Annotated in this window: 57 protein-coding genes (2 of these 57 running past the window's edge); 38 read left to right on the forward strand and 19 right to left on the reverse strand. The window is 44.3% G+C overall.

Annotated elements, in window-relative coordinates; translation table 11 throughout:
* Nucleotides 1–581, reverse strand: partial view of a LysR family transcriptional regulator gene (locus UCH003_RS04120; protein ID WP_060825528.1) — the 5' portion only. It extends 325 nt beyond the left edge of the window; 581 of the gene's 906 nt are visible here — the first part of the coding sequence; the start codon lies at nt 579–581; its stop codon lies beyond the left edge, outside the window.
* A 159-nt stretch (nt 582–740) separates the two neighbouring features.
* Between UCH003_RS04120 and UCH003_RS04125 the strand changes: the two genes are divergently transcribed.
* The 10 genes from UCH003_RS04125 to metK all read left to right on the forward strand — a co-directional run bounded on the left by UCH003_RS04125 (nt 741) and on the right by metK (nt 10,440).
* On the forward strand, nt 741–2,789 hold the full coding sequence (locus UCH003_RS04125; RefSeq protein ID WP_060825529.1) for an ATP-dependent helicase: 2,049 nt from the start codon (nt 741–743) through the stop codon (nt 2,787–2,789).
* Nucleotides 2,789–3,625, forward strand: a complete 837-nt coding sequence (gene truB / locus UCH003_RS04130) for a tRNA pseudouridine(55) synthase TruB (RefSeq protein WP_060825530.1) — start codon at nt 2,789–2,791, stop codon at nt 3,623–3,625. The genes UCH003_RS04125 and truB overlap by 1 nt, the downstream gene beginning before the upstream one ends.
* Nucleotides 3,619–3,846: a carbon storage regulator CsrA gene (gene csrA, locus UCH003_RS04135; RefSeq protein ID WP_039673151.1), complete on the forward strand. Its 228-nt coding sequence runs from the start codon at nt 3,619–3,621 to the stop codon at nt 3,844–3,846. Before truB ends, csrA begins: the two co-directional genes overlap by 7 nt.
* Complete coding sequence (locus UCH003_RS04140; RefSeq protein ID WP_060825531.1) at nt 3,846–4,619, forward strand: 4-(cytidine 5'-diphospho)-2-C-methyl-D-erythritol kinase; 774 nt, start codon at nt 3,846–3,848, stop codon at nt 4,617–4,619. The genes csrA and UCH003_RS04140 overlap by 1 nt, the downstream gene beginning before the upstream one ends.
* 13 nt (nt 4,620–4,632) lie before the next feature.
* On the forward strand, nt 4,633–5,097 hold the full coding sequence (smpB, locus tag UCH003_RS04145) for an SsrA-binding protein SmpB (RefSeq protein ID WP_060825532.1): 465 nt from the start codon (nt 4,633–4,635) through the stop codon (nt 5,095–5,097).
* 55 nt (nt 5,098–5,152) lie between these two features.
* Nucleotides 5,153–5,758, forward strand: coding sequence for a hypothetical protein (locus UCH003_RS04150; RefSeq protein ID WP_060825533.1), 606 nt, complete (start codon nt 5,153–5,155; stop codon nt 5,756–5,758).
* A gap of 6 nt (nt 5,759–5,764) precedes the next feature.
* Nucleotides 5,765–6,076 (forward strand): ATP-dependent Clp protease adaptor ClpS, encoded by a 312-nt coding sequence (locus tag UCH003_RS04155; protein ID WP_039673143.1) that lies wholly within the window; start codon nt 5,765–5,767, stop codon nt 6,074–6,076.
* A gap of 11 nt (nt 6,077–6,087) precedes the next feature.
* Nucleotides 6,088–8,289 (forward strand): ATP-dependent Clp protease ATP-binding subunit ClpA, encoded by a 2,202-nt coding sequence (gene clpA, locus UCH003_RS04160; RefSeq protein ID WP_060825534.1) that lies wholly within the window; start codon nt 6,088–6,090, stop codon nt 8,287–8,289.
* Complete coding sequence (aat, locus tag UCH003_RS04165; RefSeq protein ID WP_082709145.1) at nt 8,279–9,001, forward strand: leucyl/phenylalanyl-tRNA--protein transferase; 723 nt, start codon at nt 8,279–8,281, stop codon at nt 8,999–9,001. Before clpA ends, aat begins: the two co-directional genes overlap by 11 nt.
* 221 nt (nt 9,002–9,222) lie before the next feature.
* Nucleotides 9,223–10,440 (forward strand): methionine adenosyltransferase, encoded by a 1,218-nt coding sequence (gene metK / locus UCH003_RS04170; protein ID WP_060825535.1) that lies wholly within the window; start codon nt 9,223–9,225, stop codon nt 10,438–10,440.
* Between the two features lie 49 nt (nt 10,441–10,489).
* Here metK and UCH003_RS04175 read toward each other — a convergent pair whose 3' ends face one another.
* A complete protein-coding gene (locus tag UCH003_RS04175; protein WP_082709146.1) occupies nt 10,490–11,770 on the reverse strand; it encodes an apolipoprotein N-acyltransferase in 1,281 nt (426 codons plus the stop codon).
* Between UCH003_RS04175 and yajC the strand changes: the two genes are divergently transcribed.
* The 12 genes from yajC to UCH003_RS04235 are packed head-to-tail and all read left to right on the forward strand — an operon-like array spanning nt 11,740 to nt 25,877.
* Nucleotides 11,740–12,015 carry a preprotein translocase subunit YajC gene (gene yajC, locus UCH003_RS04180; protein ID WP_039673134.1) on the forward strand — a complete coding sequence of 92 codons (276 nt, stop codon included), beginning with the start codon at nt 11,740–11,742 and terminating at the stop codon, nt 12,013–12,015. The two genes, UCH003_RS04175 and yajC, sit on opposite strands and share 31 nt — an antisense overlap.
* On the forward strand, nt 12,008–13,594 hold the full coding sequence (secD, locus tag UCH003_RS04185; protein ID WP_060825537.1) for a protein translocase subunit SecD: 1,587 nt from the start codon (nt 12,008–12,010) through the stop codon (nt 13,592–13,594). The genes yajC and secD overlap by 8 nt, the downstream gene beginning before the upstream one ends.
* The gene (gene secF, locus UCH003_RS04190) at nt 13,594–14,565 is read left to right on the forward strand and encodes a protein translocase subunit SecF (RefSeq protein WP_060825538.1); all 972 of its coding nucleotides are present in this window, start codon (nt 13,594–13,596) and stop codon (nt 14,563–14,565) included. Before secD ends, secF begins: the two co-directional genes overlap by 1 nt.
* A gap of 8 nt (nt 14,566–14,573) precedes the next feature.
* Nucleotides 14,574–17,021: a leucine--tRNA ligase gene (leuS, locus tag UCH003_RS04195; RefSeq protein WP_060825539.1), complete on the forward strand. Its 2,448-nt coding sequence runs from the start codon at nt 14,574–14,576 to the stop codon at nt 17,019–17,021.
* A 1-nt stretch (nt 17,022) separates the two neighbouring features.
* Nucleotides 17,023–17,541: an LPS assembly lipoprotein LptE gene (gene lptE / locus UCH003_RS04200; RefSeq protein ID WP_060825540.1), complete on the forward strand. Its 519-nt coding sequence runs from the start codon at nt 17,023–17,025 to the stop codon at nt 17,539–17,541.
* Entirely contained in the window at nt 17,522–19,066 is a 1,545-nt protein-coding gene (locus UCH003_RS04205) for a GGDEF domain-containing protein (protein ID WP_060825541.1), read from the forward strand. The genes lptE and UCH003_RS04205 overlap by 20 nt, the downstream gene beginning before the upstream one ends.
* Nucleotides 19,067–20,209, forward strand: coding sequence for a bifunctional folylpolyglutamate synthase/dihydrofolate synthase (locus UCH003_RS04210; protein ID WP_060825542.1), 1,143 nt, complete (start codon nt 19,067–19,069; stop codon nt 20,207–20,209).
* A complete protein-coding gene (locus UCH003_RS04215) occupies nt 20,206–21,105 on the forward strand; it encodes a M23 family metallopeptidase (protein ID WP_060825543.1) in 900 nt (299 codons plus the stop codon). Before UCH003_RS04210 ends, UCH003_RS04215 begins: the two co-directional genes overlap by 4 nt.
* Nucleotides 21,045–21,434 carry a bactofilin family protein gene (locus UCH003_RS04220; protein ID WP_060825544.1) on the forward strand — a complete coding sequence of 130 codons (390 nt, stop codon included), beginning with the start codon at nt 21,045–21,047 and terminating at the stop codon, nt 21,432–21,434. Before UCH003_RS04215 ends, UCH003_RS04220 begins: the two co-directional genes overlap by 61 nt.
* 9 nt (nt 21,435–21,443) lie before the next feature.
* Nucleotides 21,444–24,419 (forward strand): transcription-repair coupling factor, encoded by a 2,976-nt coding sequence (gene mfd, locus UCH003_RS04225; RefSeq protein ID WP_060825545.1) that lies wholly within the window; start codon nt 21,444–21,446, stop codon nt 24,417–24,419.
* The gene (locus UCH003_RS04230; protein WP_060825546.1) at nt 24,416–25,225 is read left to right on the forward strand and encodes a TIGR00282 family metallophosphoesterase; all 810 of its coding nucleotides are present in this window, start codon (nt 24,416–24,418) and stop codon (nt 25,223–25,225) included. The genes mfd and UCH003_RS04230 overlap by 4 nt, the downstream gene beginning before the upstream one ends.
* Nucleotides 25,215–25,877 (forward strand): 3-methyladenine DNA glycosylase, encoded by a 663-nt coding sequence (locus tag UCH003_RS04235; protein WP_060825547.1) that lies wholly within the window; start codon nt 25,215–25,217, stop codon nt 25,875–25,877. Before UCH003_RS04230 ends, UCH003_RS04235 begins: the two co-directional genes overlap by 11 nt.
* A 15-nt stretch (nt 25,878–25,892) precedes the next feature.
* Here the strand turns inward: UCH003_RS04235 and UCH003_RS04240 are convergent, their stop codons facing one another.
* The 3 genes from UCH003_RS04240 to rpmB all read right to left on the reverse strand — a co-directional run bounded on the left by UCH003_RS04240 (nt 25,893) and on the right by rpmB (nt 27,640).
* Nucleotides 25,893–26,120, reverse strand: a complete 228-nt coding sequence (locus UCH003_RS04240) for a YdcH family protein (RefSeq protein WP_039673112.1) — start codon at nt 26,118–26,120, stop codon at nt 25,893–25,895.
* Between the two features lie 53 nt (nt 26,121–26,173).
* On the reverse strand, nt 26,174–27,364 hold the full coding sequence (gene argJ, locus UCH003_RS04245) for a bifunctional glutamate N-acetyltransferase/amino-acid acetyltransferase ArgJ (RefSeq protein WP_060825548.1): 1,191 nt from the start codon (nt 27,362–27,364) through the stop codon (nt 26,174–26,176).
* 87 nt (nt 27,365–27,451) lie between these two features.
* Nucleotides 27,452–27,640, reverse strand: coding sequence for a 50S ribosomal protein L28 (rpmB, locus tag UCH003_RS04250; RefSeq protein WP_060825549.1), 189 nt, complete (start codon nt 27,638–27,640; stop codon nt 27,452–27,454).
* A gap of 256 nt (nt 27,641–27,896) precedes the next feature.
* Here rpmB and rpe point away from each other — a divergent pair, with 256 nt between their 5' ends.
* The 3 genes from rpe to UCH003_RS04265 are packed head-to-tail and all read left to right on the forward strand — an operon-like array spanning nt 27,897 to nt 29,931.
* Complete coding sequence (rpe, locus tag UCH003_RS04255) at nt 27,897–28,538, forward strand: ribulose-phosphate 3-epimerase (protein WP_060825550.1); 642 nt, start codon at nt 27,897–27,899, stop codon at nt 28,536–28,538.
* 2 nt (nt 28,539–28,540) lie between these two features.
* Nucleotides 28,541–29,128: a phosphoribosylanthranilate isomerase gene (locus UCH003_RS04260; protein WP_060825551.1), complete on the forward strand. Its 588-nt coding sequence runs from the start codon at nt 28,541–28,543 to the stop codon at nt 29,126–29,128.
* Nucleotides 29,125–29,931, forward strand: a complete 807-nt coding sequence (locus UCH003_RS04265) for a 3'-5' exonuclease (protein ID WP_082709147.1) — start codon at nt 29,125–29,127, stop codon at nt 29,929–29,931. The genes UCH003_RS04260 and UCH003_RS04265 overlap by 4 nt, the downstream gene beginning before the upstream one ends.
* On the opposite strand, the gene UCH003_RS04270 is transcribed toward UCH003_RS04265, so the two are convergent.
* From UCH003_RS04270 to uvrB, 4 genes are all read right to left on the reverse strand, one after another.
* Nucleotides 29,909–30,436, reverse strand: coding sequence for a gamma carbonic anhydrase family protein (locus UCH003_RS04270; protein ID WP_060825552.1), 528 nt, complete (start codon nt 30,434–30,436; stop codon nt 29,909–29,911). The genes UCH003_RS04265 and UCH003_RS04270 overlap by 23 nt on opposite strands.
* 2 nt (nt 30,437–30,438) lie before the next feature.
* Entirely contained in the window at nt 30,439–32,547 is a 2,109-nt protein-coding gene (locus tag UCH003_RS04275; RefSeq protein WP_060825553.1) for an RNA degradosome polyphosphate kinase, read from the reverse strand.
* 64 nt (nt 32,548–32,611) lie between these two features.
* Complete coding sequence (locus UCH003_RS04280; protein WP_060825554.1) at nt 32,612–33,142, reverse strand: putative metalloprotease CJM1_0395 family protein; 531 nt, start codon at nt 33,140–33,142, stop codon at nt 32,612–32,614.
* A gap of 78 nt (nt 33,143–33,220) precedes the next feature.
* A complete protein-coding gene (uvrB, locus tag UCH003_RS04285) occupies nt 33,221–35,197 on the reverse strand; it encodes an excinuclease ABC subunit UvrB (RefSeq protein WP_060825555.1) in 1,977 nt (658 codons plus the stop codon).
* Between the two features lie 61 nt (nt 35,198–35,258).
* Here uvrB and UCH003_RS04290 point away from each other — a divergent pair, with 61 nt between their 5' ends.
* From UCH003_RS04290 to UCH003_RS04325, 8 genes are all read left to right on the forward strand, one after another.
* Nucleotides 35,259–35,486 (forward strand): hypothetical protein, encoded by a 228-nt coding sequence (locus UCH003_RS04290; protein ID WP_039673095.1) that lies wholly within the window; start codon nt 35,259–35,261, stop codon nt 35,484–35,486.
* Complete coding sequence (locus tag UCH003_RS04295; protein WP_039673093.1) at nt 35,483–35,701, forward strand: hypothetical protein; 219 nt, start codon at nt 35,483–35,485, stop codon at nt 35,699–35,701. The genes UCH003_RS04290 and UCH003_RS04295 overlap by 4 nt, the downstream gene beginning before the upstream one ends.
* An 80-nt stretch (nt 35,702–35,781) precedes the next feature.
* Nucleotides 35,782–36,243, forward strand: coding sequence for a type II secretion system protein (locus tag UCH003_RS04300; RefSeq protein ID WP_060825556.1), 462 nt, complete (start codon nt 35,782–35,784; stop codon nt 36,241–36,243).
* Nucleotides 36,244–36,319: 76 nt separating this feature from the next.
* Entirely contained in the window at nt 36,320–36,787 is a 468-nt protein-coding gene (locus tag UCH003_RS13900; protein ID WP_060825557.1) for a type II secretion system protein, read from the forward strand.
* A 2-nt stretch (nt 36,788–36,789) separates the two neighbouring features.
* A complete protein-coding gene (locus UCH003_RS04310) occupies nt 36,790–38,628 on the forward strand; it encodes a primosomal protein N' (RefSeq protein ID WP_060825558.1) in 1,839 nt (612 codons plus the stop codon).
* A 327-nt stretch (nt 38,629–38,955) separates the two neighbouring features.
* Nucleotides 38,956–40,020 (forward strand): flavodoxin-dependent (E)-4-hydroxy-3-methylbut-2-enyl-diphosphate synthase, encoded by a 1,065-nt coding sequence (gene ispG, locus UCH003_RS04315; protein ID WP_060825559.1) that lies wholly within the window; start codon nt 38,956–38,958, stop codon nt 40,018–40,020.
* On the forward strand, nt 40,017–42,464 hold the full coding sequence (gene dnaB / locus UCH003_RS04320) for a replicative DNA helicase (protein WP_060825560.1): 2,448 nt from the start codon (nt 40,017–40,019) through the stop codon (nt 42,462–42,464). The genes ispG and dnaB overlap by 4 nt, the downstream gene beginning before the upstream one ends.
* Nucleotides 42,464–43,726 (forward strand): ComEC/Rec2 family competence protein, encoded by a 1,263-nt coding sequence (locus UCH003_RS04325; RefSeq protein WP_060825561.1) that lies wholly within the window; start codon nt 42,464–42,466, stop codon nt 43,724–43,726. Before dnaB ends, UCH003_RS04325 begins: the two co-directional genes overlap by 1 nt.
* Here UCH003_RS04325 and UCH003_RS04330 read toward each other — a convergent pair.
* From UCH003_RS04330 to UCH003_RS04340, 3 genes are read right to left on the reverse strand one after another with little or no spacing between them, the layout of a single operon-like run.
* On the reverse strand, nt 43,688–44,467 hold the full coding sequence (locus UCH003_RS04330) for a YihY family inner membrane protein (RefSeq protein ID WP_060825562.1): 780 nt from the start codon (nt 44,465–44,467) through the stop codon (nt 43,688–43,690). The genes UCH003_RS04325 and UCH003_RS04330 overlap by 39 nt on opposite strands.
* Nucleotides 44,467–45,849 (reverse strand): glycolate oxidase subunit GlcD, encoded by a 1,383-nt coding sequence (glcD, locus tag UCH003_RS04335; protein ID WP_060825563.1) that lies wholly within the window; start codon nt 45,847–45,849, stop codon nt 44,467–44,469. Before glcD ends, UCH003_RS04330 begins: the two co-directional genes overlap by 1 nt.
* A gap of 3 nt (nt 45,850–45,852) precedes the next feature.
* The gene (locus UCH003_RS04340) at nt 45,853–46,572 is read right to left on the reverse strand and encodes a plasminogen-binding N-terminal domain-containing protein (protein WP_060825564.1); all 720 of its coding nucleotides are present in this window, start codon (nt 46,570–46,572) and stop codon (nt 45,853–45,855) included.
* A gap of 200 nt (nt 46,573–46,772) precedes the next feature.
* Here UCH003_RS04340 and UCH003_RS04345 point away from each other — a divergent pair, with 200 nt between their 5' ends.
* From UCH003_RS04345 to UCH003_RS04355, 3 genes are read left to right on the forward strand one after another with little or no spacing between them, the layout of a single operon-like run.
* Nucleotides 46,773–47,954: a peptidoglycan DD-metalloendopeptidase family protein gene (locus UCH003_RS04345; protein ID WP_060825565.1), complete on the forward strand. Its 1,182-nt coding sequence runs from the start codon at nt 46,773–46,775 to the stop codon at nt 47,952–47,954.
* A 53-nt stretch (nt 47,955–48,007) separates the two neighbouring features.
* Nucleotides 48,008–48,970 carry a magnesium/cobalt transporter CorA gene (gene corA / locus UCH003_RS04350; protein ID WP_060825566.1) on the forward strand — a complete coding sequence of 321 codons (963 nt, stop codon included), beginning with the start codon at nt 48,008–48,010 and terminating at the stop codon, nt 48,968–48,970.
* A gap of 3 nt (nt 48,971–48,973) precedes the next feature.
* Nucleotides 48,974–49,558 carry an NUDIX domain-containing protein gene (locus UCH003_RS04355; protein WP_060825567.1) on the forward strand — a complete coding sequence of 195 codons (585 nt, stop codon included), beginning with the start codon at nt 48,974–48,976 and terminating at the stop codon, nt 49,556–49,558.
* Here the strand turns inward: UCH003_RS04355 and UCH003_RS04360 are convergent.
* From UCH003_RS04360 to UCH003_RS04375, 5 genes are all read right to left on the reverse strand, one after another.
* The gene (locus UCH003_RS04360; RefSeq protein ID WP_060825568.1) at nt 49,555–49,980 is read right to left on the reverse strand and encodes a TOBE domain-containing protein; all 426 of its coding nucleotides are present in this window, start codon (nt 49,978–49,980) and stop codon (nt 49,555–49,557) included. The genes UCH003_RS04355 and UCH003_RS04360 overlap by 4 nt on opposite strands.
* 109 nt (nt 49,981–50,089) lie before the next feature.
* Nucleotides 50,090–50,251, reverse strand: coding sequence for a hypothetical protein (locus tag UCH003_RS13675; RefSeq protein WP_156143411.1), 162 nt, complete (start codon nt 50,249–50,251; stop codon nt 50,090–50,092).
* Between the two features lie 145 nt (nt 50,252–50,396).
* Nucleotides 50,397–51,233, reverse strand: coding sequence for a hypothetical protein (locus tag UCH003_RS04365; protein WP_060825569.1), 837 nt, complete (start codon nt 51,231–51,233; stop codon nt 50,397–50,399).
* On the reverse strand, nt 51,230–52,795 hold the full coding sequence (locus tag UCH003_RS04370) for an AAA family ATPase (RefSeq protein ID WP_060825570.1): 1,566 nt from the start codon (nt 52,793–52,795) through the stop codon (nt 51,230–51,232). Before UCH003_RS04370 ends, UCH003_RS04365 begins: the two co-directional genes overlap by 4 nt.
* Nucleotides 52,796–52,849: 54 nt before the next feature.
* Nucleotides 52,850–53,722: a carbon-nitrogen hydrolase gene (locus UCH003_RS04375; protein ID WP_060825571.1), complete on the reverse strand. Its 873-nt coding sequence runs from the start codon at nt 53,720–53,722 to the stop codon at nt 52,850–52,852.
* 106 nt (nt 53,723–53,828) lie between these two features.
* Here UCH003_RS04375 and UCH003_RS04380 point away from each other — a divergent pair, with 106 nt between their 5' ends.
* Both UCH003_RS04380 and feoB read left to right on the forward strand, forming a co-directional pair.
* Nucleotides 53,829–54,056 carry a FeoA family protein gene (locus UCH003_RS04380; RefSeq protein WP_039673067.1) on the forward strand — a complete coding sequence of 76 codons (228 nt, stop codon included), beginning with the start codon at nt 53,829–53,831 and terminating at the stop codon, nt 54,054–54,056.
* The gene (gene feoB / locus UCH003_RS04385) at nt 54,053–56,152 is read left to right on the forward strand and encodes a ferrous iron transport protein B (protein WP_060825572.1); all 2,100 of its coding nucleotides are present in this window, start codon (nt 54,053–54,055) and stop codon (nt 56,150–56,152) included. Before UCH003_RS04380 ends, feoB begins: the two co-directional genes overlap by 4 nt.
* On the opposite strand, the gene UCH003_RS04390 is transcribed toward feoB, so the two are convergent.
* Complete coding sequence (locus tag UCH003_RS04390; protein WP_060825573.1) at nt 56,149–57,060, reverse strand: cation diffusion facilitator family transporter; 912 nt, start codon at nt 57,058–57,060, stop codon at nt 56,149–56,151. The two genes, feoB and UCH003_RS04390, sit on opposite strands and share 4 nt — an antisense overlap.
* Nucleotides 57,057–57,671, reverse strand: partial view of an agmatine deiminase family protein gene (locus UCH003_RS04395; RefSeq protein WP_039673062.1) — the 3' portion only. The gene runs 381 nt beyond the window's last position; the window shows 615 of its 996 coding nt (coding positions 382–996); its start codon lies beyond the right edge, outside the window; the stop codon is at nt 57,057–57,059. The genes UCH003_RS04390 and UCH003_RS04395 overlap by 4 nt, the downstream gene beginning before the upstream one ends.

Raw genomic sequence — 57,671 nt, forward strand, 5'->3', positions numbered from 1 at the left:
GACTCCTCTTCGCGACAAATCCAATTGTAGGAGAGTAAATCTTCTTTGCGAACGATTTTGGGAAGCGGGGAACGGCTGGTAATGACCAATTCGTCTTCAAGCCATTCGCGATAGATAATCCCTTCTTGGAAGATCGGTGCTTCGATCAATGCCAAATCGATTTTTTTATCGAGCAGTTTTTCGGTAATACCCGCGGCGTCTTCAACTTTCAGCATCACGTTGTTTTTAATCGCTTCTTGGATGTCGTTGAGAAAGTTGGGCAGGATATAATTTCCGATGACGGGAGAGGCTCCCAAGACAAAAATAACCTCTTTGTTGACGAGGCGTAACATCTCGCGTTCCGCCGCTAAAATCTGTTTTTCGAGTTTAACCGCGACCTTGAAAAGTTCTTCTCCTGCGGTCGTTAATTTAATGCCGTTTTTTTTACGATCGACGATTTGCAAGTCCAGATACTCTTCTAAAAGCTTAATTTGTTGCGTAACGGCGGGTTGACTGATGCCGAGTTTTTTAGAAGCTTTTGAAAAGCTTTTTTCGCGAACGACCGTCAAAAAGGTTTCTATTTTAGAGAAATCTTTTAACATAAAAATCCTTGTATTTTCGTAGTGTATAACCGTGCTTCGTTTGAGCATTTTATTATAACCAAAAATAATAGTAAAAACAATGACGACCTGCTTTGCGCGCTCTTTAGAGGTTTGCTTAAACTTTTTTTGCTATAATAAAAATAAAAAGTAGACCGAACGATGCAAGATGCAGCCACACTGAACGAATCGCAACAAAAAGCCGTTGAATGTATCGACGGTCCTATTTTGATTTTGGCGGGAGCCGGTAGCGGTAAAACGAAAACGATCACCGCTCGCTTGGCGTACCTTTTAGACCAAGGCATTCCTCCATCCAATACGTTGACCTTAACGTTTACCAACAAAGCCGCAAGCGAAATGCGCGAACGTGCGATGGCGTTGTTGGGAGATCACCAGTCGTATCCTCCGTTATTGTGTACGTTTCACAAATTCGGGTTGCTTTTTTTGAAGTTTCACATCGAGAAAATCGGGCGAAAAAACAGCTTTGTCGTGATCGATACCGATGATAAAAAACGCATTTTAAAAGCACTTAATACCTCGACGGAGTTACCGACCGGTATGATCTCAAGCGAAATTTCACGCTATAAAACTTCCTTGCTCGATCCGCAAACGGCATGGGAAAAAGCCGAACAAAAGCACTATCAAAGCATCGCGAAAATCTACGAACGTTACGAAACGTACCTACAAGAGAACAATCTAGTTGATTTTGACGATTTGCTGGTTTTACCCTATCTCATTTTAGAAAAAGACGAAGCCTTGTGCGAAGAGATGAGCCGACGTTATCAGTACATCATGGTCGACGAATATCAAGACACGAACGAATTGCAGTACAAATTGCTTCGCAAACTCTGCCATACGCACAACAATCTTTGCGTCGTCGGCGACGACGATCAAAGTATTTACGGTTGGCGCGGTGCAAACATCAAAAATATTTTGGAATTTCACGAATCGTTTGAGGACGTGACGATTATTAAGCTTGAAAAAAATTACCGCTCAAGCGCTCAGATCCTTAAAGCCGCCAACGATTTGATCGATCATAACCGTGGACGTATCGGAAAAGTTTTGGAGAGCACCAAAGGCGAGGGAAAAGAGATCGAAGTGATCGAATCGAGCGACGAGAATCAAGAAGCGTCCACGATCGCCAAGCGCATTAAAAAACTGATCGAAAGCGGCGTCAATCCTAAAGACATTGCCGTTTTGTACCGCATTAACGCCTTAAGCCGTTCTTTGGAAGAGGGACTCAATAAAGCGCAAATTCCTTACAATATGGTCGGCGGCGTCAAATTTTACGAGCGTGCGGAAGTCAAAGACGTGATTAGCTATTTGCGTATGATCGCCAACCCGCATGACGATTTCTCTATCAAACGCATTATCAACCGCCCCAAACGCGGACTCGGAAAAGTGACGATGGAGCGTATTTTTAAAGCCGCATACGATCAACGTTTATCGGTGTACGAATACATCGGGAAAAACGAAGAGATCATCGAAAAAGAAGCGACGAAAAAAGCGGCCGTCGCCCTCAAAGCGTTTGTGCAAAATATCGACCGTATGCGCGAGATTCAACAAAATTCTACCTACGACATGATCGATGCGATTGAAGAGGCGTTTGCGATCAAGTCCTATTACGACAACCAGCCCGATTCGGTGGAAAGGCTTTCCAACATCGACGAGTTTTACGGACTTTTCCGCGATTACGTTAAACAAAATCCGCAGATGAACGTGGACGATTTTCTCAACGAACTTGCGCTTCAAAGCGACCAAGATCAAATCGACAGTGAAAATATTTCAATTATGAGCATTCATGCCAGCAAAGGATTGGAGTTTGAATACCTTTTCGTTATCGGATTGGAAGAGGGTTTTTTCCCGTTAATCGGAGACGGAAGTGATATCGAAGAAGAAAGACGCTTAGGCTACGTCGCGATTACGCGTGCGAAAAAAGAGTTGACGCTGAGTTATTCGAGTAGCCGTTTTTACAAAGGACGCCGTGCCGAACTCAGTAAAAGCCGTTTTCTCAAAGAGGCGGGCGTCTGTGAGGGAAGTTTGATTTTTGAAAAGACGACGTCGTTTAAAAAAGGCGATTTGGTCAAACATAAGATCTTCGGTATCGGTCGCGTGAGCGAAGTCAGTAAAGTCGGCAGAGAATTCAAGCTTCAAATTAATTTTAGCGGAACGAAACGCGATATTTTAGCGTCGTTCGTGGAAAAAATCTAATGTCAAATCGCCTTTTTGTCGCTTACAAACCCGAAAATACGGTGTGCAACCATTTTTTAAGCCGTATTAAACGACGTTACGGCGTTAAGAAAGCGGGCTTTTCGGGAACGCTTGATCCGTTTGCCAAAGGCGTTTTGATCGTCGCTTTCGGAAGTTATACCAAGCTTTTTCGTTTTTTGAAAAAAGCTCCCAAGCGTTATCGCGCGACGCTTTGGATCGGCGCACATAGCCCGAGTTTGGACATCGAAAAGATCGATCGCGTCGAGCAGATGATGCCTTTTCATCCCGATTCGATCGCTATCGTTTTAAAGAGTATGATCGGGAAGATAACCTACGTACCGCCTAAATATTCGGCAAAGAAGATCGAAGGCGAACGCGCGTACGATTTGGCGCGTGCCGATAAAGCGTTTGAGCTCAAACAGATTACCAGCGAAGTTTTTGACTGTACGTTGGTGCATTACGCGCATCCGTTTTTAACGTTTGATATCACGATCTCAGAGGGCGGTTACGTACGCAGTATCGGCGAAATGATCGCACGAAAATTGGGATTTGAGGGCGCGTTAAGTGCTTTGGAACGCTTGAGCGAAGGCGATTTTACGTACGAAAACGAACGCGCTTTAGCTCCTTTAGATTATCTGGATTTACCGAGAAATACGTATTGTGGTGATCCGAGCGATATTGCGTTGGGTCGAAAGCTTGATGTTACAAATTTCGAATGCCGTGAAGTGGGCGTCTATGCTCTCGTCATCGATGAGGTCTTAAGCATTGTGCAAATCAGCGCAAATGGAGTAGAATATCTTCTCAATTCACTATCGCTCAAAGGCGTTACATGTTAATACTTACACGAAAAACCGGCGAGGGCATCGTTTTAAACGACAACGTCACGATACGCGTCGTTGAAATTTCCAAAGGCGTCGTGAAACTCGGTTTCGATGCGCCCAAAGAGACGTTGATTTTGCGTGAAGAGTTAGCGCGCGCCATCAAGCAAAGCAACATTGAAGCCAGTCGACATGTCGAAACGGAACTGCTTTTAAGTCTCAGCCAAAAGCTCAAATAATGCACTATTTTGCTCACGCTAAAGTCAATATTTTTCTGAAAATCGTCGGTACGCGCGGAAACTATCACGAACTTTATTCCCGATTTATGCGCGTTCGCGATCTGTACGACACGCTTTCTTTCGTCCCGAAACAAACGACGCAAGCGTTTGAATTGGTCGGTGATTTTAATTGTGCGCTCGAACACAATACGCTTTACAAAATCTATCGCGTTTTGCAAGAGCAGGGATTTTCCAAAGAGATCGAGCGCGTGATGCAAACGTACGCCTTACATGTCAAGAAACAAATTCCAACAGGAGCGGGTCTTGGCGGCGGAAGCAGCGACGCGGCAACCTTTTTACGGATGCTAAACGACAGGGCAGGGCTTTTCTTATCGAACGAAGAGATGATGCGTATCGGCTCGAGCGTGGGAGCCGACGTCGCTTTTTTCGCCTCTGGCTATGAAAGTGCCAACGTCAGTGGCATCGGCGAAACTGTCTCATTATACGAAGAAGAGGCGTTGGAGCTTGAGGTTTTCACGCCCGATCTCGCATGCGACACCGCACGCGTCTATACGACTTTTCGGGAGTTTTTTTTAGCGTCGATCGCACCGCAAGACGCTTTGCCTATGCTTTCGTGCAAAAGCGCGGAGCTTTTAGCGTCGTATGAACCTCAAAGGCTCAACGACTTGTACGCCGCGTGTTTAAAAGCCTACCCTGAGCTTCCGACGATGGCAAACGAAGGATGGTTTTTTAGCGGTAGCGGCAGCAGTTTTTTTCGAATCAAAGCACACTAGAAGAGGTTTTTAAATGGGTGAACCCGTTGCACGCAATAAAAAAGCGTATCACGATTATGAAATTTTAGAAAAATTAGAAGCGGGAATCGTCTTGCAAGGCAGCGAAGTAAAAGCCATTCGCCAAGGCAAGATCAATCTGAAAGATTCGTTTGTTCGATTGATTAAGGGCGAGGCGTTTTTGCTCAATGCCCATATTTCGCATTTAAGTACCGCCAATCCGCATTTTACGCCGAACGAACGAAGCGATCGCAAATTATTGCTTCATCTCAAAGAACTTCGAAAGTGGGATGCTAAAGTCGCAAAAGAGGGGCTGACGATCGTTCCTTTGTCGGTTTACTTTAACGTCAAAAATATCGTTAAAGTCGAAATTGCATTGGTACGCGGTAAAAACTTGCACGACAAGCGCGAGGATTTGAAGCGTAAAGATGCGGAACGAGAGGCTAAAACGGCTATCAAAAATCATCTTTATAAAGAGTAATTTACATATTATTTATATAAAGCATGTAGAATTTTGAAAAAATGAGGATGATCTTATGAAACATTTCTTACGACTTTTTTTGACAATAATGTCACTCACGTTTTTTGTCGGTTGCGATTCTTCGACTCCCAAAGCGTCGCCTAGCGTCGTCGAACCGTTTAAAAACGGCGATAAAGTCGAGCTCAAAAGCGTTTCGGGCGCGAAAATAACGCTTTTGCGCCAAAACGGCGGATTTGTGATTGAAGACGATGAAGAGAAGATTCTTATGTTTGATATCTTCGGTACGTTTTGTGCACCTTGCCAAGAAGAAGCTCCTTCCTTGATGGACTTTCAGTTGCAAAACAGCGACAACGTGATGTTAATAGGTCTCAACTTCTTTGAAGAGGTGAGCGACGAGTACGTGGTCGAAAATTTCGCCGCGAAATACAACGCCTATTATTTTATCAGCAACGCCGCTGCCAATAAGCGTTTGGTCGAGACGATTTTGCGTGATATTCAGTATAAAGCGACGTTGCAAGTCCCTTTTAAAGTCGTTCTGAAAAAAGGCGTTTATCAAAACGTTCGGGATATTTACACGAATCTTCCCGACACTAAATTTTACATCGGTAAAGTCGGTTTGGACGTGATTCAACGCGACATCGACCGTATCGTGGAAAAGTAGGAAAATATGCATTCAAAGGCGCAAGGGGAAGTTCAAAACGACACTGCCGAGGCGATCAGGGTTCAAGAGCCTAAACTCTATAAAGTTTTGCTTTTAAACGACGATTACAGCAGTATGGATTTTGTGATTAAAGTCTTGATGCAAGTCTTTCATCATCGTTTTGAAAAAGCTGCCGAAATTATGTTAAACGTGCACGAACAAGGCAAAGGCTTATGCGGCGTTTACGTTTACGAAATCGCCGAAACCAAAGTGGCACGCGTGCGCAAAATGGCGAAAGAGGAAAAATTTCCTCTTCGCGCCGTCATGGAAGAAGATTGAAAGGATGAAAAATGGTTAGCCAAGAACTCAACTTCGTTTTCAACGACGCGATGACGTTCGTTCGCAAACATCGCTATGAATATATCACGATCGATCATCTTTTTTACGCGCTTTTAAGCAACGAGAGTATCGTCGATCTTCTGATCAATTGCGGCTTAAGCATTACGTTCTTGCAACGCTCTATGGAAAAATATTTTGCCGCACATCCCCAAATCGTACCGAATGAAGAGAATTACGAGCCCGTTGAAACGGTCGCGTTAACGCGCGTCATCGAAACCATGATGTTACATGTCAAAAGTGCGGGGAAAAGCGAAGCGAACGTCTACGATCTTTTGATCGCGATGATGGACGAACCTAACACTTTTTGCGTTTCGCTTTTGGTTCAACAAGGCGCGGACAAACTCTTGATTACCGAAGAGGTAACGGCGATGAGTGCACCGGAACACAAAAAGAGCGAAAACGACGAAGAAGCGGGCGAAAGTGCTTTGGCAAAATACACGCTCGATCTTATCGCTTTAGCCAAATCTCATCAAATCGATCCGCTGATCGGACGAAGCGAAGAAGTCGCCCGTGTGATGCAAGTGTTGTGTCGCAGAAAGAAAAACAATCCGATCTTAGTCGGAGAGCCCGGCGTGGGCAAAACGGCGATCGTGGAAGGTTTGGCCAAAAAAATCAGCGAAAATACCGTTCCCGAAATTTTGAAAAACACGCCCGTTTATGCCCTTGATATGGGCTCTTTGCTCTCAGGAACCAAGTATCGAGGTGATTTTGAGAAACGTCTCAAGGAGATTTTGAGCGAACTGGAGCAAAAAAAAGGGGCGATCTTATTTATCGACGAAATTCATACGATTGTGGGAGCGGGCGCAACCGGAAGCGGTTCGATGGACCTTTCCAATTTGTTAAAACCCTCTTTAGCGTCGGGAAAAATTCGGTGTATCGGCGCGACGACGTACGGAGAGTTTCGTAATTTCTTCGACAAAGACAAAGCACTCAGCCGTCGTTTTGCCAAAATCGACGTTTTAGAACCGAGTCTCGAAGATTCTTTTTTGATCTTAAAAGGGTTGAAAAGCAGTTACGAAAAGCACCACGGAGTCAAATATCCAAATGAAGTGATTCGCGCATCGGTCGAGTTGGCGAAAAAGTATATCAACGATAAATTTTTACCCGATTCGGCGATCGATCTGATCGATGAAGTGGGGGCGTCGTTTCATCTAGCGAAAAAACGTAAAAAAGTCGTGGAAATGAGCGACATTGAAGCCGTACTCTCACGCGTAGCTCATATCCCAAGTCCGAACGTCAGCAAAGACGAGGGCGAGATTATGCAACATTTAGAAGCGCACCTTAAAGCGAAAATTTTTGGACAAGACGCGGCGATCGAGGCATTGGCAAAAGCGATCAAACGTAGCCGTGCGGGACTTGGAAATCCGACCGCACCGATCGGAGCGTTTTTATTTGCAGGGCCTACGGGCGTTGGAAAAACCGAAGTCGCCAAACAGCTTGCGTATGAATTGGGCGTCCATTTCGAGCGTTACGATATGAGCGAATACATGGAAAAACATACCGTCAGCCGCCTGATCGGCGCACCTCCGGGATATGTCGGTTACGATGAGGGCGGACAGCTCAGCGAAGCGATCAAAAAGCACCCGTATACCGTATTACTCTTAGACGAAATCGAAAAAGCGCATCCCGATATGCTGAACATTTTGCTCCAAATCTTTGACAGCGCGACGTTGACGGACAATAACGGAACCAAGATCGATTTTCGCAACGTTATCATCATTATGACTTCCAATCTGGGAACGAAAGAAGCCCCGACGATGGGCTTCACGAAGAGCGAGAGTTCGCGAACGGATCATGCGATTAAAGAGTTCTTCTCTCCCGAGTTTAGGAACCGCTTGGATGAGGTGATTCATTTTGCGCCTTTGAGCGAATCCGTGATGATCCATGTCGTAGAGAAGATGTTAAACGAACTTAGCGATCAGCTTAAAAACAAACATGTCGAAATTCAAGCCACGCCGGCGGCGAAAAAATACCTTGCCGCGGAGGGTTACAGCAAAGAGATGGGCGCGCGCGTGATGCGTCGCGTGATCGCCGAGCGCATTAAAACAACCCTTTCGGAAGAGGTGCTTTTCGGTCGGTTAAAAAACGGCGGGCTTTGCCGTATCGATTGTAAAGCCGATCAATTGGTCTTCACGTACAGCGGTGGCAACTAAAATTCTTATTCCCAAACTGCACCCGCGCGAGCATACGTTTCCCGATCCTCATTGCGCGAGTGAAGAGGGACTTTTAGCATGGGGCGGCGATTTGAATTCCGATCGCTTGTTACGCGCTTACGAGCAAGGTATTTTCCCGTGGTTCAACGAGGGCGATCCGGTGTTATGGTGGTCTCCCGACCCACGACTCATCCTTTATCCGAGTGCGATAAAAATTTCCAAAAGTTTAACCAAAAGCCTCAAACATTTTGAGATTCGCTACGACACCTGTTTTGAAACGGTGATGCGTCAATGTTGGCAAACGCGGTTGCAAAAGGGACAAAATAGTTGGATCAGCGAAGCGTTAATCGAAGCGTTTTGCGACTTACATGTCAAAGGCTTTGCCCATTCGGTCGAAACGTTTTTCGAGGGGGCGTTGGTCGGCGGTTTGTACGGGTTGCATTTGGGCGGTATGTTTTGCGGCGAGTCGATGTTCTCAACAAGACGCGATGCTTCTAAAGCCGCCTTGGTCGGACTTTGTCGAAAAATAGATGCTTTAGGAGGCGATTTTATCGATTGCCAATTACCGACCGATCATCTCAAATCCTTAGGAGCGATCGAAATAAGCCGCGAGACGTTTTTGGGCTTTGTTCGCGAGACGGTAAATAAAAAGACGATTCAAACGTGGAACAATCCTGTCTCATCGGAGCCTTTAGAAGCGTTGAAGCTTTAAGCGGTCGTTGAAGCGTCTAAGATTAGTTTATAAAAAAAAGAGTATGATGCATTCACGGTTTTAGCGGCGGCGGGCTTTTTAAAGCCTTGGTTCAAACTTTTACTTTTATTTTATGTTTCTCTTCTCGTGAAACCATAAATGGAAAACAAAAGGATGGAAAACAAGTTTTCGGACACGTAACCAAGTCTGAAAATAGGAAAACAAAGAAATGGAAAACAAACATGGAACACACTCAACAACACTACCTTTTTACCTCAGAAGTCGTTAGCCCCGGACATCCGGACAAATGCGCGGATATTATCGCCGACAGTATCGTCGATACGCTTTTAATCAACGATAGCAATTCACGCGTCGCCAGCGAAGTTTTCGTTGCGGGCAAACACGTCGTCATCGGCGGCGAAGTCAATACCAAAACGATTCTTTCGTTTGAAGATTATGAAAAAATCGTCAAAGACGCGCTGATTAAGATCGGCTATAACGGCAAATCGGCATTTACCAAAGCGCAATGCCTCCATCCGGACGATCTTAAAGTGCAAGTATTACTCAATCAACAAAGCAGCGACATTAACCAAGGCGTCGATCAAGAAAGCGGCGAGATCGGTGCGGGCGATCAAGGCATTATGTTCGGATTTGCTTCGTGCGAAACGGCGGATTTGATGCCCGCCGCGATTACGTACGCACGTATGTTGTGCGATAAAGTGTATAACTACGCTTTGATTCACAACCATAAACTTGGGGTTGATATTAAAACGCAAGTGACCGTTGATTACGGTACGAAAAAAAATTTTGAAGAGTGCAAGCCTCAGCGTATTCATACGATCGTCGTTTCGGCTCCTTCCAACGAAAATATGACGATCGAAGAAGTGCGTTCGCTGATTAAAGGTCTCATCGACGATACAGGGCTACCTACGGAGCTTTACGATCCGAACAATACGATTATTCACATCAATCCTACCGGACGTTACGTTAACCATAGTTCGCTTCACGATTCGGGTTTAACCGGACGCAAGCTCATTGTCGATAGCTTCGGCGGTTATTCTCCTATCGGCGGCGGCGCGCAATCGAGTAAAGATTATACGAAAGTAGATCGTAGCGGTCTTTATGCCGGACGTTGGATTGCGAAAAATATCGTTGCGGCGGGTTTGGCGAAAAAATGCTCCGTTCAACTCTCCTACGCGATCGGCGTAGCAAAACCCGTTTCGGTTTCGGTCGATACCTTCGGAACGTTTACGAGTATCGGTGACGACGAGCTTTCGCAATTCGTTTACGAAACCTTCAGTTTAACGCCTCGTTGGATTACGCGTAAATTTGGATTGGACAAACCAGGTCCCGATACGTTTTTGTATGCCGACGTCGCGGCACGCGGACAAGTCGGTCAGAGCGACTATCCGTGGGAACAACTCGACGCCGTTGAATTGTTTAAAAATCTCAAAAAATAAATAACACTCAGATCGCAACAAGCTTACATGTAAAGACGCCGCGGCGTCTTTACGGTAAGATAATACCGCTGATACCGCCGTTAGCGGCATGATAGATCACCGTTTGGTATTTTGCCGCATAATAACGAAGTAACAGGTGTTGCAGGGTTTGTTCGATGGAAGGTTCAAACCACGCATTGTTGCTTATGGCGATCATATAACGCGGATTTCCTTCAAACAGTTCATCTCTGGTAGCTTCAAAACAAATAGCACTTCTAAAGGTCGTTCCTTGAATGACGAAATCTTGCGGTGTTTTTGCTTTTTGATAATCTTGCGCGCCGTCGAAAAAGAGTCGATTAACGATTTTGACGATCCATTCGGGTAAAGGAACCTCTTCGCCGAAAGGCACTAAAATAATTTTATGGGCGATTTGCATCGTGCCGTCGGCAAAAAAATACGATGAATTGTAATAGCCGACGTTCTCTTCGTACGTCAGTGCTCCCGCAACGATGGCGATTTGTCGGGAGTAAGATTTGAGCTTTTCGATCACGGGTAAGGCACGATTTAAATACATCGGAAAGGCACTCTCAGGCAAAACGATCAGCTCGTCGCCGTTTTGAATCGCCGTTTCGATCAGCCGAAAATTTTCGTCCAATGCGGCTTCTTGATACGCTCTATCCCAACGTTGCGACTGAGGAACGTTCGTCGTAGGCAGTGTCGCTTTGAGCGGCGGAATATTTACATGTAAGGATTCTAGAGGGTAGTTCAAAGACGCAAGAAACGGAATGATCGCAATGAGTTTGAAGGCTTTTATGGGCATTTTCAACAGGGAAATCGCCACAAGAAAAAGCCAAAGAGCCCACCATGTCGGCTTCATATAACTGTCGAGGAACAAGAGATCGAGTTTGAACCAATTAAACTCAAACGGCGCGATAAAAATCGTCGCAACGAGAAGCGTGCTTTGGACGATTGGAAAAGTGCTGATGCGCGCAATCAGCCAAAAAAGAAATGCATACGCCAACGCGACGCTTAGGATAATCAAAGGAATAAGAAACGCCAAATCGTAGTAGACAAAGCTAAAGCTAATCCAATAAAACCATAAAATACCGATGAAAAAACCGCTCCAAAAATAGACGATACGATTTTCGCCCAACAAAAGGTAGAATCCGATGCCCGCAAGCAGGGAATTTATCATGGGGATTGTAAGGTTTGCATAGGCAAAATAGATGAAGGCGGAGAGGCATGAAGCGATAAGAAAGGCTTTTATTAGATAAATGCGTGTAAAATAGGACATTACAATTTTTTTCATAAAGGATTTCCATGCAAGGTTCTGCAAGTTTACTTTCTTCATTACTTCCACTCGTCGTGCTTTTCGCGATTTTTTATTTTCTTGTGATTCGTCCACAACAAAAACAAGTGAAGAAGCATAAAGAGATGCTCGATGCACTGAAAAAAGGCGATAAAATTATTACTAACGGCGGTTTAATATGCGAAGTCGTGAAACCTGAGGAAGATTCTATCAAAGTTAAGCTTAATGATGAAGGGATGATCGTAAAGGTTTCCAGAGACTTTATTTCAAAGAAAATCGATGAATAACGCCGGAAAATTTAACTATCGTTTAGTTATTTTTTTAATAGCTATTATTTTCGGCGTGGGAATGTCCATGCCGACGTTTCTACAAACGCAAAAAGGTGCGAAAGTCTCTTTAGGACTCGACCTTCAAGGCGGTCTGCATATGGTTTTAGGCGTTAAAACCGATGAAGCGATTAAGTCCAAAGTCAAATCGATTGCTTCAAGCGTCAAATTTTTTGCGCAAAGCAGTGATATTATCATCGACGATTTACGCGCGATCGAAGAGACGATTTCGTTTAGCCTTCTCGATAAAGACGAAGAGAAAAAAATCGACGAGATGCTCAAAACGATTAGCGGTTTGCAAGTCAATAAAGAGGCGTTAAAGTATACGCTTACGTTGAGCGATAAAGAAAAAGATTTGATTAAAGAGTATGCGCTTTCCCAAGCCGTCGAGACGATTCGTAACCGTTTGGATCAATTCGGTTTGGCGGAGCCTAACGTCGCCAAACAAGGAAGCGATAAAATTTTGGTCGAATTACCGGGCGTTAAAAATGCCGAAGACGAACAACGTGCGCGCGAGTTGATTGCCAAAGCCGCTCACCTTCAATTGATGGCGGTCGACGAGAAAAAACAAGATCGTTCCGCGACGATGAGTCCGACCGAAGCGGAGCAGTACGGCGACGTTATCTTAAGCGATGCCAAGAGCGATCATATTCGCTATATTTTAAAAGAGATTCCTATCTTAGACGGCAGTATGTTGACCGATGCGAAAGTCGGTTTTGATCAAATGCAACAACCCGTCATCAATTTTACGCTTAACTCCGAAGGTGCTAAAATTTTCGGTGATTTTACGGCCGGTAACGTCGGCAATCGCTTGGCGATTGTTTTGGACAATAAAGTCTATTCCGCCCCCAATATTCGTGAACGCATCGGCGGCGGTAGCGGACAAATCAGCGGCGGCTTTAGCGTTAAAGAAGCACACGACGTAGCGATTGCGCTTCGTAGCGGGGCTCTTTTAGCACCGGTTACGATGCTTGAAAAACGCAGTATCGGTCCTTCTTTGGGAGCGGACAGTATTCATGCCAGCTTGATGGCGTTGATTTCAGGTTTCGCGTTGGTTTCCGGTTTTATGCTTTTTTACTACCGCTTAGCGGGAGTTGTCGCCAATATTGCGTTGATTGCTAATCTTTTTTTATTGATTGCGATTATGTCGCTTTTTGGAGCGACGTTGACCTTGCCGGGTATGGCGGGTATCGTCTTAACCATCGGTATGGCGGTCGATGCCAACGTTATTATCAATGAGCGGATTCGCGAACTCTTGCGGCAGGGTATGCCGATAACGCAAGCCATTGAACACGGCTACGAGAATGCCATGAGTGCTATTTTAGACAGTAATATTACGTCGATTTTAACCTCAATTTTATTGTACGTGTACGGCACGGGGCCGATTAAAGGTTTTGCGATCAGTACGGCAATCGGTATCAGTGTTTCCATGTTAACGGCAATTTTGGGAACACACGGTATTTACGATTTACTGAGATCCCGAATTGAAAAAAGCAATCACAACCCCATTATGTGGTTTGGCATTAAGAGGAGTCACTAATGGAGTTTTTCCCACACCATAAAGTATACGATTTTATGAAAGTGAGTCGTTTTTTTATCGTAACGACGCTTTCGCTTGCTTTTATTTCTATTATTCTTTTCTTTACGCACGGATTGAGCTACGGAATCGATTTTGCCGGCGGTACGGTCGTGCAATTAAAATACGAACAAACCGCTCCGATGGATAAGATTCGTGAAGCACTCGCGAAAGATAAACTCTTTTCCGGTGCGATCGTTACGGAATTCGGCTCTCCCGAAGAAGTCCAAATCCGTTTTGCTTCTACGACTGAGGGCGTCACGCACGATGTCGGCGATATTATCCGTTCAACACTGAAGGATTCGGGATCGTTCGATGTACGTAAAGTCGATATCGTAGGTCCAAAAGTAGGCGGTGAGCTTCGCCAAAAAGGGATTATGGCGGCCGTTCTTAGTATGATAGGCATTATGATCTATGTCGGATTTCGCTTTGAATGGACGTTCGCGGTCGCTTCGATTATTACGTTGCTTCACGACGTCGCTATCACTACGGGGGCACTTATTCTCTTTAAAGTTGAGATGAGTTTGGACGTGCTGGCGGCAATTTTGACCTTAATCGGTTATTCGATTAACGACACGATTATTATTTACGACCGTATTCGTGAAGAACTGAAAAGTACCAAAGATATGGATTTGATGCATGTGATTAATACCTCCGTTTCCAAAACCCTTTCGCGAACGATTTTAACGGTATTGACCGTTTTCTTTGTCGTCTTTACGTTGTATGTTTTCGGCGGCGAGATTATTCACGGATTTAGTTTTACCATGTTGCTGGGTTTGATTATCGGTAGTTACAGCTCTATTTTTATCTCCGCACCGTTTTTGAAAGTGTTGGGTTTTAGCGTTGAAGGCTACAAAAATAAAATCGCGCTTAAAGAGAAAAACAGACTGGAAAAAGCTAAAATGCGCTCACAGTACGAAAAAGGCACGGTATAGGAATTAAGATGCAGTACAATCCTTTAGAAATTGAAAAAAAATGGCAAGATCGCTGGCATGCGACGAATGCATTCGAACCCCATAGCGATTTTACGCAAAAGAAAAAATACATTTTAAGCATGTTTCCCTATCCCAGCGGTCGGATTCATATGGGGCACGTACGCAACTATACGATCGGCGATGCGATTGCAAGGCATTATCGTAAAAACGGCTTTAACGTTTTACACCCGATCGGTTGGGACAGTTTTGGAATGCCCGCCGAAAATGCGGCAATTAAGCACAAAGTTCACCCTAAAAAGTGGACGTACGAAAATATCGACTATATGCGTAAAGAGCTCTCCTCTTTGGGACTTTCGTTTTCCGCCAAACGCGAATTTGCCGCAAGCGATCCTTTGTACACGAAGCATGAACAGCGTATCTTTATCGAAATGTTCACTAAAGGCTTGGTTTATCAAAAAAACGCCGTTTTAAATTGGTGCAATACATGTCAAACCGTTTTGGCTAACGAACAAGTCGAAGAGGGATGTTGTTGGCGTTGCGACAATCCGGTCGAACAACGCTTGCTTCCGGGCTATTACCTTAAAATTACGCAATACGCGCAAGAATTATTGGACGATTGCGAGAAATTACGCGCAGGTTGGCCGAATCAAGTTTTAACGATGCAGGAAAATTGGATCGGTCGAAGCGAAGGTTTGGAATTTACGTTTGCTTTAACTCCCGAATCCAAGGCAAAATTGGACGGAAAATTTGAAGCGTATAACGTTTTTACGACTCGCCCCGATACGATTTACGGGGTGAGTTATTCTGCCTTGGCACCGGAACATCCGATCGTCAATTATCTGATCGAACATCGGCTTTTAAGCGAAGAAAAAACGGCACAGATTAAAGCGATGCAACGTGTAGGTGCGCGTGAACGCGCCCAATCGGAAAAAGAGGGTGTTAGCTTAGGCATCGACGTGATTCATCCTTTAACGGGGGAAAGCGTTCCTGTTTGGGTTGCCAACTTCGTTTTGATCGAATACGGCGGCGGTGCGGTTATGGCGGTTCCCGCTCATGACGAACGCGACTTCGAATTTGCCAAAAAGTACGATTTAGCGATAATTCAAAGCATTGAAACTGCTTCGCCTTTTGACGGAAGTGCGGCGACATGTGAATACGGTACGCTGGTGAATTCGGGAGAATTTAGCGGGCTGGATTCCAAAAGCGCACAAAAACGCATTATCGCCCGTTTTGAAGAAAAAGGCATCGGTACGAAAGTCGTTAACTATAAATTACGCGATTGGGGTATTAGCCGTCAGCGTTATTGGGGTGCTCCGATTCCGATGGTGCATTGTCCTAAATGCGGGCTCGTTCCCGAAAAATTTGAAAATCTTCCGGTTGCGCTTCCCGACGACGTCGAAATTTCGGGCGAGGGCAATCCTTTAGACAAGCACCCGACGTGGAAATACACGAAGTGTCCCGTATGCGGACACGACGCAACGCGCGAAACCGATACGATGGATACTTTTTTTCAATCCAGTTGGTATTTTTTACGTTACACGTCCGATCCGGCGTTTTGGAGCGACGTACCTTTTGATAAAGAGAGCGTTAATTACTGGATGAACGTCGATCAATACATCGGCGGTATCGAACATGCGATTTTACACCTGTTGTATTCGCGCTTTTTTACCAAAGTGCTTCGCGATTTGGGATACGTGAATTGCGATGAACCGTTTGCCAATCTTTTAACTCAAGGGATGGTGCTTAAAGACGGTTCAAAAATGAGCAAAAGTAAAGGCAATACGGTCGATCCCGATTCGATTATTAAGACCTACGGAGCGGATACGGCACGTCTGTTTATTCTTTTTGCCGCACCGCCTCAAAAAGAGCTTGAGTGGAACGATAGTGCGGTGGAGGGGGCGTTTCGCTTCATCAAACGGTTTGTTCAAAAAAGCGAAAACGTTCGTACATGTAAGGCTTTGCCGAACATCGATCATGCAACTCTTTCCAAAGCATCGCAATACGCACGTAAAAAAGTCTACGAAGCACTTAAAAAATCCAATGAGGTTTTTGAGGGAAGTTACACGTTCAACACTTTAATCGCCGCATGCATGGAAGCTCTCAACGCACTTAGCGAACAAAACGATTCGGACGTTTGGACGGAGGGGTATTTTATCTTGCTCAACCTTTTGGAACCGGTGATCCCGCATACGTGTTGGGAACTTAGCGAAGATCTTTTTACATGTAAAAACTTTACGACGATTGCATTAAAAGAAGAGGTTTTTGTCAGCGATAGTATGATTTTGGCGGTCACGGTTAACGGTAAAAAACGCGCCGAGATTGAAGTGCCTACGAGTATTTCTCAAGAAGAAGCTTTAAAATGCGGCAAAGAGAGTGCGGCAAAATGGCTAGAAGGCATGACGCTTCTCAAAGAAATTTACGTTCCCAATAAATTGATCAATCTGGTGGTAAAGTAGTATGAAACAACTTTTTCTTGGACTTGTCGTTCTCCTATGGCTCGGCGGATGCGGGTATAAACCCTCTTCGTATTATGCCAAAGAGGCTTTAGGCGATACGATTTATGCGGAAGTGAGTATTTCGAGGCAAGACCCAAGAAATAGCGTTTTAATTAACGATGCGATCAACGAAGCAATCGTGAACCGTTTCGGAGCGAAATTGGCAACGAAGGAGCGTGCGGAAACGATCTTGAAAGTGCGTATCGACAGCCTCTCGTTTACACCGACGATTTACGATAAATACGGTTACGTCAATGCCTATAAAACTTCGGTCGTTCTTTCGTTTACGTATGAGGCGAAAGATAACAAGGTGGAAAAACTAACCGCGTCGGGAGAATACGACTTTTTTATCGCAACCAACAGCATTATCTCCGATACGAATCGTTACGAGGCGATTAAAGCGGCGTCAAGCGAAGCTTTGGACGAGTTTATTTCGAAAATTGCGATCAAAGGACTACGCAATGGCAACCACCATCAATGAAATCATTAAAGAGTCTTTAGAGTCCATTAAAGCCGAACATTTAAGCCTTACACCCGATAATTACGCGAAAGTCTTCTGTAAAGTCGCGAAGCAAAAAGGCGTGATCGTCGAAGATTGCCAAAAAGTCGAAAAGTACGTCAAAAAACTCGATGCGACGATTATCGCCGATATGAAACGCTTTAATATCGGCTCGGTGGACGAATTGCTCTCCTTTCTCGTTGCCAAACTCAATCGTGCCAATGAAGGCGATGCGCTCAAAATGGTGAGTGCTTTAGCGTTGTTGACCAAACGCGTTTTGCAGGCGATTACCTTGTTGCATGATGCCAAAGCAACGAACCTTGCTAATGCTTCTTTGGAGCGTTTGGATTTTCACCAAAACCTCCAATCCATTGAGTTAGTCAAAGAAAAATGGTTTGATTTTATTTCCAACTACGACGACAGTTATCTTAAAAAACTCGATGTATTCGGGCATATCTCAAAAGACGATTTGGAGATGATGGTACGAGACGTCTTGCGTTTGCTAAACAAAGACGACAGTTTAGAAATTTACAGAGGGTTGGTTCCTTTGATCGTCGCTTCGCTGTCGCCTTCTATCGCTTCGGGTATGAACGACGAACTTGCCAATATCGGACACGAACTTCGGGCTTCCCCCGAGGCGTTAGGCACGCCTGCGTTTCAAAAGGAGATTAAGCAGTTAATTTCAAAGCGTATTACACTCGATAAAGAAGAAGTTAAAAAGAAAGTTGCCGCGTTGGATAAAATCTTGGATGAAATCAATAAAAAAATCGTTGATTTGATTCAAAGCAGCAATCTTAGTCATCAGCAAGTCAAAACTATTCGTGCCGATTTGCAAAAAATCGATTTTTCGCAAGACGGTTTTGAGAGCGTTCATTCGAAACTTTTGCATATTGCCTCTTCTTTGGAAAACGAAACGCGTTCCTTAAGCGAGAAGATGATGAGCAACCAAGAGACCATTACCAAATTGCAAAGCCGTATCACGAAGCTAGAATCGGCGTTACTGGTCGCTAAGCAAGAGGTTAAAGAAGATTATCTTACGCACGTTGCGACACGTAGAGCGTTATCGAACGAACTTGAGCGCGTCGAAGACGCTTTTATGCGTTATAAGGTCGATTATACGCTCTGTTTTATCGACATCGATCACTTTAAAAACGTAAACGACAACTACGGTCACGAAGCGGGCGACGTTATCCTCTCGACGGTCGGTAAGATTTTACGCAAGTATATCCGTCAGGTTGATTTTGCGGGACGTTACGGCGGCGAGGAGTTCTTGGTTATTTTACCGAGTACCGATTTGGCGCAAGCCATTCATTTCGCGGAAAAAATTCGAAACGTCATCGAGCAATTTAAATTTTTATACAAAAGCGAACGCATTAACGTGACGATCAGTTGCGGCGTCGCACAGCGTTCGCAATACGCCTCCAAAGAAGAAGTCTTAAACGCCGCCGATACGCTTTTGTATAAGGCCAAAGAGTGCGGGCGCAATCAAGTGATGCCTATTTTGTAAATGACGCTTCTTTCTTTTTTAGACCCTAAACCGCTTTCTTACGACGAGATCGACTATGAACGTATGCCAAGAACGTATCGTCGTATTGCATCGCACTTTAAGCTTCCTCGCATCGTTCACGTCGTCGGTACGAACGGTAAAGGAACGACGGGACGCTTTTTAGCACAGATGTTGCGTCATAACGGCTTTCACGTCGGACATTACACTTCGCCGCACATTCTTCGTTTTAACGAGCGAATCTGGATCGACGGATGCGACGTCCAAGATGCGATTTTAGAAGCGTATCATCAAAAACTGCTTTCATGGCTTGATGCACACGAGGCACAGGCTCTTTCGTATTTTGAGTATACGACGCTTTTAGCCATGGCTATTTTTTGCGATTTTTGCGATTACGTCGTTTTAGAGGCGGGGCTTGGCGGTGAGTTTGACGCGACCAACGTTTTTCCTAAAATACTTTCGATTGTAACGCCTATCGGGTACGATCATCAAGATTTTTTAGGCGATACGATCGAAGCGATTGCGACGACAAAGCTCAATAGCATCGCCAACGATTTCGTCTTAGCCGCACAATACGAAGCGAGCGTCGAAGTTCTGGCGCGTCAAAAAGCTCAAAGCTTACATGTCACGATGGTTCAGCCTCGCTTTGACGCAAAAACGTCTGACATGTTAGAAGCGTATATCTCTTCGTATACGAACGCGCCTTTTTTAATCGAAAACTTTAAGACGGCGTTTTGCGCGTTAACCTTTCTTGGGTATGATATAACGTTTGAAAGTTTTTCCATAACGATGTTACAAGGACGCCATCAAAAAATCCTTCCCAACGTCACCTTAGACGTCGGGCATAACGTCATGGCGGCTTTAGCATTGGCGCAAAGCTTTGATGGAAAAAAAGTAGGGCTTATTTATAATTGCTATAAAGATAAAGATTACAGAACGATTTTAAAGCTCTTGGTTCCTATCATCGAAGAGATCTACGTGATTGCGATTCATAGTTCGCGTGCGGTAGATGAAGCACGCTTGTACGAGACGGCGAAAGAATACGGTTTGAAAATCTCCTCGTTTCAAGCGATTGATCCTCAAAAAGAGTATGTCGTTTTCGGCTCTTTTAGTGTTGCCGAGGCATTTTTAAAAGGGATAAAGTGAAAGATAAATTTACGGTTACGATCTCAGACGTTCACGGTTCGCGCCACTTTTTATTGCACCAAGTCATTAAAAAATTTCTTTTGTATTTTACGCTTTTTGTCGCCTTAGTGATTCTTGTCGGCAGTTTCGTCATTCTTTTTCTCATGAAAGAGGTGTCTGCGTTAGAAGCAAAAAAAGAGAGTGCGATTAACGAACGCAATATTTTATTAGCACAAAACGAATCTTTGCAAGAAGAGATTTCGGAAAAGTCGAAAGAGTACGAAGCAATTCGCGATAAAATTAGCAACGTCGAAGAGTTGATCGGTCTAAGAGCTAACGATGAAGATGCACTTGACACGCGTCTTGAAGAGATCGACGTAACCGTTTTACAGCAAAAAACCTTTTTTGACAATATTCCCAGCGGTGACGTGATGGCGTACAGTGAATTTTCTTCGCGTTTTGGATGGCGGGAAAATCCTATTTTGAAGCGTAAAGAGTTTCATGCGGGAACCGATTTACGTGCGCCGGTCGGAACGCCTGTCTTAGCACCGGCGGACGGCGTCGTTAAATTTATTCAGTACAATCAAAACAGCGGTTACGGAAACGTCGTCTCTCTCAGCCATAATTACGGGTTTGAGAGTTATTATGCTCATTTGATGAACAAACCGATCGTCAAAGAGGGGCAGTTCGTGAAAAAAGGGGATATTATTGCCTATTCGGGTAACAGCGGTATGTCCACCGGTCCTCATTTGCATTATGAAATCAAGTTTATAGGGCGTCTTTTAGACCCTGAAACCTTTTTACGTTGGAAAGGGTCTAATTTTACGGAAATCTTTCAAAAGGAGAAGAGAGTCACATGGGAATCTTTGATAAAACTAATCAATGCGCAGTACCCGCTTCCGAAACAACCATCGTAGCAAGCGGCGCAAAAGTCGAGGGTATTTTTCATTGCGAAACACGTTTACATGTCGACGGTGAAATTATCGGTAAAATTCTTTCCGAAAGTATCGTGACGATCGGTAAACAAGGAAAGGTGAGCGGCGAAATCCACGCAAGTCGGCTGATTATCAACGGACTTTTCGAGGGCAATGCCGATTGCGACAACGTCGAAGTCTTAGAAGGCGGAAAGCTTTTGGGTAAAGTGGTTTCTAAAGAGCTGATTATTGAAGCGAAAGCTATTTTTGAAGGCGAGAGTAAGATTAAAACCGCAAGCGAAGAAGCACCCAAGCTCTCCTACGAAGGATAAAGGAATTTTTTGTTACAAGCCTCGTGTTACGAATTTTTAATATCCAAACCGGATACTCAACTCATCGGCGTCAAAGGCGATAAAGAGGCATTTTTAGCCTGCGAAGTCGCACTTTACGTCGGATATAAAGCGTACGTACTTCCCGATCTTCGGGCCAATAGCGGCGATGACTTACTCTCGTTTCACGACGAGATGTTCGTTTTGCTTCGAACCTTGCAGGCGTTTTATCAAGACGCTTCGTCGAAAAAAATGCTGATTGCACCGATTCGAACGCTTTTGACGCCGCTTCCCAAACCTGAAATCTTTCAAACCTTACATGTAGAATTCGGCTCCCGCCTTGAGCTAGACGTGTTTCGAGAAACAATGTTTTATTGGGGATACCGTTTTGTCGACGTGGTGCAAGGTAAAGGCGAAATTTCCGTACGCGGCGATATTATCGATCTTTTTCCTCCCGATCAAGACTATGCCGTGCGTATTTGCCTCTTCGACGATGAAATCGAAAGCCTTCGTTTTTTTGATTGTGAGACGCAAAAGAGCGATAAAGAAGAGCTTGAAAGCCTGAGGATTATTCCGGCTTTGTTTGCGCTCGATCAAACGCGCTACGAAACGATGGAGAAGCGTATAGAGCATCTCAAAAGCGATAGTTTTACCAAAGATATGCATTCGCTAGGCTTATGGGTCTTGGGTGAGTATGCCGATAATTACGTGACGCGTTTTCGTATCCGCTTGGCAGGCGATATAGACGATGAACTTGAAGAGATTGCTTTGTTTAACGAAGAAGAAGCTGCATCGTTACGTGCATTGCCGAAAATTCCCGAGGCAACGCGTTTTAGGGATATTGATATCGCTACGAGCAATCTTAAAACGTTTTTAGAGCTACATCGCGCTAAGAAAATTACGCTTCTTGCCAAAAACGAGCTTCTCTTGCGGATGGCGGAACTCGATTCTTTGCAGACGAAATTTACCGAGAGCGAACGCATCGTCACGATTATGAGTCAAGACGAGGTTATTCTTTCGCTCAATAAACCCGTCGTCAAAGTCAAACGAAAGCGTGCAAATTTCGTACTCGACGAACTGAAAATCGGTGATTACGTGGTGCATGAACACTACGGTATCGGTATTTTTAGAGGTTTGACGCCCATTAGCGTTTTAGGGGCAACGAAAGATTTCGTGCTCATTGAATACCTCGGCGACGACAAATTATTGTTGCCGGTCGAAAACCTCCACGTCATCGATCGTTACATCGGCGAAAGCGGCGGTTTAATCAGTGTCGATCGTTTAGGCAAAGGCAGCTTCCAAAAGCTTAAAGCAAAAACCCAAGAGCGTTTGATGGAGATCGCAAGTGAGATTATTGCGATTGCCGCAAAACGCGAGATGATCGACGCCTTAGATATTGAAAGCTCCGCAGAAGCCTTGGCGGCATTTCAAGACGATGCCGGATTCGTCTATACCGAAGATCAAAAACGTACGATTAGCGAGATTTTAAACGACTTGCACAGCGGTAAAATGATGGATCGGCTTCTAAGCGGCGATGTGGGATTCGGAAAAACCGAAGTCGCGATGAATGCTATTTTCGCAACCGTTCAAAAAGGGTATCAAGCTTTGTTAATCGCGCCGACGACGCTTTTATGTTCGCAACATTTCAAAAGTCTTTCAACGCGTTTTTCAAAATACGGCATTCGCGTCGCGCAACTCGATCGCTTTACCACGCCGGCACAAAAACAAACGATTCTCAAAGGGCTTAAAGACGGAAGCTTACATGTATGTGTTGGAACGCATGCCCTTTTTGACGTGGAATTGCACAATCCTGCGCTCATCGTCGTGGACGAAGAGCATAAATTCGGCGTGAAACAAAAAGAAAAACTCAAAAATTTCCGCGAAAACGTGCATATTCTCTCGATGAGCGCGACACCGATTCCCAGAAGCCTCAATATGGCACTCAGTTCCATCAAACAGTATTCGCAACTGCTCACACCTCCGAACGATCGCGAAGACGTGCGTACGTTTGTTAAAGAGTATGACGAAAAAGTGATTAAAGAGGCAATTTTACGAGAGTTGCGACGCGGCGGTCAGGTCTTTTTCGTTCACAACCGCATTGCGACGATCGAAGACAAACGCAAAGCTTTGCAACGTATGATGCCGCATCTGCGCATTTTAACGTTACACTCCGAAATTAGCGCGAGCGTGACCGAAAAAGAGATGCTTCGTTTCGAAGAAAAAGCGTACGACGTATTGCTTTCGACCTCAATTATCGAGTCTGGAATTCATATTCCCAACGTCAATACGATTATGATCGATTCGGCCGATCATTTCGGTATGGCGGATTTGCATCAGCTGCGCGGACGTGTAGGGCGAGGCAAACGACAAGGCTTTTGCTACTTTTTAGTCAAAAACAAAGAAGAACTTTCCGAAGCCGCCAAAAAACGTTTAATCGCATTGGAATCCAATTCGTATTTGGGAAGCGGCTCGATTTTGGCATATCATGACCTTGAAATCCGCGGCGGAGGCAATCTCGTCGGCGAAGCACAAAGCGGGCACATCAAACATATCGGCTACGCGTTATACCTAAAAATGCTCGAGGACGCCATCAACGCCTTACTCGGTAAAGCACCGGTCGCCCATCGCGAAGTCGATATTAAGCTCTCTATAAACGCTTTTATCAGTGAGCAGTATATTTTTGAAGAACGCGTGAGATTGGAACTCTACCGAAGGTTGAGTCGATGCCAAAACGTTCAAGAACTCTTCTTAATCGAAGAGGAGATGTTGGACCGTTTCGGTAAGTTAGACGTTACGACACGACAGTTTTTACAGCTAATCGAAATCAAGATCTTAGCGGCGCAAAAAAGCATTAGTTTGATTTCCAATTACCACCAAATGATTACGATCAAATACGAAACCGAGCAAAAAACGACGCTTCAGTCGCGAAGTCGCGACGATGACGATGTTATTGCTTGCGTGTTGACGTATTTAAAGCAAACGCCATGACGATAGGTTTCATCGGCGATATCGTCGGTCGCCCCGGACGTTCGATGATCGAGACGCATCTGAAAAAAATTCGCCAAGAGTTTGCGCTTGATTACGTGATTGCTAATGCGGAAAATGCCAGTCACGGTTTCGGACTTAATGCACAGCACGCAAACGAGCTTTTCTCTTACGGTGTTAATCTGATTACGGGCGGAAACCATACGTGGGATAAAAAAGAGATTCTTCCGCTTTTAGAGACTTTGCCGATTTTAAGACCGCATAATTATCCCAAAGGCGTTGCGGGTTCGGGTGTTAAAGTCTTACATGTGAATGCCGAACCGATTGCCGTACTCAACATTATGGGTCATTACGGTATGCCGACGCTCAATAATGCCTTTTTGTGTGCGCAAGAGACGATTGATGCGCTTTTGCACGAGGGGATTCGAACGATTATCGTCGATTTTCACGCTGAAGCGACTTCCGAAAAATATGCGATGTTTCACCTCCTTAAAGGCAAAGCGAGTGCCGTTTTCGGAACGCATACGCATGTTGGAACGGACGATTTGCAGATCGACGAAGGAACGTGTTTTGTCAGCGACGTTGGACTGAGCGGGGCACGCGACGGCGTGATCGGCATGGACAAAACCGCACCGCTCAAACGCTTTTTAACGGGGCTTCCCTGTGCCTTGGAACTGCCTAAAAAATGCAAGAAAATTTTTCAAATGGTGATTGTGAAGATCGAAGAAGGAAGATGCGTCGACGCGTTTAAAGTGCGTATTTTCGACGATCAAGAACGTCACATTGTAAAGGCGATTTATGAACGATAGTTTGGAACTCTTACGTGCGTTAAAAAATGCGGGTTATCCGAAATCGGCTCGCGATCCTTTTTGGTGGCCGCGATCGGGGACGTTTTGGGTCGTCGTCGGCGCGATTTTAACCCAGCAGGCCAAATGGGAAAAAGTTGAAAAAAGTATTGAACATCTGGAAACATGCGGCGTCGATTGTTTGGATACTCTGGCTCGACTCGAGATTGAAACCCTAGCCGAATGCATTAAACCGAGTGGCTTTTACAACACCAAAGCTAAAAACCTTCGTGCTTTAGCCAAAGCGATTCTTGAAACGTTTAGTACCTTTGAAACCTTCCAAGCAAACGTGACGCGAGAATGGCTCTTGGCGCAAAAAGGCGTCGGAGAAGAGAGTGCGGATTCTATTTTATGTTATGCCTGTTACCAAGAGGCGTTGGTCGTCGATGCCTATACGGCAAGACTTCTTAATGCTTACGGGTACGATTTTGAAAGCTACGAAGCACTTCAATCGTGGATGCTCGAAGGACTAAGCGATAAGGATGCACTGCGACGATTGTATGCCAAAGAGATATCTTTGCACGAACTCTATGCGCGCTTTCATGGAAAAATCGTAGAATATTGTAAGGAAAACAGTCGAGGAAAAGTCGTAGATGTAGAGCGTTTGGGCCTTTAAGCCCAAACGAATCGATTAAAGGCTGTGCTCTTTTTTATACGCAAGAATCATGGCGTACGCTTCGTCTTTAAGTTTGAGTTTTTCTTTTTTAAGTGCATCAAGCTCGGCATCGCTGATATGATCTCTGCCCGCATCGGCATCGGCAATTTTTTGGTCGAGCTCGTTATGTCGTTCAAAAATTTTTGCAAAGTGGGCGTTGTCCAATTTTAATTTTGAGATAATATCTCGGTACTCGTGTAGCATGGCTTCTCCTTTTATATTTGTTTTATTTTACCTAAAAGTACTTAATCTTAGGGCTACGTTCTGTAATCCGCATTGATTTCGACGTAACGGTGTCCCAAATCGCACCCGTAAGCGGTAAAAGAACCGTCCGCGATTCCCAGTTCGCAACGGATACGAAACGATGCTTTTTTCATCACTTCCGCCGCTTTTTTTTCCGTTTGTTCGTCGAGGGAACGCTGATCTTTCGAATAAATTAAAATGTCGTCGTAGTGAATAACTAACGTTTCCTCGCTACATGTAATGCCGCTTGCTCCGATCGTCGACGCAATACGCCCCCAATTCGGATCTTCGCCGAAAAGTGCGGTTTTGACTAAAAGCGAATTACTAAGTGCTTTCGCCGCACGTTCGGCTTCTTCGTCGTTTTGAGCACCGCTAACTTCAAATGCAACCACTTTCGTAGAGCCTTCTCCGTCTCGAACTAACATTAAACTTAACTCTTGCGTGATACGTTTGAGAGCTTCGTTAAACGCTTCTTTTTCGTAAACGCCGCTTTTGCGAGAACTTAAAAGTAAAACCGTATCGTTAGTCGACGTGTCTCCGTCCACGCTCACCGCATTAAACGATGCTTGTACGGCCGGCAATAACAAAGCATCCATATCGGCTTTGGGAATGGCCGCATCGGTTAAAATGAAACAAAGCATCGTCGCCATCGCGGGATTAATCATACCCGCACCTTTACAAATGGCGGCGATATGAAAGAAGCTTCCGTCTTCTAGAATGACTTTAAGGCATAGCTCTTTTTTAAACGAGTCGGTGGTCATAATCGCCGATGCCGTCGAATGCGAATCTTTTGCGTTAAAGTCGAATTTTTCAAATGCGAGTGCCATTTTATCGACATTGAGACGATAGCCGATAACGCCCGTCGAACTCATAATAGGATGGTGCAACTTCGGAAAAAGCGTTTGAAGTTTGGCAAACAAGGTATCGATGTCTTCGATTCCTTTTTCTCCCGTCATCGCGTTGGCATTTTTGGCGTTCATTAAAATAAAGTTGGTTTGAAAGCCTTTGGGATAACGTAAGAAATGTTTAATAGGCGCGGCTTGAAAGACGTTACTCGTAAAAATACCGCTAACGTCGCACGGTTCGTCGGTGCGAATAAACGCGACGTCCTCTTTTTGGTTAGGTTTAAAACCCGCATGAACGCCTTGGCAAAAAAAGCCTTCAACGTTATCCAATCCGTTTTGAACAGGAAGCAGTGTAAACATCGGTAAATCCTTTTGGATTTTTATAAAGTGTCGTGAAAGAAAGGGACGAAAAAGTAAAGGTAAAATTTCCCCGTAAACGGAGAAATTTTAGCCGTTTTTCTTCATGGTACGAAGTGTCGAAGCAGCAATTCTAATTTTCTTAGTCGTTCCGTCTTCAAGCGTCACACGGACGGTTCTTAAGTTTGGAAGGAATCTTCTTTTAGTTTTGTTGTTCGCATGGCTTACGTTGTTACCAACCATAGGGCCTTTACCCGTAATAGCGCATTTTCTTGCCATATCGATATCCTTAGAAATTTTTTGTCGTGAATTTTACACTAAAAAAGCAAAAGAACTACTTAATTTAGTGAGCCGAAGATTATAGCAAAATTTTTATAAATTTAGGTACAATTTTACTTTAAAAGTTTTGACGAACGGACGGCACGCTTTTGAAAGTGAAACGTTGAAAGCGACGTGAAGATCGGGTAATCTTAATATTAATAGAGTATACCCGCGTACCTTCGGTGTTTTTATTTTTTTCATAAAGGTTTTGAGAATGTTAGTGGCTCCGAGTATCCTTTCTGCTGATTTTGGAAAGTTAAACGATGAGATAACGGCAATTTGTACGGCAGGATGCGATTTGGTGCATGTCGATGTGATGGACGGGCATTTCGTGCCTAACTTAACGATAGGTCCCGTCGTTGTTAATGCCGTAGCTAAGGTGGCGACTAAGCCTTTGGATATTCATTTGATGGTGGAAAACAATCCGTTTTTTGTCGATTTGTTTGCTCCTTTAAAACCTCGATACCTTTCGTTTCATATCGAAGAAGAGAAACATCCGCATCGTTTGATTCAAAAAATTCGGGATTTGGGAATTTCTCCGGCAATCGTGCTCAATCCGCACACGCCGCCTTCTTTGATCGAGTATTTGCTCGAAGATTTGGATATGGTGCTTTTAATGAGCGTCAATCCCGGATTTGGGGGTCAAAAATTTATTCCGAGCGTTTTGGAGAAAGCTTTGATCTTAAAAGAGATGATTTTAAAACGAAATGCCAAAACGTTGATAGAAGTGGACGGCGGCGTTAACGATACGAACGTCAAGGCTTTAGCCGATGCGGGTGTCGACATCGTCGTTGCGGGCAATTACGTTTTTGGCTCCGATCATTATAAAAACGCGATCGATTCTTTAAAAGTCTAAGAATGTGGGTTAAAATTTGCGGTATTACCAACCTTGAAGACGCACGATGTGCAATCGATGCGCAAGCCGATGCGCTTGGCTTTGTTTTTTATTCGAAATCTCCGCGTTATATTTGCCCCGAAGAGGCTCAAGCGATTGCGCAAATGCTGCCTTTACATGTACAAAAAATCGGCCTCTTCGTCGACGTTACGCCTGAAGAGATCAATCTGACATGTCAGCAGGCGCGGATGGATACGGCACAGATCCATTTTGATGTAGATGATGCGTTTTTAAGTGCCTTACATGTACCGTATGTACGCGTCGTTCGTGCAAAAAATCCCTCCGACGTGATGCGCTATGAAGGTTCGATTCGCTTGGTAGACGCCTATGTGGACGATTACGGCGGAGCGGGCAAGCGGATCGATCTTTCGTGGTTTGAGAATGCCGATAGAAAAAATATTATTTTAGCCGGCGGTTTAAGCCCTGAAAATATCGAACATGTGAAAGCCTTAGGCTTTTACGGCGCGGATGTCAGCAGCGGCGTCGAAAAAAGCAAAGGCATCAAAGATCATGCCAAAATCCGAGCATTTCTTCAGAAGGCAAAAGCGTGAGGCCTTTGGATACGTACATTACGAAAATGGTGCAAAAGCCGGTCTTTCATAAAGAATTTTTTTCCAAAATGCGTACCTTCAAAGAGTTGGAGCATATCGACGTCGAAGACGTGAACATGTTAAAGCTTTTAGGACTTCCTTTGATCAAATACTCCAACTATGCGTTTAGTTTAGAAACCGTCGACACAAGCATCGCCGCGGGAAAATTTTGCGTCGTGGACATCGAGGCGAACGGGAGCAAGCCGAGTCTGCATCAAATTATCGAAATCGGGGCGGTGATGATCGAAAACGGCGTGGTCGTTGCCGAATTTTCTTCCCTTGCTAAAGCAGACGTATTGCCTGAAAGCATCGAACAATTAACGGGCATTACGCTCGAAGAGCTTCAAAAAGCCCCGCCGTTGCGCCAAGTGCTTGAGTCGTTTCGACTTTTTTTAAAAGATGCGGTTTTTGTTGCGCATAACGTAAATTTTGACTACTATTTTATTTCATATGCGCTCGAACAAGCCGGATTTGGACCTTTACTCAACCGAAAGCTTGATACGATAGAGCTTTCCCGCAAATGTATCGAAGCGCCGAAATACGGATTGGGTGCTTTGACGGAGTATTTGGGGATCGGTTTTGAGCATCACCATCGCGCACTTTGCGATGCTAAAGCGACGGCGGAAGTGTTTTTTAAAGCATTGGAAAAACTACCTGAATCGGTTCAAACCGTCGAAGAACTCATCGCTTTTACAAAACCGCAACATCCGAAAAAACGCAAAAAAGAGAAAGACGCGTCGTTTAAATCGAGTACAACGCTTTAAAACGAACGTAATTTTCTGCCGATCGAAGTAACGAGTCAATCTCGTGCTCGTTTAATTCACGCACGAATTTTGCGGGATTTCCCATAATGAGCGAACGCGGAGGAAAGACTTTGTTTTTCGTGACGAGCGATCCGGCTCCGACGATCGACGATTCGCCGATGATCGCACCGTCGAGAATCGTCGCACTCATTCCGATTAAACAGTTGTTTTCGATCAAACAGCCGTGTAGCATAACGCGATGGCCGATCGTGACGTTATCGCCGATGAGAGTTTCAAATCCGTCTCCTCTGTCCTCTCGCGTGTAATGCGTCACGTGAATCATACTTAAATCTTGAATGTTCGTATTGCGCCCGATGCGAATGCGATTCACGTCGCCTCGAATGACGCAGCCAAACCATACGGAGCTATTTTCCCCGATGCAAACGTCGCCGATGACGTCCGCGCTCGGAGCAAGAAAGACGCTTTCGTGAATGCGAGGCGTCACTCCTTGAAATGCGATGAGCACGCTTAGCTCTCTTTAAAAAGACGTTTGACCAACTTCTCGGCTCTGTGCGTACTGTCTTTCTTTTGCGCTTTGTAGATTTTGTTCATATAATCTTCTAAAATCGTATGGTTATTGATCGATTTTTCATCGCCGCTGACGGCTTGCGTGTATTCTCCGTTGCTTCCTAGATTCCAGCTTAAAGCATTGTCGTTGAGCTGCAATTGTAAAATTTCGAAGAGTTTTTGTTGCAAAGCTTTATCGAAAATCGGCGTCATCAGCTCCAAGCGTCGCTCTAAGTTTCGAGGCATCCAATCCGCACTTGAAATAAACGTCGTGGTCGGCTCGGCATTTTTAAAATAAAAAATGCGCGCATGCTCCAAATATTTACCGACGATCGATTTGACGCGAATCGTTTCGCTCACACCTGCAATGCCGGGACGCAAACAACAAATACCTCGGGCAATAATATCGATCTGAACGCCCGCCATCGATGCTTCATACAAGGCTTGAATCACGTCCGGATCGACCAAGGAGTTCATTTTAGCAATGATACGGCCTTCCGTGCCGAATTTAGCTTCATTGTGGATCAAGCTGACGACTTTAGGTTTGATTTGCGTCGGAGACATCGAAAGCGTTTGAAGCTTTTTGTATTTGGAAAAACCCGAGAGAATATGAAAAAACGTCGTACCGTCTTTCGCAAAATCTTCTTTACATGTAAAAAAACTGGTGTCGGTATAGACTTTAGCGGTAGCTCCGTTGTAGTTTCCGGTACTCAAATGCATGTAAAACTTGAGCTTTCCGTCTTCTTCTTGGCGAATGACTTGCGCGATTTTCGCATGGACTTTAAAACCCGTAATGCCGTAAACCACATGTGCGCCGGCTTGCTCTAACGCTTTAGCCCAATGCAAGTTGTTCTCTTCGTCGAAACGTGCTTTGAGTTCCACGACGGCGGTGACTTGTTTTCCCTCGTTTGCCGCATCGATCAAGGCTTGAACGATTTGAGAGTTCTTCTCCACGCGATAGAGCGTCATGCGAATAGAGATCACTTTAGGGTCTTTAGACGCCTCTTTGATCAGCTTTAAGACTGGATCGAAACTTTCGTACGGGTGAAACAGTAACACGTCGCCTTTATCGATAACTTTGAAAACCGATTCGTTGCTGTCAAAAGGCGGTAAAACTTTGGGATTGTACGGCGGTAACGCGAGATGCGAAAAGTCTTTGTTGCCGACGATTTGCCATAGCGCCCCTAAATTGAGCGGAATTTTATAGGTATAAATGTCTTTGAAAAAGATTTGCATGTGCGAATTTAAAAACTCTAAAATATCCGGATCGGCACCTTCTTCGATATTGAGGCGTACGAACGCTCCTTTACGTCTGAGTTTTAGTCCTTGCTCCATAATCATCATAAAGTCGTCGGCTTCCTCTTCCTCGATGACCATATCGGCGTTGCGCGTTACGCGAAATGCTGCGGAAGCGACCAGTTTATAGCCGGGGAAAATCTCTTCGACATGCTTTTTAACGATCGATTCGATCGGAACGTAAGTGTTTTCGCCCGCTTGGAAAAAACGAGGCAGAACACGGGGAATGCGTATCATGCCGTATTTGTAGTTCCCTTCTTCTTCACTCTCTCCGTCTTGAAGTTTGACCGCCAACGAAAAGCTTAGGTTGTTGAGGTGCGGAAACGGATGGGTCGCATTGACGGCGATAGGAACGATGACGGGCAGGATATTGGAAAAGAAATAGTCGTTCGCCAAACGTGCTAACACAGGACCTAATTCATGGTAGTTCTTGATGTAGAGATTCTCTTTTTCCAAGTCGGCGACGATCTCTTCGTAACTGCTTTGAATCACCTCCTTTTCGCTTGCGAGGTAGGCTCGGATTTCGCGTAACTGATCGAGGGGCGTTTTTTGATCGGCTCCCGTTTCGATGACTCCGGCACTAAAAAGCTGTTTAAGTCCCGCCACGCGAATCATGTAAAATTCATCGAGGTTGGTAGCGTAAATCGCCAAAAATTTGAGTCGTTCAAACAGAGGCAACTCTTTTTTCATCGATTGGGAGAGGACTCTGGTGTTAAATTTGAGCCATGAAAGCTCGCGATTGAGATATAAGCTAGAGTCGTTTAAATCAGGCACGTCTTATCCTTTCTAAAAAGTGGGGATATTTTATCGAAAAAAGGTTATAAAAAGGTAACGGGTTTTAAGCATTGTTTGAAAAAGCGGGACTCTCTTCGTTAGAAACGGAGAGATAACTCTCTTGCGGTTTAGCGAGAAGTTCGGCTTGTTTGGTTCGTGAAATTTCAAGTCGGGCTTGCATTTCTAAGATAGAAGCGGTAGAAGCCACTTGGTAATCGGTAGAGCTAGGATCGCTCGGTGCAAGAGCGGCAGCGCGTATCGTTTGCATTTTCACGATAGTTTCTTCCGGTGTGGCGCCTTCGGAAGCATCGATGCCGACTTCGCCTGCTACGGCATAAAGTGCATTGTCAGGACCTTCTTGATACGTAAAATTCGCACCGCTTGTAATGACGCCTCCGCCTGCGGCAATATGGGCATTTTCATGTGCTCTTACTTTTGTATCGGTCGATTGAAGTTGGAGCACTAAGGCTTGTTCGGACGCCGTTAAATTTACAGATACTTTTGAGTTTGTTGGAGAAGAAGATGTCGATGTTCCGGACGAAGATGCGGTGTTGATACGGGTAGACGATGCATTCAAAAAACTACCGATGAGCATTGAACACTCCTAAAGTGATCTATTATAACGCATTTTGGTCGGAATGTATGCGAAATTAATACAAGTGATCCTGAAGTGTTACGCCTTTTTCAGTTTTTCGATTTGGTCGCGCAATTTAGCGGCTTTTTCAAACTCTAAAATCTTGGCCGCTTCCATCATCGCTTTGGTCAATTCGGCGATAATTTTTTTCTTTTGTGACGGCGGAATCTTTTCCGTTTTCGAATAAACGTTGTAGAGCTCGGCTTGCTCTTCGAGTTTAAGATTTTCATCCATTTTGCGCGTCGTACTATGCGGGGTAATGCCGTGTTTTTGGTTGAAGGCTTCTTGAAGGGCACGTCTTCGCATCGTCGTTTCAATCGCTTTTTGCATCGAATCGGTAATCTTTTCCGCAAACATCAAAACCCGACCGTTGACATTACGTGCGGCACGTCCCATCGTTTGGATCAAGCTCGTTTCGGAGCGTAAAAAACCCTCTTTATCGGCGTCCAAAATCGCGACCAAAGAGACTTCGGGTAGATCCAGCCCCTCCCGCAAAAGGTTGATGCCCACTAAGACGTCGAATTCGCCGTTACGCAGTGCGCGAATGATTTGATTGCGTTCGATTGCGTCGATTTCCGAGTGCATGTATTTGATTTTGATGCCAAGATCGGCGTAGTAGCGCGTGAGCTCTTCCGCCATCTTTTTGGTCAGAACGGTCACGAGCACTTTTTCGTCTTTACATGTCACTTTTTTGATCTCGTCGTAGAGCGTTTCGACTTGATGTTTGCTGCTTAAAATCTCTACTTCGGGATCTAAAAGTCCCGTCGGACGGATAATCTGTTCAGCGGTATTTTCGCCGCTGAGTTCTAACTCCAACTCTTTGGGCGTGGCACTCACGAACAAATAGCGCGGTGCTTTGCGAATAAATTCGTCGAACATCAACGGACGGTTGTCCAAAGCACTCGGAAGCCTAAAACCGTACTCTACCAAAACTTCTTTGCGACTGCGATCTCCTGCAAACATACCGCGAAATTGCGGCAGACTGACATGGGATTCGTCAACGATGACGAGGTACTCTTCGTTCATGGCTTCGAAGTAATCGAAAAGCGAGTAGGGCGTGCCGCCCGCTTCGATGCCGGTAAGATAGCGCGCATAGTTTTCGATGCCTTTGCACATGCCCGTACTTTGGAGCATTTCAAGATCAAATTCGACACGTTGTTTGAGGCGTTGGTATTCGACCAGTTTGCCCTCTTGTTTCAAAAACGCCAAACGCTCTTCGAGCTCTGTTTCGATCTGTTTAATCGCAAGTTGAAGGCGTTCGTGTCCGACGATAAATTGATTGGCGGCGTAGATAACGACTTTGGCGAGGGATTGTCTTTTTTGATTGAGCAAAACGTCAAAATAGTAGATGCTCTCGACCTCGTCGCCGAAAAATTCAACCCGTATCGCCTCTTCTTCGTTGTAGGCGGGATAAATATCGACGATGTCGCCGTTGACCCTGAAACAGCCCCGATCGAAATAGACGTCGTTGCGTTTATAGCCCATATCGACCAAGCGTAAGAGCAGGGTTTTTTGGTTGATCGAAACCCCTTTTTCGATGATTTGCACCATTTTTTTGTATTCGTGCGGATTGCCCAATCCGTAGTTGGCGGAGACCGAGGCGACGCAAATGACGTCGCGATACGAAAGCAACGAAGCGGTGGCACTGAGACGCAACCTCTCAAGCTCTTCGTTGATCGAACTGTCTTTCTCGATGAAAAGATCGCTTCGCGGAATATAGGCTTCGGGCTGATAATAATCGTAATAACTGATGAAATACTCCACGTGGTTTTGAGGGAAAAACCCCTTAAATTCACTGTAAAGCTGGGCGGCAAGGGTTTTGTTGTGCGTCATAATCAACGTGGGCATTTGAAGCGTTTGAATAATCTGTGCCATCGTGTACGTTTTGCCGCTTCCGGTCACGCCGATGAGCGTTTGGTAACGATTGCCTTTTTGAATAGACGCGCTCAGTTTAGCGATTGCCTCGGGTTGATCGCCGGAGGGTCGGTAGGGACTTTGAATGTGAAAAGGGTTCATATAGACACTTTGGGAATAATTTTGTTACAATTATAGCAAACAGTCCACCATGGAGCCTTAAATGCAAGAGCAAACCATCAACGTTTTAACGCAAAAGATCGGCGAACTTGTCGAAAAATACCAAGAACTTCAAGCGCAAAACGAGTTTTTACGCCAAGAACTCGTCAAAGAAAAGGCTCAAAGCGAAGCCAAAAGCGTACAAATCGCCAAGCTGGAAAACGACTTGATTAGTAAAGACGTCAATGCCGACGACCTTTTGAGCAAAATCGAAGCCGTACTGAAAAAATGAATAAGATTACGATCAGCCTCGGCGGCAAAGACTACGACATCAAGTTGGAAGGCGATTTTGCCGTTCAATTTGAACAAGATTTTAAAGAACGGTTTAAAAATAGAAGCACCATCGATCCTAAAGAGTTACTGTTCGCGTATGTCGGCAAATGCTACGACGCTTTTATGTTGGAAAACGAAATCGCGCAATTGGTACGAAAGTTAGACGAGCTTTAAGTTAGACTTTACGTTCCTTTCATTATAATCCTAACAATTGTCAATAAGTGTATTGGCAAACACCATAACAAGGAGTTTTCATGAGAAAAGGTTTCACGATGATCGAATTGATCTTCGTCATTGTTATTTTAGGTATCTTGGCGGCAGTGGCTATTCCAAGATTGACGGCAACTAGAGATGATGCAACAGCTTCAAAACTTGCTGCAAATCTTTCAACTTTGGTATCAGATGCAGGGTCATATTATACTGCAAAGGGTAATACATCATGGAATGCCGCTAAAGCAACTGACGTTACAAATGTTGAGTTACAAACGGCGGCAAATGCTATGACTGCTGCTACAGATGCAACAACTTTTGTTGGAACTACACTTTATTTAAATGCTGATGCTACTCATAGTTGTTTTACAATTACTACTACATCAGATGGTAATATGACAGTAGCTACTGGTGCTCAAACTACTGGTGCATGTGAAGGTGCTCAAACGACTGCTGCGAATCTTATTAAAACGTATAGTTTTGGCGGTACAGGTATTACAAGGTAATTTTGAAAGAGAGTAACTATATGTTACTCTCTTTAAATTGAAATGATTAAAATTTATTAAGAAGAAAATAATTATTATGAAAAATGCTTTTACGATGATTGAACTTGTTTTCGTTATCGTCATTTTAGGTATTTTGGCAGCTGTTGCAATTCCAAGACTTGCGGTAACGCGCGATGATGCGATGATCGCAAGAGGCAAGGCTCAAGTCGCGGCGATTCGTAGCGGCATTGCGATGCAACGATCTCGAAATATGCTACAAGGAAACGCGCAAGCCAACGGTTTTTCTCCTTCAAATCTTGATGCTATCGCAGCGGAAAGTAATGACGGCGACAATCTTTTTTTTACCGCCGCGGGCAATGCGGCTAATATTTTGGAATATCCCATTATCTCGACAGCAGGTAGCGATGGACAGTGGGTAAAAACAGGTGTCAATGCATACGCATTTAGAGTCATGGGCGTTGCTCATCCGTTTGCGTACAATAACGCTACGGGTGCTTTTACCTGCACGGACGGTACCGATATCTGTACCCAATTAACGCAATAAATGTGTTTTACTACCAAATCTCTCTTTTAAAATCTCCGCTTTCGCCTTTAAGCTATAGCTCCGACGCGCCGCTTGCACGAGGTACGCTGGTAGAAGTGTCGCTTTCGCGTCGAACGATGCGCGGCGTCGTGCTGGAAAGCATTGAAAAACCCTCCTTTACATGTGAGTGCATCGGATCTACATGTGAGCTTTTTTATCCTCCTAAAATCATCGAGCTTGCCCGTTTTATCGCGGAGTATTACGTCTGTTCTTTGGGGGAAGCTTTAGCCTTGTTCATTCCTTACGACGTGCATGCTTCTTGCGACCAGAACGTTCAAACGAGCACGTCGATTGCGCTTTCTTCGGAACAACAAAAAGCGTTGGATTTTATTCAAGAACACCCTTCGTCGTTGCTTTTCGGAGATACGGGAAGCGGTAAAACCGAAATCTATATGAAACTTTTCGAACAGTGCATTGACGAGGGCAAACAAGCGATCTTTTTGCTTCCCGAAATCGGCTTAACGCCGCAAATGAAAGAGCGCTTGAAGAAGCATTTCGGTTCCCATGTCGCCATTTGGCACTCTAAAATCAGCGCGAAGAAAAAAGAGCAGATTTTAAGCGATCTTTCTGAGGGCAAAATCGCCGTCGTGGCGGGAACGCGTTCGGCACTTTTTTTACCGTTTTCGCATTTAGGGGTTATCGTCGTTGACGAAGAACACGACGAAAGCTACAAATCAGGCTCACGTCCGCGTTATAACGCCAAAGACTTGGCACTTTTGTTCGGCCAAAAATTAGGCATTCGCGTGCTTTTGGGTTCGGCGACGCCAAGCCTTGGAAGTTTTCAAAAACTGCCGACGTTTCGACTCAAAGGGACGTTTTTCCCTTCGCAAAGCAGGGTTTTGTACGATGAGGGCGAACACGGCATTTCGTACGTGATGACGCAAGCGATTCAAAACGCGCTGAAAGCACACCGTCAAGTCGTCGTCTTTTTACCGACGCGCGCCAACTTCAAATACGTGACATGTAAGAAGTGCGGCGCGCATATCGAATGTCCGTTTTGCAGCGTTGCGATGAGCTTGCACCATGCCGCAAACGCGTTGAAGTGTCATTACTGCAATTACGCCGAGACGATTCCGAGCGTTTGCCCGACCTGCGGTCACGACGAGATTATCGCCGAACGCTTAGGAACGGCGGAGGTCGCCCAGAAACTCCAAGCACACTTTGAAAGCTTTGTCGTTCAACAGTTCGACCGCGACGTCGTGCGTACCGAAAAGCATTTAAGCGAGATTTTAACGCGTTTTAACGAACATCGCATCGACATTATGGTCGGAACGCAAATGCTCTCCAAAGGGCACGACTACCACGACGTCGGGCTTGCCGTGATTTTAGGAATCGACGCTTTAATGGCTATGAGCGATTTTCGCGCCAGAGAAAAAACGCTGGCGTTGGTCAAACAAATCGCGGGAAGAAGCGGACGTAAAGGTTACGGAGAGGTACTGATTCAAACCAAAAACGCCGTTTTTTTCAAGCGTTATTTAGACGATTTTGAGGCATTTTTACACGAAGAAGCCCAGAGTCGAAAGGGGCTTTATCCGCCGTTTAAAAAGATGCTTCGCTTGATGAGTTCGCATGCCAAAGAGGAAAAAGCCCAAGCGATTATCGAGCACGTCGTAGGTATTGCCGCACACTTTCCAAACGTCGAAGTCGTGGGATTCGGTAAAGCGAATATCGCTAAAATCGCGGGTAAATACCGTTACGAACTTTTGGCAAGAAGCGACTCAAGCAAAGCATTGCTCGAATTTGCCCATGCGCTTCGATCCTTACATGTCGAAGCCGATATGGATCCTCTGTCTTTTTCTTAAAAACAAAAAGTGTATAATCTTTTCTATTAGACTTCTGTCATAACCTATGAAAATAAGAGTATTGAGACATAGCACATCACTTTTTAAAACTAAAAACATCGCCATAGCTTTGGCTATGACTCAATTTTGAGTTTTAAAAATTAACACACTCTGTTCAAACTCTTTATATTTTAAAGGTTATGAAAGAAGTCTATTCTAAAAACACCTGTAAAAATTGCGCACGAAACACGGAGTCTCAATAAACCAAAAGCGACCGCTTCGAGGTTTTCATCGTCGATAACCGTTTTGAGAAGAGAATTTTGCAGGTATGACAAAGTTGGATCAATCATGATAAAACGCTACCCAACCAAACAAATTTTTGTCGGCAACGTGCCTATCGGCGGCGATGCCAAAATACCCGTTCAATCGATGACGTTTTCCAAAACGCACGACGTGGACGCGACGGTCGAACAGATACGCCGGTTGCATTTTGCCGGATGCGACATCGTTCGCGTCGCCGTTCCCAACGAAGAAGACGCTCGCGCTCTTAAAAGCATCAAAGCGCAAAGTTCGCTTCCTTTGGTTGCGGATATTCATTTTAACTACCGCTTAGCACTCATCGCCGCGGAAGTCGTGGATTGCATTCGCATCAATCCGGGCAATATCGGCACTAAAGCACGCGTTAAAGAGGTCGTTAAAGCGTGCAACGAAAGGGGTATTCCGATTCGTATCGGCGTCAACAGCGGTAGTTTGGAAAAAGAGTTTGACGAAAAGTACGGTCCGACCTCCAAAGGTATGGTCGAATCGGCGCTCTATAATATCAAATACCTTGAAGACTTGGGCTTTACCAATATGAAAGTCTCCCTCAAAGCCAGCGACGTGGAGCGCACCGTCGAAGCGTATCGTATGCTTCGTCCTTTGGTCGATTACCCGTTTCATTTGGGCGTGACCGAAGCGGGTACGCTTTTTCATTCGACCGTCAAGTCGTCCATCGCGCTTGGAACGCTTTTGTTGGAAGGTATCGGCGATACCTTGCGCGTATCGATTACGGGAGAGTTGGAAGAAGAGATCAAAGTAGGGCGGGCTATTTTGAAAGACAGCGGCGTACAAGCCGAAGGACTCAACATCATTTCCTGCCCGACCTGCGGACGTTTGGAAGCCAACCTCGTCAATGCCGTTGCCGAAGTAGAACGTCGTACAAAACACATTAAAGCACCGCTGAATATCTCGGTAATGGGATGCGTGGTCAATGCCATCGGCGAAGCTAAACATGCCGATGTCGCCATAGCGTTCGGTAAAGGACAAGGACTCGTGATGGTCAAAGGCGAAGTGGTTGCCAAACTCAAGGAAGAAAATTTGGTCGATACCTTTTTAGAAGCCGTCGAACGTGCCGCCAAGGAGTATAAAGCGTGAATAACCTCCACAATATCAATATCGAGCGTTCCGTTTTAAGCTCTATTTTGTTTAATCCCGCAACTTTTGAAGATGTCGCGGCAAACCTGAACGCAAAAGATTTTTACTTACCGAGCCATCGCTATATTTACGAAGCGATGGAAGCGTGCGAGCGGGAAGATTTACCGATCGATGAAGAGTTCATCAAGAAAAAGCTGAATCAACAAGGGCGATTCGACGAAGACGCAATGTTGGAAATCCTCTCGACCAATCCGCTTCCGGCAACCAAAGCTTATGTCGAAGAGATTAAAGAAAAAGCGATTAAGCGGGAGTTGGTGCAACTAACCAGCGACATTAAAGAAATCGCGGTCGAAAAAGACCTTCCCTCAAGCGACGTCGTGGACTTGGTTCAGCAAAAACTCTATCAAATTACGCAAGAAAACAGCTCGCGAGAATTCCGTGAATCGCCCGAGATGACGCATGCGACCATCGCGCACATTCACGAGATGAAAAAACGCGGTAATTCGGGCGTCGTCGGCGTCGACACGGGTTTTGCCGAGATCAACAAACTGACGACCGGCTTTGGGGAAGGCGATCTCATCATCGTCGCGGCACGTCCGGCGATGGGGAAATGCTTGGCAAAAGGTACAAAAGTTTTGATGTTTGACGGAACGTTGAGAAACGTCGAAGATATTGCCGTGGGCGAACTGCTGATGGGCGATGACTCGACGCCGCGAAAAGTGCTCTCTTTGGCACACGGTACGGAAAAAATGTATTGGGTCAGACAAAATAAAGGCATCGACTATCGCGTCAACGAGTCGCATATTCTCTCTTTGAAACGTTCGCGCAATGAAGGCAAACACCGACACGGCGATGTCGTCAATATTTCGGTTCGAGACTATTTACGCAAAAGCAAAAAATTTAAAAATAATCATAAGGGATATAAAGTTCCCGTGAAATTTATGGAAAAAAGCGTTGAAATTGAGCCTTATTTCTTGGGTTTATGGTTAGGCGACGGTCGAAAATCCGACGTTCGAATCGCGACGCAAGATCGTGAAATCGTAGCGTATCTTCACGCATATGCGACGCGATTGGGCTTAGGCGTTAGTCGCTCCGACGAAAACGAAAAATGTCCTATGTATGCGATCGTCAATACCGACAATACGAAAAAAGAGAGCTTACAGGCTCTCTTACGTCAACAAGGATTGATCGATCATAAGCATATTCCGCACGATTATCTGATTAACTCTACGCAAAAACGCTTAGAGCTTTTAGCAGGATTGATCGACAGCGACGGGCATTATGACGCACAATGCAACGGGTATGAAATTACTCAAAAAGATGAGCATCTTGCCTGGCAAATTAAATTTCTTGCCGATACTTTAGGCTTTAGAACCTCCCTCAAAGCAAAAGAGGCAAAAATAAAGTCTCGGGATTTTACATGTAAGGTGTATCGGGTTCGCATTTTCGGGAACGTCGATTCGATTCCCGTGAAAGTGAAGCGTAAAGTAGCACAGCCTTGGAGCGTTAAACGTAGTTGGAACCAAACGGGTATTCGCGTCGAATACGATCAAGTCGACGAATATTTCGGCTTTGAAATAGACGGCAATAGCCTCTTTTTATTGGAAGATATGACCGTAACCCACAATACCGCTTTTTGTCTCAATTTAGCGCAAAACGCCTTGAATGAAGGGCGTGGCGTGGCGATCTTTTCGTTAGAAATGCCGGCTGAGCAGTTGATGCTTAGGATGCTCAGCGCTAAAACGTCGATTCCGCTTCAAAAGCTCAAAGTCGGCGACATGAACGACGAGCAGTGGGGACATTTGACGCGTGCGGCGGACGAGATGAGCAAACGCAAATTTTTCGTCGACGATAACGGTTCGGTAGACATTCACCAAGTGCGCGCGAAACTTCGAAAACTCAAATCTCAGCATCCCGAAATTTCGTTGGCGATTATCGATTATTTGCAGTTGATGACCTCCGGCGGCAATCGTGATCGGCATTTGGAAGTCAGCGATATTAGCCGAGGATTGAAGCTTTTAGCGCGTGAGTTGAGTATTCCGATTATCGCGCTTTCTCAGCTCAACCGAGGTTTGGAAGCCAGAAGCGATAAACGCCCGATGCTAAGCGATCTTCGTGAATCCGGAGCCATCGAACAAGATGCCGATATGATTTTGTTTGTTTACCGCGACGACGTGTATAAAATTCGCGAAGAGAAAGAAAAAGAGCAAAAAGCACGCACGGAAGGCAAAGAGTACAAAAGCAATTTCTTTGAAAAACCCGAAGAAGATGCCGAAGTGATCGTCGGTAAAAACAGAAACGGTCCTGTGGGCGTGGCAAACCTCGTCTTTCAAAAAGCGTGCACGCGCTTCGTGGATCGTAAAATGGGTATTCCGATCGAAGTGGTGCAGTATAACGCTTCGATCAATCCTCCCGAAGCCAAAATCGACTTACCGCCGTTGTAATGCGCGACCTACCGCTCTTTGCGAACAAAAAAGAGTTTTTTGTTTTGATGGGAGCGGTCGTTTGCATAGCGTTTATTTCACTGCTTTTTGAGTTTTACCGTTACCAAAGCTTGGTCAAAGAATCCTTACATGTAGGAAAAGCGACCGTTTTAAACCATTACCGCAAAACCAACGATAAAGGCAAAACCTACGACGTTTTAAAGCTCAAACTAGATTTAGGCGGTGCGGAAGTTTACACGACGTCGTGGCGTGCGATGGACGTGACGTTTCAAAGTAGGGTAAAAGCCAAGTTAAAAGTCGATAAGGTCACTTTTTACGATTACGTGAAAGGTTTTTACGCACCCAATCTTTCGGTGTACGAAATCTATGAAGACGCTCCGCCGTGGAATGCCAAAGCGTGGTATCGCTTCATTGCCGAGCAACACGAAAACGAAAAGCTTGCCGAACTGTACCAAACACTTTTTTTTGCCACGCCGATTTCCAAAGAGTTGCGAGACGAGGTGCAAAAATGGGGTATTTCGCACTTGATCGCGATTAGCGGCTATAACGTCGGCGTGATTAGCTTTTTACTTTTTTTCTTCCTTCGCCCGATCTATCGTTTTTTTCAAAGTCGCTATTTCCCGTATCGTAATGCAACGTTTGATTTGAGTTGTATCGTTTTTGGCGTTTTGTTTGGCTATATGGTCGTTCTTGATTTTATGCCTTCGTTTTTAAGGGCTTTTGCGATGAGCGTCTTTGGCTTTTTCCTTTTCTCCCGCGGTATCAAACTTCTTTCTTTCGGAACGCTTGGGCTGACGTCGTTGTTTTTACTGGCACTTTTTCCCTCTCTTTGGTTTTCGCTTTCGTTTTGGTTCTCCGTTGCGGGCGTGTTTTATCTTTTTTTGCTTTTGCATCACTTTGGAACACTGCCCAAAAGTGTTTTAGTGCTTATCGTCGATTTGGGCGTTTTTTTCTTGATGCTACCGCTCGTGCATACGTTTTTCCCCGTCTTTACCTTTTTACAATTAACGACTCCGATCACCAGCCTTGTGTTCGTGGCTTTTTATCCTTTGGGGCTTTTGTTACATGTCATAGGTTACGGAGGGGTTCTTGACGACGTGCTTTTAAGATTTTTAAGTGTACCCTCAACGCACTATTTTCTCAATTTTCCCGTATGGTTTTTAGCATTTTTTGTTCTTTTATCGTTGGGGGCGATTCGTTTTAAAAGTCTTGTGTTTGTCTGTCTAGGCTTGAGCGGCGCGAGTCTCTTTTTGATTCAGTAAAAAGCAAAGTTTTAACCCGTAAAGGTAGATAAACCACGAGAAGTAAATCCAGATAAAGAAGAAAAGCAAAATACTAAAAGAGCCGTAAATGCTAAGATAGGTTTTGTTGTACGTGACGTAGAGAACGAAGACGATTTTGGAACCATACCAACACAACGAAGCGATAAACGAGGCGATCAGTACGCTTTTAAGGTAAATTTTGATTTTGGCGGAGATACTGTAAAGCGCAAAAAAGAGTAACCAGATGACCGCGTATGCCATCAGATTGACGACAAACGGCGAGTTGCTCGTCACAAACGATTGAACGTAAAAAAAGACGATAAGCCCCAAGGGCATTAACGTTACGGTCGTCCAATACGTCGAAAGGGCTTCCCAAAAACTGCGGGTCGGAATTTCAAAGATTTTGCTGACGATTTTTTCGTAATCCAAAAAGAACATAACCGAGATATACACTACAAAGATAAGCCCTACGACGCCCATATTACCGGTGTTTTCCATAAAATCGCGCAAGTAGCGTATCATAACGTCTTGTTGGGTCGGAATCAAAGAACTGAAGATAAACCCTTGAAGCTTTTCATAGTAGACTTCAAACAAGGGCATTTTGGTGAAAATACTGAAGGTAACGAGTAAAATAGGAATCAACGAAAGAATCGTATGAAAGCTTAAAGAAGAGGCGTAGTGTGCTAGTTCTACGTCTCTTAAGGTTTTGAAAAAGTCTTTACACTCTTTCGCGCTTAACACTAAAGCCCCATTTTGGACGGATTGAGAATATTGTTGGGATCAAATGCTTTTTTGATCGAGCGGAAGAGTTCCATCTCCGCATCGCTGAACGCCAAATGCATAAAAGGTGCTTTGCTAAGTCCGATACCGTGTTCACCGCTCAATGTTCCGCCCAAAGCAACGGTAGCTTTGAAAATTTCTTCGATAGCATGATGTCCGATTTCGAGTTGTTTCGGATCACTTCCGTCGACCATCACGTTGGTATGCACGTTGCCATCACCCGTGTGTCCGAAGCACGGAACCGTGACGTCGTATTTTGTGGCGATTTCGCCGATCGCTTTAAGAAGTGCGGGAAGCTTGCTTCGCGGAACGGTAATGTCTTCGTTGAGTTTTTTACTGCCGTAAATCGTGATAGACTGGCTGGCATTGCGTCTGGCGAACCACAAATCTTTGGATTCTTGTTCGTTTTGTGCGCGTTTAAAGTGAGAACAGCCGTTTTCATGGAACGCTTTTTCGATAATGTCGAGTTGTTGGCTCAATTCGTCTTGGCTATTTCCGTCCACGTCGGTAATCAAAATAGCACCCGCATCGATCGGGAGGCCTTTATGGAATTTTTGCTCGACGGCACGAATTGAGTAATTGTCTAAAAACTCCATCGCAACGGGCGTGACGCCTAATGCCATCGTTTTGTAAACCGCGTTCATCGCATCATCGACGCTCGGAAAAACGCCCATGGCGGTTTGTGCCATTTTGGGTTTGGCGATGAGTTTAAGCGTGATTTCGGTAATCACGGCAAGCGTTCCTTCGCTGGCAATTAAAATGCCCGCGATATTGTAACCGGCAACGTCTTTAATGGTACGTTTGCCCGCACGAATGACTTCGCCGTTTGGAAGTACCGCACGAAGTGCCATCACGTAGTCTTTGGTAATTCCGTATTTTGCCGCACGCATACCGCCGGCATTTTCGCTGACGTTTCCTCCAAGTGTTGAATACTCTTCGCTCGCCGGATCGGGCGGGTAAAAAAGACCCAGCTCTTCGACCGCTTTTTGAAGGTGCATGTTAATAACGCCCGGTTGCACGACCGCGACCATGTTCTCCATATCGATTTCAAGGATTTTGTTCATATGTTTTTCAAAGGCAAGGACGATACCGCCGTTTGCGGGTAATGCACCGCCGGTAAATCCGCTTCCCGCCCCGCGAGGCGTGATCACGATGCGGTGTTCGTTACAATACGTTAAAATCGCCGCGACGTCTTCTTCATGGCGCGGAAACAAAACCGCGTCGGGTAAGTAACGCGTACGCGTCGCATCGTAGCAATACGCTAGCAGATGGGCTTTATCGTCGTAAACGTTTTCTTCGCCTAAGAGGCGTTTAAAATGGCTAAGATGGCTTGTCTCTAACATCGTTTATTTTCCGATCAACGTTTTATAGTAGCTATCGTAGTCGCTAATTTTGGAGCTACTCCAACTAAACCATGACGTTTCGATGTCTTTGACGCGTGCGTAAAACGGCAGTTGCGTTTCGCCCGAGTTTGTGATTTTAACGGTTTTGATCGTATTGAAATTGTGGCAATCGACGAAATACCCTTGGTCTTTGATACCGAAGAAGATCAAAGAAGCCGTGTTTTGATAGCATGCTTGTCGAAAAATTGTTTGATCGGGGTTCGGACGATAAAGTTTACTGAGATATGCCGCAACAAGATCGGGATGAATCCACGTGATGTCCGAATACTCTTTGGTAATGTCGCGAAAGACGTTAGCGTTTGGAACGACGATTAATGCACGATCGTAAAGGTAGTTCATAATCACTTCGTCGCCGGCAACTGGTTTAACGCCTGCTTCGGGAAATGCGCCTTGAGAGAGCATTTCGAATTTCGCAAGTTTTAAAACGGCTTTCGTACCGTCTTTTTGTACGACGTCGCCGCGGGCAATAATCGTGGTCGTTTTAGCATCGAAAGAGTGTTTAATAACGCCGCTCGCACCTATAACAATCTCGGGAGAATCGGCAATGACTACTTGGGTGTCGGACGTCTCGAGAACCTTCGTCTTGTATTCTTTAAAGAGGGTTTGAGCTTGCGCAAACGTACATAACACCAAAAAAGATAGAGCTAAAACGAGCTTATTCAATACGAACTCCTTGAAGGGCAAACTAACCCTTTATTTTTTGCCAATGATTATACTATAGAGTTCTTTCATAACGCTTTATGAACGGGGTATCCTTGGCGGCACGAAGCGGCAATCGGAGAAAAATTTAGGGATATTTCAGGGCTTTCTTAGGCGTTTTGTAAGATTTGTTCCGCTAAAATCCACCCAGACGAGGAGGGACAATGACTAAACTAATCATCGCGTGGCTGCTACTGCTATCCTTCTCCGCCGCGGCTTATTTGGAAGAGCTCAAATGGCCTAAAGGCGAAACTTTCTTAACGTTTCTAGACCACAATCAACTTCCTTCGTCGATTTACTACAGTTTGGATAAAGAAGAGCAAGAATTGGCCGCCGAGATTATCGCCGGCATCAAATACCAAGTCCTCCGCAACAGCGATACGAATGCTTTAGAGCAAGTGTTGATTCCGATCGGTGAAGAGCTTCAGATGCATATCAAGCAAAAAAACGATCAGTTTATCATGGAGATAGAGCCGATTGCCGTTCAGTTGGAAGAGCATGCTTTGGTTCTTGACATTCAAAATTCTCCTTTTGTGGATATCGTCAATGCGACGAAAAACAATCTTTTGGCCAACGAATTCGCGCAATCGTTTCGCGACAGCGGCGTCAATCTTCGCAATTTGAAAAAAGACGACCAATTGGTATTACTGTACCGTCAAAAACGAAGGCTCGGAAAACAGTTCGGTTCTATCAAGATCGACGTTTCGATGATCGAGACCAAAAATAAACAAAACTATATTTTTTATTATAAAGAGAGCTATTACGACGCTAAAGGTCAGGAACTCGAAAATTTCTTGCTCAGTACGCCCGTCAATTATACGCGTATCTCTTCGCCGTTTACGTTGATGCGCTGGCATCCCATTTTACAGAAATACCGTGCGCATTTAGGTATCGACTATGCCGCAAGCGTGGGAACACCCGTCAAATCGGCGGGTAACGGACGCGTGAATTTCGTCGGCGAAAAAGGCGGGTACGGCAATACGATCGAAGTCAACCACGACGGCAGTTACAAAACGCTTTACGGACATCTTAACGGTTTTGCCAAAGGGCTTCGTAGCGGGCAAGTCGTCAAACAGGGGCAAGTTATCGGCTATGTCGGCAATACGGGGCTTAGTAGCGGACCGCACTTGCATTTTGGACTTTACCGCAACAATGTCGCCATCAATCCCGCAAGCGTCGTCAAAATCGCTAAAAGTGCTTTAAGCGGTAACGATCTTCGCGGATTTTTGGAGTATACTAAAGCACTGAAAAACAAGGTTGAAACGGCGTTAAAAGAACATGTGCCTCCCGTACAAGAAGAGAATTTCGAATACGCGTATCCGTTCGATAAAAAAAGTGACATGTAAGCAAACGATAACCGTTTTGCGATAGAATTTTAAAAAAAAGAGAAGAAGAGTCCATGATACGATGTTTCTTTAAAAACAGCAATAAGCTAGAAGTCATTACGGATTTAAGCGAATTCGACGATAACGAAGATAAAAAAAGCAAAGTCGTTTGGCTTGACATGTTACTTCCGACCAGCGAAGAGATCGTCTTTGTCGAACATACGTTCGGGATCGATTTTCCGACCAAACAAGAGTCCGAAGAGATCGAGATTTCGTCTCGTTATTGGGAAGAAGATAAAAAAATCGAAATCAACAGTTTCTTTTTGATCGCCAACGACGATAGTGCCCATAACGAAACGGTTTCGTTTATTTTGCAGGGCAATCTTTTGATCTCTATTCGCTATAAAGAACTCAAAACTTTTGAAGAATTTAGCAAACGCTTTTACTATGCCCCGCGCGAATTTAAAAACGGATACTACATTTTTTCGCAACTTTTAGACATCAGAATCGACGCGGACGCCGACATTATCGAAAAACTTTCCAAGGACATCACGCGTTTGCGCAAACATGTTTTTACGGACTATACGAACGATGATGAAGAGATGTTGGAGAAAATCTCCTCGTTTGAAGATCTCAATATGAATATTCGCGAAAACTTGATGGATAAGCAACGCATCTTAACCTCCTTTTTAAAATCAAACAAATACGACGACAGTTCGCTTCGAGGCGACATCGTCATCATGCTGAAGGATATTAAGTCCTTGATCGACTATACCGAGTTCAACTTTGAAAGGCTCGATTATTTGCAAAACATCTTCGTGGGCGTTTTGAACATCGAGCAAAATAAAGTCATTAAAATCTTTACGATTATGAACGTTATCTTTTTACCGCCGACGTTGATCGCGAGTATTTACGGAATGAACTTTAAAGTTTTGCCCGAACTTGATTGGCAATACGGATATGCCTTTTCACTCTTTTTGATGGTACTTTCGGCGATTACGCCTATCTTGTTTTTTAAGAAAAAAGGCTGGATTTAAGCGATGGACCATACGATTGAAGTGCTCAAAATCGAGGAGTGTATCGACTCGTGCTATATTAAACCCAAAAGCATGTACTACATGCACAACAATGTCGAAAAACGTTGGGATATTGTCGATACGCATAACAGCGTCGCCATTTTACTGTACCATAAAGCCTTAGACTCTTTTGTATTTGTCAAACAGTTTCGCCCTTCCATCTATTTGAAAAATCACGACGGCTTTACGTACGAGTTGTGTGCGGGCATCGTCGATAAAGACAAAAGCCTAATCGAAATCGCGCAAGAAGAGATACTCGAAGAGACGGGTTATGACGTGCCCTTAAGTAAAATAGAAAAAATTTCGTCGTTTTACACGGCGGTCGGCTTTGCGGGCGGTCGTCAGACGCTTTATTACGTCGTTTTAGATGAAAGTATGAAAGTGAGCGAAGGCGGCGGAATCGACAATGAAAATATCGAAGTGATTTATTTGAAGCGGGAAAAAACGATCGAGTTTATGTTCGACGAAAGTATCGCAACCACATCAGGGCTAATGTTCGCGCTGATGTGGTACTTTAAAACGTATGAGCCTACAAAGACGGTTTGTTAATTAACGCCGACTAAAATATTGGAAGCTTTGATGATGGCGTAAACGCTATCGCCTTTTGCTAAAGAGAGCTCTTGTTTTGCATCTTCGGTAACGATGGAGGTAACGACGATACCCGCAGGCGTCGTGATAACGACTTCACAATTGACCGCTCCGTTTTTAATTTCGCTGACCGTTCCTTTGATTTTATTGCGTGCGCTAACAGCCAATGCGATGTCGGCTTTTGCCAATAAAACGCTTTGCGCTTTGAAAATACAAACCACTTCGCTTCCTGCTTTTAAGCCGAGTGTTTCAACCGCATCGTTGGTAATAACGGAAACAATTTTTTCGCCGCTAGCGGGAGTGACGATCACTTCACTGTTAATGGGTCCTTTTTTAACTTCGACGATTTTTCCTAAAATTTGATTTCGTGCGCTAATCTTCATGTGTAACTCCTTTGAGTGTGTTGATTAAGCTAAAACTTAATACATGTGAGAATTATGTCACGGACGGATATGTAATGTCAATTGCTAACGAAATCATTCCAATGCGGTGTTATTTTTTCTTTCCGGCTTGTGCGATTTTGTCAAACGAAATATACGATGCAAAGCATTTATACGTCAGGACATATACCGTACCGATGAGCGTTGCGATACCCAAAGTGACGATAAAACTTGAAAAAACGGCGGATAAAAAGATAGCGTAAACTTCACTCATCGTGCTTCTCCTTAGTGCAATGAAACATATTGTACCGTAATATAATTTAAAATATAACGTATAGCGCAAAAATTGCCGCAACGTCACCCGAAGCACCTGCAAACGAGTAGCCAAGAAACCATACGCGAGATCGAAAAAAGCGGTTTTAGACGATCTCTAATTGCTCCAAAATATCTTTGGTGAGTTTGGAAAGAGGGCGCTTGCCTAAGTCTTCATCGGCGATGTAGCCACCAAAGATCAAACGCAGTAAATCTTCTTCGTTTTTAAAGAGCGTTCCCTCGTAGTTTTTCATCAGCTCTTCGATGTAGCTTTCATTGTACATAATGGATTTTTGGATGAGTTCTAGGACGATGTCTTTGTGGTTTTTATAAATCTCTTCCAACGCAAAATCTTTGATGTTTTTTTTGGCTTTTGCGTCGTTTGAACTAAGCTCTAAATCAAACCCTTTTTCATCGTAATAAAACGAACTATCCTTTACATGTAAAGCAAAACGCGCTTTGTCATCGAAGCCTTCAACGTAAGGATGAATGTGCGTCGTAAGTGAAAATCGCTTGCGCCCTTTTATGCTTGAGTTACATGTAGGGCAACTGGGTATGAGATTGTAAAACGACAATGCCAAGATCGGATAGGTCGCTTTATCGTAAAAATGGTCAAATTGCGGGCGCGTTGAGCCATTTTTGGAGCGAACCGTAAACGTATAATTGCGGTTGCAATACGGGCAAACAGTGACATTAAGAGATTGCGCTAAATCGTAGGCGTCATATTCTTTCTTTTTATCACAAAAATTATTGTATAGATTTATCATAAAATTAAAAGTAGTATCGCCTTTGTAAGTCATGGCAATTTCATGCAGTTTTTCAGGTTTTGCGGTGATGACTTCTTCAAGAGAATATTTACATGTAGGAAATTTTATTTTTGATTTCAGTGCTTCAAAATGCTTGTGCGCCAACTCTTCCAAATTTGGTGTGGCAATTTTTATCATGGTTTCTTTTCCAAATTGTCTAAGCGATTTTGGAGGCTTTCTATTTGGTTTTTAAGCGCATCAATTTCTTTCATCTTGTCTAATTTTTTGCTATCAAGCATACGCTGTAATTGCCTTTTGACGATAGGCTCACCGATGATGCGAATGTACCTTTCCGCTTCGTCATCGTCTTTGATGGGAGAATCTTTACCGTTTAGATAGTCAATCACTTCATTGATTTTATTTTTCGAAAATTCGCCCATAAGCCCATCTTTCATAAAAAACCCGTGAGAGAGTAGGGTGTGGATATTGGCTCCAAAGGTTTCGATGTTTGTTTCTTCACTAACATTTTTACAATTACCATTTTCATCTTTTTTTAAAAATATGACATTTTCTTTTGGCAAATCTGAAAGAAGCAATGGAGAATGTGATACTATAAAAAAAGAAATTCTTTTGTTTAATCTCTTTGCTACACAATTTAATTCTTTTATATAACGTCGTTGCCAATTTGGATGCAGAGTAATTTCTGGTTCATCAAATAAAAATATCAAACTTTCATTATCATCTTTTATACCATAGTAATGTATGTTAATTAATTGTCCATACAAATTTTTTTCACCAGAACTTAAATCTTCATACTCCCTATTCTTTGAATCTTTAAATTCAAAATGAAAAAACGAATGACAAATACTAAAATAAAAAATTTGTTCCTTTTTTGTGAGCTTTTCAATCTCAATATATTCAGTATTTTTAAAATATTCTTTAAAATCAGTTTCACTAACTAAATTTTTACCATATTGTATTGCATCACTTAATAAATGAGGTATAGAATCTCTATATTCTAATAGATTTACATCTAGTCCATTTCTTAACATATATAGCATTAACAAAAACCCATTATATGTTTCATAATTTAAAAATTCATATTCAAAATGTTCAAAACAATTTGCACGAAAATGCTCATCAGCACCTGAAAAAATATTTTCAAGTATTTGATTCTCTGGTTTTAACGAAAATTTAACTCTATCAGGAAGATAAAAAAAGGAAGATATTTCAATATTTTTGGTACTCTCTTGTGTTTTATATATTTCCAATATTCTTTGACTTATAAAATAGTTGCTTAAAACTATTTTCTTTTCGTAATTATTTCCCTCTCTATAGTTGGTACTAAAATATTCTTCACTAGAAATAGAATCTCTTTCTTTTTCGGACGAATAGTAATAAAAATCTATATTTTCTTTATGCCAAATAAATTCTTTTTTTTCTTCTAAATTTATATTTATTGAAAGATTTTTTATATTTGTAAGATAACAATTCTTGTATACGAAAATAAATTCAAAATTTAATTTGAGATTGTATAGAAGATTATAAAGAATACCTATTAAACTACTCTTTCCACTCCCATTTTCCCCAACAATTGCAGTAACGTTAATATTTGATGGGAAAATATTGACATACTCTTTTTCTTCAATCGTCAGTTCTTTTGTAGCTTCATCATACTTACATGTAAACCTAGGCGAAAAATTAAACCCTTGATTTTTGATATTTTTATACTCTTTCACCCACAAATAAACCAGTTCCATACTCACTCCAAAGGTTTACATGTAAAGCTAAAAAACTTTACATGTAAAAAGGTTTTAGTCGATAAATCGTTTTGTCAAATCCCCGTAAGTCTCAATTCTTCTATCACGTAAAAATGGCCAGATGCGTCTGACGTGTTCGCCTCTTTGTAGGTCAACATCGACGATGAGCACTTCTTCTTGGTCGTGGCTGGCACGCACGATGATTTCGCCTTGTGGTCCTGCTACAAAGGAGTTGCCCCAGAAGCGGATGCCGTCTAACACGCCGTGGTTGTCCGCTTCTTTACCGATGCGATTGACGCTAATGACGGGTAAGCCATTGGCGATGGCGTGTCCGCGTTGTACGGTTTCCCATGCGTCGCATTGTCTTCGTTTTTCATCTTCCATGTCTTCATCAAACCAACCGATAGCGGTGGGGTAGATGAGCATGTCTGCACCTTTTAACGCCATTAAGCGTGCGGCTTCGGGGTACCATTGATCCCAACAGACCAAAAGTCCTAGTTTGCCGACACTGGTTTGGATGGGGTTGTAGCCCATATCGCCTGGGGTGAAGTAGAATTTTTCGTAAAAACCGGGGTCATCGGGGATGTGCATTTTGCGGTATTTGCCGGCTATGGTGCCATCTTTTTCAAAGACGACGGCGGTGTTGTGGTACAGACCTGCGGAGCGTTTTTCAAAAAGGGACGTGACTAAAACGACCTTGTTTTCTTTGGCGATGCTAGACCAAAAAGCGATGTCGCTTTCCCAGTTGCTCGCGAGGTCAAAACACGCGACATCTTCATTGATGCAGAAGTAGCGATCTTGGTGGAGTTCTTGCAAAACGACAAGCTCTGCGCCCTCACGAGCGGCTTTTTGGATGAGGGAAACGCTCTTAGCTATGGTTTTTTCTGACGTGCTTTCAATGGCGTGTTGGATGAGTCCGACTTTCATAAAAAATCCTCTTGTGCGCTTAGGTTATAGGGTTTAATTATACATTAATGAGCTTTTAATCGGTTTTAATTTAGAATTTTGATGAGTATTATCAAGAAGGAACACTATGAAAGCACTCTCGGATCTCAATGCCGGAGAAAAAGGCAAAGTCAAAAAAATCGACGCCGAGGGAGAATTAAAGCAGCGGCTTTTTTCGTTGGGTCTTCGAAAAGGAAGTCTTTTGGAAGTGAAAGCCATGAGTATGGCAAAAAGTACGATGGAGATTGAAGTCGGTACGACACTTTTGGCACTGCGCTTTGAAGAGGCGAAACGCATCGGAATCGAGACGCTATGAACGAGCTGATTATCGCCCTTGTGGGGCAGCCCAATGTCGGCAAAAGCATGCTCATCAACTCGATCGCCGATGCGAGGCTTAAAGTCGGAAATTTTTCGGGTGTTACGGTCGAAAAAGCCGAAGTCAATTTTAGTGCGCAAGGGCATTCGATTAAAATCGTCGATTTACCCGGCACGTACTCGCTCAACGACTACACGCAAGACGAACGCGTGACCAAAGATTTTTTACAAAACGAGCATTACGATCTGATTATTAACGTGGTCGACGCGACCAATTTAGAGCGCAATTTGTATTTGACGACGCAACTTTTGGAGCTCGGCAAAAAAATGATCGTCGCGCTCAATATGATGGACGAAGCCCACAAAGAAGGGCAATGCATCGATCATGAACAACTGAGTTCTATTTTGGGCGTGCCGTGCGTCAAAGTCTCCGCCGCAACGAAAAGAGGCATCGGTAAGTTGCTCAATCGCGCCATCGACGTTTCGCTTTTCCCGCTTGAAAAATCCAAACTGATTTACAGCGACGTCGTGGAAGAAGAAATCGGCAAGCTTGCTTCGTTTTTAGACCGCAAACATTATGCATCTCGCCTTTCGTCGCGCGAAATCGCCCTGAGGCTTTTACAAGAAGATACCGCAACTTACCGCAAGATGCACGAAGAGCCGATTTGGGTCGAGCTCTCTTCGTTCTTGAAAGAGGCGTTAGAGCATCTTTACGTTCACTACGAGACGAAAGACGTCGCCGAAATTTTTGCCGAAGAACGCGCCGCATTTGCCAAAGGCGCGGTCGTTGAGACGTTAAGTTGTAAAAAATGCACCTCGCAAACGCTCACGCAAAAAATCGACGCCGTGTTAATTCATCCCGTTTACGGCATTCCTATCTTTTTCTTTTTAATGTGGAGTTTGTTTCAGTTAACGTTTACGCTAGGCTCGATTCCGATGGATTGGATCGATGCTTTTTTCGTTGCTTTGGGCAATTATGCCAAAACGGTTTTCGGAGAGGGCGAGCTGGGCTCTATTATCGCCGATGGCGCAATTTCGGGCGTGGGTGCAGTGGTGATGTTCTTACCCAATATCGTCATTTTATTTTTAGGCATCGCTTTGTTGGAGACGACCGGATATATGGCGCGTGTTGCGTTTTTACTGGACGGATTTTTCCACCGTTTCGGACTTCACGGCAAAAGCTTTATTCCTCTTGTTACGGGTTTTGGTTGTTCGGTGCCTGCGTATATGAGCGCGCGCACGCTCAAAAACGATAAAGATCGGCTGATTACGCTTTTTATCATCGGGTTTATGAGTTGCGGGGCGAAACTTCCGGTTTACGTGTTGTTCGCCGGAGCGTTTTTCGGGCAAGAACATGCGGGTAACGCTTTGTTTGCTATCTATCTTGCCGGAGCGTTTATCGGGCTTTTGGCGGCAAAATTTTTGAAACGATTCGTCTTTAAGGGTGCTGACGAGCCGTTCGTTATGGAAATGCCCAAATACCGTCTGCCTTCGTTGAAGCTCATTTGGCATACGGTCGTGAGCAAGGCGATTATGTACCTTCAAAAAGCGGGAACGTTTATTTTGGCGGCATCTTTGTTGATTTGGTTTGCGAGCAACTATCCCAAATATCCCGACCTTGAAGCCTCTTTCGATCAGAAAATCGAGCAAGCAAGCGACGAGGCTTTAAAAGTCGAGTACGAAAACGAAAAGTCCAAAGTTTTGCTGGAAAAAAGTTTCTTAGGCAAAATCGGAAAATCGACCGATTGGTTGTTTACCCCGTTGGGATTTGATTGGAAAATGACGGTCGCCTTGGAGTCAGGATTGGCGGCTAAAGAGGTCGTCGTTTCGACCTTAGGCGTTTTGTACGCGCTCGGTTCGGGCGTGGACGAGGGCAACGAAAGTCTCATTGCGGAGCTTCAAAAGCAAATCCCTTTGGCTTCGGCGGTCTCTTTTATGATCTTCGTGATGTTTTATTTGCCGTGCCTTGCCGCTTCCATCGTTTTTACGAAAGAGAGCGGCGGTTATAAATATTTGGCGTATCTGTTCGTCTTTACGACGATCATCGCTTGGGTTTTAGCCTTCATCGGATACCGCGTGACCTTGTTGTTTAGCTAAAGGTCTTCGTCGATCTTGAACGACGACATGCGATCGTTCATCTCCGAATCGTCGTAAGGATCAAGGTGTGCGGTGATGACCCATTCGTCGCTTGGGATCAGCTCTTTGATCTTCTCTTCGATGCGATCTCCCGCGTGGTGTGCACGTAAGAGTGAAATACCTGGGCTAAAAACCAAGTGAACGTCGACGAAGTTGGTATTGCCGGATTTACGAGTTTTCAGGTAGTGAAAATCGCTAATCTCTTTCTCCGCGACGATGATGTTGCGAATATCTTCTACGATCTGTTCGTCCAACGAGGCGTCTAGCAAAATATACACGCCGTCTTTAATGAGCTCGTACGCCGAATGAATAATATAAATCGAAATAACCACGCCCATAATCGAGTCGATCAGCTCAAAGTGCGTTATTTGGATCAGAACGAGCGAAATTAAAATAGCACCGTTGCTTAAAACGTCCGTTTGGTAATGAAGCGCATCGGATTTGACGACCATACTGCGCGTTTTTTTTGCAACGTAGTTGAGAAATGCGACCAATGCAATCGTCAACACCAAAGAGATTGCCATTACGAGGATGGAACTTCCCAAATATTCCAAAGGCTCATGCACGATCGCTTTTTTAATCGACGTGTAAAAAATAAAAAGTCCCGAAACGCTAATGACCGTACCTTCGATCACGGCGGCTAAGGCTTCGATTTTGCCTTTACCGTAATTGAACGTTTTATTGGCGGGTTGTTCGGATTTTAAAATCGCAAAATAGTTGAAGGCGGAGACGATGAGGTCTAAAACCGAATCGATCGCCGAAGCCAAAACGGCGACGGAGCCGCTCATCAAGCCGATAAAGAGTTTGACGATAATTAAAACGCTTGCCGTGGCACTGGAGACGACGGTTGCTTTTTTTTGGAGTGTCACGAGAGGTTATCCTTCTTTTTATAAATATTCATCGAAGCGCAATGCAAACTGCCGTGCTCGCGAATCAACACGGAAGCGTCGATGCCGACGATTTCACGCTCAGGAAAATAACGCGCAAACGTTTTAAGTGCTTTGGTATCGTAGGCGTCGTTGTAAAGCGGTACTAAAACCGCGTTGTTGATTAAAATAAAATTGAGGTACGTCGCGGGAAGACGGTGGTCGTTAAAGAACTTCGCCGAAGGCAAAGGCAGCGGAACGAGATCGAAAGAGGTTTTTTTGAGCTCTTTTTCCATCTTTTTAAGTTCGTCGTAGTGTTCGTCTTCTTTGTCGTAGCATTTCACGTAAGCGATCGTATTTTTGTTTAAAAAGCGTGCCAGTGTATCGATGTGCGAATCGGTGTCGTCGCCCATAAGCGCGCCGTGCTTTAAGATAATCAACTCTTTGAGTCCGAAAAGCTTAATCAACGTTTTTTTGATCTCTTTTTTTGAAAGGTGTGCGTTGCGGTTCTCTTCAAAAAGGCAATATGCGGTCGAAAGCATCACGCCATGACCGTTGCTTTCGATGCTTCCGCCTTCCAGTACGAAATCGATGCTTTTGAGCTTTCCTGTTAA

Origin of the sequence: Sulfurospirillum cavolei (assembly GCF_001548055.1) — a bacterium.
GTDB lineage: Bacteria > Campylobacterota > Campylobacteria > Campylobacterales > Sulfurospirillaceae > Sulfurospirillum.

Coding starts and splice junctions, on each gene's coding strand:
- lptE (WP_060825540.1), top strand. CDS start 17,023: ATGAAACAACTTTTTCTTGGACTTGTCGTTCTCCTATGGCTCGGCGGA.
- UCH003_RS04360 (WP_060825568.1), bottom strand. CDS start 49,980: ATGAAGATTAGCGCACGAAATCAAATTTTAGGAAAAATCGTCGAAGTT.
- UCH003_RS04290 (WP_039673095.1), top strand. CDS start 35,259: ATGCAAGAGCAAACCATCAACGTTTTAACGCAAAAGATCGGCGAACTT.
- UCH003_RS04140 (WP_060825531.1), top strand. CDS start 3,846: ATGCACTATTTTGCTCACGCTAAAGTCAATATTTTTCTGAAAATCGTC.
- secD (WP_060825537.1), top strand. CDS start 12,008: ATGAATAACGCCGGAAAATTTAACTATCGTTTAGTTATTTTTTTAATA.
- truB (WP_060825530.1), top strand. CDS start 2,789: ATGTCAAATCGCCTTTTTGTCGCTTACAAACCCGAAAATACGGTGTGC.
- metK (WP_060825535.1), top strand. CDS start 9,223: ATGGAACACACTCAACAACACTACCTTTTTACCTCAGAAGTCGTTAGC.
- uvrB (WP_060825555.1), bottom strand. CDS start 35,197: ATGAACCCTTTTCACATTCAAAGTCCCTACCGACCCTCCGGCGATCAA.
- UCH003_RS04205 (WP_060825541.1), top strand. CDS start 17,522: ATGGCAACCACCATCAATGAAATCATTAAAGAGTCTTTAGAGTCCATT.
- UCH003_RS04150 (WP_060825533.1), top strand. CDS start 5,153: ATGAAACATTTCTTACGACTTTTTTTGACAATAATGTCACTCACGTTT.
- rpe (WP_060825550.1), top strand. CDS start 27,897: ATGTTAGTGGCTCCGAGTATCCTTTCTGCTGATTTTGGAAAGTTAAAC.
- UCH003_RS04370 (WP_060825570.1), bottom strand. CDS start 52,795: ATGGAACTGGTTTATTTGTGGGTGAAAGAGTATAAAAATATCAAAAAT.
- ispG (WP_060825559.1), top strand. CDS start 38,956: ATGATAAAACGCTACCCAACCAAACAAATTTTTGTCGGCAACGTGCCT.
- UCH003_RS04240 (WP_039673112.1), bottom strand. CDS start 26,120: ATGCTACACGAGTACCGAGATATTATCTCAAAATTAAAATTGGACAAC.
- UCH003_RS04295 (WP_039673093.1), top strand. CDS start 35,483: ATGAATAAGATTACGATCAGCCTCGGCGGCAAAGACTACGACATCAAG.
- UCH003_RS13900 (WP_060825557.1), top strand. CDS start 36,320: ATGAAAAATGCTTTTACGATGATTGAACTTGTTTTCGTTATCGTCATT.
- UCH003_RS04280 (WP_060825554.1), bottom strand. CDS start 33,142: ATGCTCATCGGTAGTTTTTTGAATGCATCGTCTACCCGTATCAACACC.
- UCH003_RS04345 (WP_060825565.1), top strand. CDS start 46,773: ATGACTAAACTAATCATCGCGTGGCTGCTACTGCTATCCTTCTCCGCC.
- secF (WP_060825538.1), top strand. CDS start 13,594: ATGGAGTTTTTCCCACACCATAAAGTATACGATTTTATGAAAGTGAGT.
- UCH003_RS04210 (WP_060825542.1), top strand. CDS start 19,067: ATGACGCTTCTTTCTTTTTTAGACCCTAAACCGCTTTCTTACGACGAG.
- argJ (WP_060825548.1), bottom strand. CDS start 27,364: ATGTTTACACTGCTTCCTGTTCAAAACGGATTGGATAACGTTGAAGGC.
- UCH003_RS04380 (WP_039673067.1), top strand. CDS start 53,829: ATGAAAGCACTCTCGGATCTCAATGCCGGAGAAAAAGGCAAAGTCAAA.
- UCH003_RS04175 (WP_082709146.1), bottom strand. CDS start 11,770: ATGAAGAAAGTAAACTTGCAGAACCTTGCATGGAAATCCTTTATGAAA.
- UCH003_RS04125 (WP_060825529.1), top strand. CDS start 741: ATGCAAGATGCAGCCACACTGAACGAATCGCAACAAAAAGCCGTTGAA.
- UCH003_RS04235 (WP_060825547.1), top strand. CDS start 25,215: ATGAACGATAGTTTGGAACTCTTACGTGCGTTAAAAAATGCGGGTTAT.
- UCH003_RS04375 (WP_060825571.1), bottom strand. CDS start 53,722: ATGAAAGTCGGACTCATCCAACACGCCATTGAAAGCACGTCAGAAAAA.
- corA (WP_060825566.1), top strand. CDS start 48,008: ATGATACGATGTTTCTTTAAAAACAGCAATAAGCTAGAAGTCATTACG.
- UCH003_RS04365 (WP_060825569.1), bottom strand. CDS start 51,233: ATGATAAAAATTGCCACACCAAATTTGGAAGAGTTGGCGCACAAGCAT.
- UCH003_RS04300 (WP_060825556.1), top strand. CDS start 35,782: ATGAGAAAAGGTTTCACGATGATCGAATTGATCTTCGTCATTGTTATT.
- clpA (WP_060825534.1), top strand. CDS start 6,088: ATGGTTAGCCAAGAACTCAACTTCGTTTTCAACGACGCGATGACGTTC.
- smpB (WP_060825532.1), top strand. CDS start 4,633: ATGGGTGAACCCGTTGCACGCAATAAAAAAGCGTATCACGATTATGAA.
- UCH003_RS04220 (WP_060825544.1), top strand. CDS start 21,045: ATGGGAATCTTTGATAAAACTAATCAATGCGCAGTACCCGCTTCCGAA.
- leuS (WP_060825539.1), top strand. CDS start 14,574: ATGCAGTACAATCCTTTAGAAATTGAAAAAAAATGGCAAGATCGCTGG.
- rpmB (WP_060825549.1), bottom strand. CDS start 27,640: ATGGCAAGAAAATGCGCTATTACGGGTAAAGGCCCTATGGTTGGTAAC.
- UCH003_RS04325 (WP_060825561.1), top strand. CDS start 42,464: ATGCGCGACCTACCGCTCTTTGCGAACAAAAAAGAGTTTTTTGTTTTG.
- UCH003_RS04260 (WP_060825551.1), top strand. CDS start 28,541: ATGTGGGTTAAAATTTGCGGTATTACCAACCTTGAAGACGCACGATGT.
- yajC (WP_039673134.1), top strand. CDS start 11,740: ATGCAAGGTTCTGCAAGTTTACTTTCTTCATTACTTCCACTCGTCGTG.
- feoB (WP_060825572.1), top strand. CDS start 54,053: ATGAACGAGCTGATTATCGCCCTTGTGGGGCAGCCCAATGTCGGCAAA.
- glcD (WP_060825563.1), bottom strand. CDS start 45,849: ATGTTAGAGACAAGCCATCTTAGCCATTTTAAACGCCTCTTAGGCGAA.
- UCH003_RS04230 (WP_060825546.1), top strand. CDS start 24,416: ATGACGATAGGTTTCATCGGCGATATCGTCGGTCGCCCCGGACGTTCG.
- UCH003_RS13675 (WP_156143411.1), bottom strand. CDS start 50,251: ATGAGTGAAGTTTACGCTATCTTTTTATCCGCCGTTTTTTCAAGTTTT.
- UCH003_RS04355 (WP_060825567.1), top strand. CDS start 48,974: ATGGACCATACGATTGAAGTGCTCAAAATCGAGGAGTGTATCGACTCG.
- UCH003_RS04155 (WP_039673143.1), top strand. CDS start 5,765: ATGCATTCAAAGGCGCAAGGGGAAGTTCAAAACGACACTGCCGAGGCG.
- csrA (WP_039673151.1), top strand. CDS start 3,619: ATGTTAATACTTACACGAAAAACCGGCGAGGGCATCGTTTTAAACGAC.